General features: G+C 39.0%; 50 protein-coding genes and 2 other annotated features (1 of these 52 running past the window's edge). Of the genes, 49 read left to right on the forward strand and 1 reads right to left on the reverse strand.

Annotated elements, in window-relative coordinates; genetic code table 11:
* The first annotated feature begins 370 nt into the window (after positions 1 to 370).
* The 45 genes from hemA (at position 371) to NV377_RS00225 (ending at position 53,432) form a co-directional block, all read left to right on the forward strand.
* On the forward strand, positions 371 to 1,744 hold the full coding sequence (gene hemA, locus NV377_RS00005; RefSeq protein WP_258199129.1) for a glutamyl-tRNA reductase: 1,374 nt from the start codon (positions 371 to 373) through the stop codon (positions 1,742 to 1,744).
* 63 nt (positions 1,745 to 1,807) lie between these two features.
* Positions 1,808 to 2,626, forward strand: coding sequence for a cytochrome C assembly family protein (locus NV377_RS00010; protein ID WP_258199130.1), 819 nt, complete (start codon positions 1,808 to 1,810; stop codon positions 2,624 to 2,626).
* Between the two features lie 20 nt (positions 2,627 to 2,646).
* A complete protein-coding gene (locus NV377_RS00015; protein WP_258199131.1) occupies positions 2,647 to 3,288 on the forward strand; it encodes a precorrin-2 dehydrogenase/sirohydrochlorin ferrochelatase family protein in 642 nt (213 codons plus the stop codon).
* Between the two features lie 27 nt (positions 3,289 to 3,315).
* A complete protein-coding gene (gene hemC, locus NV377_RS00020; protein WP_258199132.1) occupies positions 3,316 to 4,263 on the forward strand; it encodes a hydroxymethylbilane synthase in 948 nt (315 codons plus the stop codon).
* Positions 4,264 to 4,267: 4 nt separating this feature from the next.
* The gene (cobA, locus tag NV377_RS00025) at positions 4,268 to 5,818 is read left to right on the forward strand and encodes a uroporphyrinogen-III C-methyltransferase (protein ID WP_258199133.1); all 1,551 of its coding nucleotides are present in this window, start codon (positions 4,268 to 4,270) and stop codon (positions 5,816 to 5,818) included.
* Between the two features lie 14 nt (positions 5,819 to 5,832).
* A complete protein-coding gene (gene hemB, locus NV377_RS00030) occupies positions 5,833 to 6,828 on the forward strand; it encodes a porphobilinogen synthase (RefSeq protein WP_258199134.1) in 996 nt (331 codons plus the stop codon).
* 5 nt (positions 6,829 to 6,833) lie between these two features.
* On the forward strand, positions 6,834 to 8,132 hold the full coding sequence (gene hemL, locus NV377_RS00035; protein WP_258199135.1) for a glutamate-1-semialdehyde 2,1-aminomutase: 1,299 nt from the start codon (positions 6,834 to 6,836) through the stop codon (positions 8,130 to 8,132).
* Between the two features lie 247 nt (positions 8,133 to 8,379).
* On the forward strand, positions 8,380 to 9,345 hold the full coding sequence (locus NV377_RS00040; RefSeq protein ID WP_258199136.1) for an RluA family pseudouridine synthase: 966 nt from the start codon (positions 8,380 to 8,382) through the stop codon (positions 9,343 to 9,345).
* Positions 9,346 to 9,430: 85 nt separating this feature from the next.
* A complete protein-coding gene (locus NV377_RS00045) occupies positions 9,431 to 10,786 on the forward strand; it encodes a LysM peptidoglycan-binding domain-containing protein (protein ID WP_258199137.1) in 1,356 nt (451 codons plus the stop codon).
* A 265-nt stretch (positions 10,787 to 11,051) separates the two neighbouring features.
* Positions 11,052 to 12,794, forward strand: coding sequence for a methyl-accepting chemotaxis protein (locus NV377_RS00050; RefSeq protein ID WP_258199138.1), 1,743 nt, complete (start codon positions 11,052 to 11,054; stop codon positions 12,792 to 12,794).
* A gap of 59 nt (positions 12,795 to 12,853) precedes the next feature.
* Positions 12,854 to 13,090 (forward strand) — a binding site (T-box leader).
* Between the two features lie 117 nt (positions 13,091 to 13,207).
* The gene (locus NV377_RS00055; RefSeq protein WP_258199139.1) at positions 13,208 to 15,853 is read left to right on the forward strand and encodes a valine--tRNA ligase; all 2,646 of its coding nucleotides are present in this window, start codon (positions 13,208 to 13,210) and stop codon (positions 15,851 to 15,853) included.
* A gap of 22 nt (positions 15,854 to 15,875) precedes the next feature.
* Positions 15,876 to 17,258, forward strand: a complete 1,383-nt coding sequence (locus tag NV377_RS00060) for a bifunctional folylpolyglutamate synthase/dihydrofolate synthase (RefSeq protein ID WP_258199140.1) — start codon at positions 15,876 to 15,878, stop codon at positions 17,256 to 17,258.
* Between the two features lie 7 nt (positions 17,259 to 17,265).
* Positions 17,266 to 18,657 carry a UDP-N-acetylmuramate--L-alanine ligase gene (gene murC / locus NV377_RS00065; protein WP_258199141.1) on the forward strand — a complete coding sequence of 464 codons (1,392 nt, stop codon included), beginning with the start codon at positions 17,266 to 17,268 and terminating at the stop codon, positions 18,655 to 18,657.
* A 150-nt stretch (positions 18,658 to 18,807) separates the two neighbouring features.
* Complete coding sequence (locus NV377_RS00070) at positions 18,808 to 20,163, forward strand: hypothetical protein (protein WP_258199142.1); 1,356 nt, start codon at positions 18,808 to 18,810, stop codon at positions 20,161 to 20,163.
* A 59-nt stretch (positions 20,164 to 20,222) separates the two neighbouring features.
* Positions 20,223 to 20,465: a DUF4321 domain-containing protein gene (locus NV377_RS00075; protein ID WP_258199143.1), complete on the forward strand. Its 243-nt coding sequence runs from the start codon at positions 20,223 to 20,225 to the stop codon at positions 20,463 to 20,465.
* Positions 20,466 to 20,683: 218 nt separating this feature from the next.
* A complete protein-coding gene (locus tag NV377_RS00080) occupies positions 20,684 to 21,337 on the forward strand; it encodes a Maf family protein (RefSeq protein WP_258199144.1) in 654 nt (217 codons plus the stop codon).
* Positions 21,338 to 21,368: 31 nt separating this feature from the next.
* Complete coding sequence (gene radC, locus NV377_RS00085; protein ID WP_258199145.1) at positions 21,369 to 22,058, forward strand: RadC family protein; 690 nt, start codon at positions 21,369 to 21,371, stop codon at positions 22,056 to 22,058.
* Positions 22,059 to 22,099: 41 nt separating this feature from the next.
* The gene (locus NV377_RS00090) at positions 22,100 to 23,128 is read left to right on the forward strand and encodes a rod shape-determining protein (protein WP_258199146.1); all 1,029 of its coding nucleotides are present in this window, start codon (positions 22,100 to 22,102) and stop codon (positions 23,126 to 23,128) included.
* 39 nt (positions 23,129 to 23,167) lie between these two features.
* On the forward strand, positions 23,168 to 24,052 hold the full coding sequence (gene mreC, locus NV377_RS00095) for a rod shape-determining protein MreC (RefSeq protein WP_258199147.1): 885 nt from the start codon (positions 23,168 to 23,170) through the stop codon (positions 24,050 to 24,052).
* Positions 24,049 to 24,579 carry a rod shape-determining protein MreD gene (mreD, locus tag NV377_RS00100; protein WP_258199148.1) on the forward strand — a complete coding sequence of 177 codons (531 nt, stop codon included), beginning with the start codon at positions 24,049 to 24,051 and terminating at the stop codon, positions 24,577 to 24,579. The genes mreC and mreD overlap by 4 nt, the downstream gene beginning before the upstream one ends.
* A 58-nt stretch (positions 24,580 to 24,637) precedes the next feature.
* A complete protein-coding gene (minC, locus tag NV377_RS00105) occupies positions 24,638 to 25,300 on the forward strand; it encodes a septum site-determining protein MinC (RefSeq protein WP_258199149.1) in 663 nt (220 codons plus the stop codon).
* 4 nt (positions 25,301 to 25,304) lie between these two features.
* Positions 25,305 to 26,096, forward strand: coding sequence for a septum site-determining protein MinD (minD, locus tag NV377_RS00110; protein WP_258199150.1), 792 nt, complete (start codon positions 25,305 to 25,307; stop codon positions 26,094 to 26,096).
* A 5-nt stretch (positions 26,097 to 26,101) separates the two neighbouring features.
* Positions 26,102 to 27,247 (forward strand): FtsW/RodA/SpoVE family cell cycle protein, encoded by a 1,146-nt coding sequence (locus NV377_RS00115; protein ID WP_258199151.1) that lies wholly within the window; start codon positions 26,102 to 26,104, stop codon positions 27,245 to 27,247.
* 380 nt (positions 27,248 to 27,627) lie between these two features.
* Complete coding sequence (locus NV377_RS00120) at positions 27,628 to 28,374, forward strand: M23 family metallopeptidase (protein WP_258199152.1); 747 nt, start codon at positions 27,628 to 27,630, stop codon at positions 28,372 to 28,374.
* Positions 28,367 to 29,248: a M50 family metallopeptidase gene (locus NV377_RS00125; protein WP_258199153.1), complete on the forward strand. Its 882-nt coding sequence runs from the start codon at positions 28,367 to 28,369 to the stop codon at positions 29,246 to 29,248. Before NV377_RS00120 ends, NV377_RS00125 begins: the two co-directional genes overlap by 8 nt.
* Before the next feature lie 33 nt (positions 29,249 to 29,281).
* Positions 29,282 to 30,493: an Rne/Rng family ribonuclease gene (locus NV377_RS00130; protein WP_258199154.1), complete on the forward strand. Its 1,212-nt coding sequence runs from the start codon at positions 29,282 to 29,284 to the stop codon at positions 30,491 to 30,493.
* 44 nt (positions 30,494 to 30,537) lie between these two features.
* Positions 30,538 to 30,619: a sequence feature (ribosomal protein L21 leader region), on the forward strand.
* A 16-nt stretch (positions 30,620 to 30,635) separates the two neighbouring features.
* On the forward strand, positions 30,636 to 30,947 hold the full coding sequence (gene rplU, locus NV377_RS00135; RefSeq protein WP_258199155.1) for a 50S ribosomal protein L21: 312 nt from the start codon (positions 30,636 to 30,638) through the stop codon (positions 30,945 to 30,947).
* 11 nt (positions 30,948 to 30,958) lie between these two features.
* Complete coding sequence (locus NV377_RS00140; RefSeq protein WP_258199156.1) at positions 30,959 to 31,303, forward strand: ribosomal-processing cysteine protease Prp; 345 nt, start codon at positions 30,959 to 30,961, stop codon at positions 31,301 to 31,303.
* A gap of 16 nt (positions 31,304 to 31,319) precedes the next feature.
* On the forward strand, positions 31,320 to 31,631 hold the full coding sequence (gene rpmA, locus NV377_RS00145) for a 50S ribosomal protein L27 (protein WP_258199157.1): 312 nt from the start codon (positions 31,320 to 31,322) through the stop codon (positions 31,629 to 31,631).
* 101 nt (positions 31,632 to 31,732) lie between these two features.
* On the forward strand, positions 31,733 to 32,467 hold the full coding sequence (locus NV377_RS00150; protein ID WP_258199158.1) for a Spo0B domain-containing protein: 735 nt from the start codon (positions 31,733 to 31,735) through the stop codon (positions 32,465 to 32,467).
* A gap of 13 nt (positions 32,468 to 32,480) precedes the next feature.
* The gene (gene obgE / locus NV377_RS00155) at positions 32,481 to 33,821 is read left to right on the forward strand and encodes a GTPase ObgE (RefSeq protein WP_258199159.1); all 1,341 of its coding nucleotides are present in this window, start codon (positions 32,481 to 32,483) and stop codon (positions 33,819 to 33,821) included.
* A 115-nt stretch (positions 33,822 to 33,936) separates the two neighbouring features.
* A complete protein-coding gene (locus NV377_RS00160) occupies positions 33,937 to 34,374 on the forward strand; it encodes an ACT domain-containing protein (protein ID WP_258199160.1) in 438 nt (145 codons plus the stop codon).
* A 34-nt stretch (positions 34,375 to 34,408) separates the two neighbouring features.
* Complete coding sequence (locus NV377_RS00165; RefSeq protein WP_258199161.1) at positions 34,409 to 35,695, forward strand: homoserine dehydrogenase; 1,287 nt, start codon at positions 34,409 to 34,411, stop codon at positions 35,693 to 35,695.
* Positions 35,696 to 35,699: 4 nt separating this feature from the next.
* Positions 35,700 to 36,683 carry a homoserine kinase gene (gene thrB, locus NV377_RS00170; RefSeq protein WP_258199162.1) on the forward strand — a complete coding sequence of 328 codons (984 nt, stop codon included), beginning with the start codon at positions 35,700 to 35,702 and terminating at the stop codon, positions 36,681 to 36,683.
* Entirely contained in the window at positions 36,683 to 37,555 is an 873-nt protein-coding gene (pheA, locus tag NV377_RS00175) for a prephenate dehydratase (protein WP_258199163.1), read from the forward strand. The genes thrB and pheA overlap by 1 nt, the downstream gene beginning before the upstream one ends.
* 719 nt (positions 37,556 to 38,274) lie before the next feature.
* On the forward strand, positions 38,275 to 39,549 hold the full coding sequence (locus NV377_RS00180) for an ABC transporter substrate-binding protein (protein ID WP_258199164.1): 1,275 nt from the start codon (positions 38,275 to 38,277) through the stop codon (positions 39,547 to 39,549).
* Between the two features lie 104 nt (positions 39,550 to 39,653).
* A complete protein-coding gene (locus tag NV377_RS00185) occupies positions 39,654 to 40,553 on the forward strand; it encodes a carbohydrate ABC transporter permease (protein ID WP_258199165.1) in 900 nt (299 codons plus the stop codon).
* Entirely contained in the window at positions 40,554 to 41,384 is an 831-nt protein-coding gene (locus tag NV377_RS00190) for a carbohydrate ABC transporter permease (protein ID WP_258199166.1), read from the forward strand.
* Between the two features lie 34 nt (positions 41,385 to 41,418).
* Positions 41,419 to 43,170: a family 43 glycosylhydrolase gene (locus NV377_RS00195; protein ID WP_258199167.1), complete on the forward strand. Its 1,752-nt coding sequence runs from the start codon at positions 41,419 to 41,421 to the stop codon at positions 43,168 to 43,170.
* Positions 43,171 to 43,194: 24 nt separating this feature from the next.
* Positions 43,195 to 44,490 carry an ABC transporter substrate-binding protein gene (locus tag NV377_RS00200; RefSeq protein ID WP_258199168.1) on the forward strand — a complete coding sequence of 432 codons (1,296 nt, stop codon included), beginning with the start codon at positions 43,195 to 43,197 and terminating at the stop codon, positions 44,488 to 44,490.
* A gap of 7 nt (positions 44,491 to 44,497) precedes the next feature.
* The gene (locus NV377_RS00205) at positions 44,498 to 46,303 is read left to right on the forward strand and encodes a cache domain-containing sensor histidine kinase (RefSeq protein ID WP_258199169.1); all 1,806 of its coding nucleotides are present in this window, start codon (positions 44,498 to 44,500) and stop codon (positions 46,301 to 46,303) included.
* 10 nt (positions 46,304 to 46,313) lie between these two features.
* A complete protein-coding gene (locus NV377_RS00210; protein WP_258199170.1) occupies positions 46,314 to 47,930 on the forward strand; it encodes a response regulator in 1,617 nt (538 codons plus the stop codon).
* A gap of 2 nt (positions 47,931 to 47,932) precedes the next feature.
* Positions 47,933 to 49,684 (forward strand): glycoside hydrolase family 2 protein, encoded by a 1,752-nt coding sequence (locus NV377_RS00215; protein WP_258199171.1) that lies wholly within the window; start codon positions 47,933 to 47,935, stop codon positions 49,682 to 49,684.
* 287 nt (positions 49,685 to 49,971) lie between these two features.
* Positions 49,972 to 52,515 carry a LysM peptidoglycan-binding domain-containing protein gene (locus NV377_RS00220; protein ID WP_258199172.1) on the forward strand — a complete coding sequence of 848 codons (2,544 nt, stop codon included), beginning with the start codon at positions 49,972 to 49,974 and terminating at the stop codon, positions 52,513 to 52,515.
* A 236-nt stretch (positions 52,516 to 52,751) separates the two neighbouring features.
* Positions 52,752 to 53,432 carry a BofC C-terminal domain-containing protein gene (locus NV377_RS00225; RefSeq protein WP_258199173.1) on the forward strand — a complete coding sequence of 227 codons (681 nt, stop codon included), beginning with the start codon at positions 52,752 to 52,754 and terminating at the stop codon, positions 53,430 to 53,432.
* A 63-nt stretch (positions 53,433 to 53,495) separates the two neighbouring features.
* Here NV377_RS00225 and NV377_RS00230 read toward each other — a convergent pair whose 3' ends face one another.
* On the reverse strand, positions 53,496 to 54,065 hold the full coding sequence (locus tag NV377_RS00230; RefSeq protein ID WP_258199174.1) for a hypothetical protein: 570 nt from the start codon (positions 54,063 to 54,065) through the stop codon (positions 53,496 to 53,498).
* A 376-nt stretch (positions 54,066 to 54,441) separates the two neighbouring features.
* Here NV377_RS00230 and ruvC point away from each other — a divergent pair, with 376 nt between their 5' ends.
* From ruvC to NV377_RS00250, 4 genes are all read left to right on the forward strand, one after another.
* Entirely contained in the window at positions 54,442 to 54,942 is a 501-nt protein-coding gene (gene ruvC / locus NV377_RS00235; RefSeq protein WP_258199175.1) for a crossover junction endodeoxyribonuclease RuvC, read from the forward strand.
* Positions 54,942 to 55,577, forward strand: coding sequence for a Holliday junction branch migration protein RuvA (gene ruvA, locus NV377_RS00240; RefSeq protein ID WP_258199176.1), 636 nt, complete (start codon positions 54,942 to 54,944; stop codon positions 55,575 to 55,577). Before ruvC ends, ruvA begins: the two co-directional genes overlap by 1 nt.
* Before the next feature lie 20 nt (positions 55,578 to 55,597).
* On the forward strand, positions 55,598 to 56,599 hold the full coding sequence (ruvB, locus tag NV377_RS00245) for a Holliday junction branch migration DNA helicase RuvB (protein ID WP_258199177.1): 1,002 nt from the start codon (positions 55,598 to 55,600) through the stop codon (positions 56,597 to 56,599).
* A 589-nt stretch (positions 56,600 to 57,188) separates the two neighbouring features.
* Positions 57,189 to 57,671 carry the start of a SpoIID/LytB domain-containing protein gene (locus NV377_RS00250; protein WP_258199178.1) on the forward strand. The gene runs 1,623 nt beyond the window's last position, so 483 of the gene's 2,106 nt are visible here — the first part of the coding sequence; it begins with the start codon at positions 57,189 to 57,191; the stop codon falls past the right edge of the window.

The following is a 57,671-nucleotide window of genomic DNA, read 5'->3' on the forward strand; positions in this document are numbered from 1 at the left end:
ATTGAACCTTCTTCATGAATGTTCAAAGATTCGTCTTCGTGAGTAAGGTCCTAGTGAACTTTCTGCTTGAAAGTCCACAGACTCGCGTGCTCGGGCTCGAGGAAGATCGACTCCTATTGAACCTTCTTCATGAATGTTCAAAGACTCGTCTTCGTGAGTAAGGTCCTAGTGAACTTCTGTTTGAATGTTCACTGAACCATGTATGTGGGTAGTTCAGGGGGATTTGCGCTTAATTAACCTCTATTGAGAAGAAAAGGTATAATACTTCCTTATAATTCGAATAATAGTCAAATATAGAGATTATTGCGAAATAGTATTATGATATAATTATTATAAATTACTGGTTATACACTTCGGAAAGGGGATCACCATGCATATTATTGTTGTTGGCTTAAACTATCGTACTGCTCCTGTCGAAGTTAGAGAACGCTTCGCATTGGCTGAAGAACAACTAACAGAAGCACTTATAAAGCTGAAAAGTACAACGAGTATTATGGAATGTGTGATCGTCGCAACTTGCAATCGTACTGAGATTTATGCAATCGTTGATCGTGCACAAATTTGTGGTCATTATGTAAGATTATTTATGGAACAATGGTTCGGACTGCCGCGTGAGCAGTTTACAAACAGTTTATATATGTATGAGGATCATGAAGCGATTGAGCATTTATTCAAAGTTTCAAGTGGTCTTGATTCGATGATTATTGGTGAAACACAAATACTTGGACAAGTGAAGCAAGCTTTTCTTGAATCACAGCAATTGAAAACAACAGGTACTGTATTTAATATGCTGTTCAAGCAGGCAATAACGCTAGCAAAACGTGCTCATTCTGAGACGAGAATTGGTGATCTAGCTGTATCCGTTAGTTATGCTGCGGTAGAACTAGGAAAACATATTTTTGGTAATTTCTCTAATAAGCGCGTGATGGTTTTTGGAGCAGGTGAAACCGGGGAGTTAACCGCAAAACATTTGCATGCCAATGGTGCATCTCAAATTAATGTCGTTAATCGCACTTTAGAGAAAGCAAAGCAAGTTGCTGCACAATTCGATGGTATCGCCTATAACTTTGAACAAGCCAATGAGCAAATGCAACATGTGGATATTATGATCAGTTCTACTGCCGCTAACCATTATGTACTTACGTTTGAAGATGTACAAGCTATTATGGCTAAACGTCGTTCGAAGCCACTATTTATGATTGATATCGCTGTGCCAAGAGATTTTGATCCGAAAATCGCAACGATCGATAATGTTTTTCTATACGATATAGATGATTTACATGGTATTGTAGAAAGCAATCTAGCTCAACGCAAGCAAGAAGCGACGAAGATTAATGTTATGATTAAAGAAGAGATTGCCTTGTTCGATAGCTGGTACAAAACATTAGGTGTTGTTCCACTTATTCGTGGTTTACAAACAAAAGCTGCCAATGTGCATGAAGAAACTATGGTAAGCTTGTCTAATAAGTTACCTAATCTGTCTGAACAAGAGTTGAAAGTCATTCGTAAGTTAACGAAGAGTATGGTCAATCAGATGATTCAAGATCCAGTACTCCGTGTGAAAGAATTGGCTGGAACTAAAAAAGCGGATGAAGCTATGGATATATTCGTACAGTTATTTGATTTGAAAGAGCAATTACACGAGATAGAAAAAGCAGAGAAGAAGGTACAAGAGCCGGCTGTACAAGATCGATCACAGTTTGTCCGTTCTGCTAAAAAACTTGCTGCGCTTGTACGCTCTTAATATCGGTTTAATGCCCTATCGTTTCGAAGAAAACAAAGAAGTAGAACACAGGGTGGTGCAGTGATGAATATGAATTTATGGATATATGATATTTTTGTATATATCTACGCCCTGAGTCTGTTGTTTTATTTTTCTGATTTTGTTTCTGAGAATCGGAAAGCGAAGCAACTAGGCACAGGGCTACTTGTTTTTGTATGGTTAATTTCAGGCGCGTTTCTAATCTTTCGATTACTAACAGAATTACGCATGCCGGTGTTTCAATTTACTACCTTTGATATATTGCAATTATTCTCATGGATATTAATTACAGCATCATTTATTATTGGTAGGTATTATAAAATCGACTTGATTGTCTTTTTTGTCAATGTTATAGGATTTTCTGTGTTTGCCCTCAATATGTATAGTTCGCCGAAAGAAGGACGATCACTTGAGTTATGGCAAGCTACACGCGAACTTCTTTATGTACATATTAGCCTTGTAATTAGTGCGTATGCTGTTTTGACCATCGGCGCATTGTTATCGATGATGTATCTCGTAGTACATCATAGTTTGAAACGAAAGAAATGGACAAAATGGTTACGTAGATTCCCAAGTCTAGAAGTTATGGATCGCTCGATTGAAAGAATGGTTGTTATCGGAGTTCCACTGTTAATTATGTCATTGGCAATTGCTACGATTTCACTAGTAGTAGAAGGCAGAGCATACTTACTGTTAGATATTCAGATAGTAACTTCACTTTGTGCGCTCGGTATATATGGTTACTTTATTTATCAGCGTTCGGTGAATGAACGATCAGGACAGAAGATCGCTCAATTATATTTGCTAGCGTACGCATTCCAACTTATTAATATGTTTTCGACTGAATTATCGGCATTCCACTAAATGTACAGGAGGTGGCGAAAATGGAACAAAACTCTCTGTACTATCCAATGATGGTGAATTTGCTCTTTCACAAATGTCTTATCGTTGGTGGTGGCGTTATTGCTACACGTAAAGTCGCTGGATTACTTGCAGGAAATGCGACCTCAATTACGATTGTTGCACCTGATATTAGTAGGTCATTGCAAGAATTAATAAAGCTGAATAAATCGTTAACATGGATTCAGTCTACCTATGAAGAAACACTGATGCAGCATTTCACTATTGTCTTTGCAGCTACCGATAGGGTAGAACTGAATGACACTATTACTGAAGACGCATTGAATAAGGGTATACTAGTATGTAATGTCAGTAATGGCGAGCAAGGAAACTTTATAACCCCAGCAACAATTCGAGAAGGTCAACTTACCTTAGCTATTTCAACATCAGGAAGCAGTCCTTCATTAACAAAACATTTGAAGCGTCAACTAGAGGAGCAATTCACAAAACCTTATGCTGACGCCTTACAATTAATGTCACGCCTTAGATCGGATCTGGGGCGAGATGGTATCGAGTTAACGATCAGTGCACGAATAACTGAGCAGGCGTTACAAGAAGTATTTCAAGTTTCATCAGCAGATTATGAGATGTGGTATAAAAATCTACGACAACGATATACGACGTAAGTGCATAATGAAGGTGAGGAATTAGCGATGGAAGATAGAGTCATTAAGGTCGGTACACGTCAGAGTCAGTTGGCATTAACGCAATCAGGACAAGTGATTAAGCAACTCGAAGAAATCTGTGAGCAACACGGATTACCTTATACGTTTGAAATACATAAGATTATTACAAAAGGCGATCAAATACTTGACGTCACGTTATCCAAAGTTGGCGGTAAAGGATTGTTTGTAAAAGAAATTGAACAAGCACTTCTTGATGGTGTGATCGATATGGCTATACATAGTATGAAAGATATGCCCTATGAGCTGCCAGATGGTCTGATTAATGGAGCTGTACCTAAGCGCTTGTCACCACAAGATTGCCTAGTTATGCGCAGCGGAGATACATTTGCTGACTTACCGCAAGGTGCCAAAGTTGGTACCAGCAGTTTACGTCGTAGCAGTCAGTTGAAGCATGTAAGACCAGATCTTGATTTGCAATGGATTCGAGGTAATATTGATTCACGTATTCGTAAATTAGAAACGGAAAACTTCGACGCGATTGTACTTGCAGCTGCAGGGTTAACAAGAATGGGCTGGCAGGAGAAAATTTCAACGTTGCTTCCGCTTGAAGTATGTGTTCCGGCCGTAGGTCAAGGGGCATTAGGTGTACAATGTCGTCAGCAAGATGATGAAGTTGTAAAGTTATTACAAATATTGAATGATGCAGATTCTGCACTAGCTGTTGCAGCAGAACGGAGTTTTCTAGGAACACTTGAAGGAGGTTGCCAAGTACCTTTAGGTGCACATGCAACCATAGTTGAGCGTTCAGAAGAAGGAATAGTTCTTGAATTAACAGGTATTGTTGGTTCTCCAGATGGTGAAATATTGTTGAAAGAAATTCGTCGTGGTACGGATGCTATCCAGTTGGGCGCAGATGTAGCCCAGTTGTTGTTAGACGGTGGTGCACGTGAAATTTTAGCGGAAATTGAGGTTTAATTCGATGAATAAGGGGAAAGTATATTTGGTCGGAGCTGGGCCGGGAGACCCAAGACTCATAACCGTCCGTGGTATGCAATGTATTCAAGAATGTACAGCAATTGTGTATGATCGTTTAGCAAGTCCGAGATTACTTAGATATGCACCAGATCATGTGAAGCGAGTGTATGTAGGTAAGTTACCAGATCGACATACGATGAAGCAAGAAGATATTAATCAATTATTAGTTGATCTTGCACTCGAAGGGCATACTGTAACGAGATTAAAAGGTGGAGATCCTACCATTTTCGGTCGTGTTGGAGAAGAAGCAGGATTGCTTCGTCAGCATAATATTCCTTTTGAAATTATTCCTGGCATTACATCAGCCATCTCAGTTCCTGCTTATGCAGGTATTCCAGTTACACATCGAGATCATGCATCATCCTTATCGATTATTACAGGGCATGAAAGTCCTGATAAACTAGATGTTTCAATTTATTGGGATAAAGTTACGAATGCTACTGGAACGTTATTATTCCTTATGGGCGTAGCCAAAATTGATTATATTGCTAGTCAATTGATGAAACATGGTCGTAGTTCTGATACACCAGTCGCATTAGTACGTTGGGGAACAACACCTGAACAAGAGACTATTGTAGGCACTCTAGGTACTATTGCTGAGCAAGTAGTTACCGCAGGCTTCAAATCACCAGCTATCATCATAGTAGGTGATGTTGTTAAGCAACGTGAGCAATTGCAATGGTATGAGCAGATGCCGTTATTCGGTATGCGCATACTTGTTACACGTGCAAGGTCTCAAGCGAGCGAATTTGCTTCACTTATTGAGGATCTTGGTGGTGAACCTTGCGAATTCCCTGTTATTCAAGTGAAGAAAAGCTCACAACCCGAACAAGTCAAAGCTATTGAACAGCACTTATTGCAAGCAGAACGATATGATTGGCTTGTATTTACAAGTGAAAACGGTGTTAATTATTTCTTCGATTGGTTGAAACAATATAAAGTTGATATCAGGCGTTTCAGTGGTGCAAAGATAGCAGCTGTCGGACCTAAGACTAGCGATGCGCTGAATGAACGCGGTTTGATTGTTGATCATCAAGCTACGCGTTACGATGCGGAAGGATTAGTGGAAACATTAGAACAATTCGCTACTGAGGGACAAGAAATGTTACTTCCAAGAGGAGATCTTGCACGCTCCGTTCTACCAGTGCAGTTACGAGCAAAAGGTATTATTGCTGATGAGATTACTGTATATGAGACAACAGTGGCGGTGCAACAAGAACCTATTGTATTTGACTGGTTGAGAGAAAAGCATATTCATGTTATTACGTTCACAAGTTCGTCCACTGTGAAAAACTTGATAAAAGTGTTAGAGCAAGGTGGAATTGAAGATCCTATTGCTTTGCTTAAACAATATCCACTTGCAAGTATAGGGCCTATTACATCAAATACCATTCGTGAATGTGGTCTTGAAGTTACAATAGAAGCAGAGGAAGCGACGATTGAATCGTTAACTGCAGCACTTATACAGTATCGTGGAACATTAGCGCAACAATAATGGAGGCGATTAAGATGACATTTCCAATAACAAGAAATCGTAGATTACGTCGTTCTACTGCATTACGTAGTATGGTACGAGAAAATAGATTGCATATTGAAGATCTTATTTATCCAATTTTTGTAACACATGGTCACAATGTTCGCGAAGAAATTCCATCTATGCCAAGTGTTTATCATCTATCGATGGATCAATTGAAAGTAGAGATTGAGGAAGTTATGGCACTAGGAATCAAATCTGTGCTAGTGTTTGGCGTTCCTAATTATAAGGATGCTGTTGGTAGTTCTGCTTATGATGACGACGAAATTGTTCAACAAGCGATTAAAGCTATTAAGATCTGGGCGCCCGAGCTTGTTGTTGTTGCGGATACATGTCTCTGCCAATTCACTGATCATGGTCACTGTGGTGTCGTTCATCTTGATCAAGAGACGCAAATAGCTACGATAGACAATGATCAATCACTTCAATTGTTAGTAAAAACTGCGATATCACAAGCGAAAGCTGGAGCTGATATCATTGCTCCTTCTAATATGATGGATGGTTTTGTTGCTGCTATTCGTCAAGGTCTTGATGAAGCGGGTTACGAAGATATTGCGATAATGTCCTACTCCGTAAAATATGCTTCAGCATTCTATGGGCCGTTCCGAGATGCAGCTCATTCAGCACCACAATTTGGCGATCGCAAAACATATCAGATGGACCCTGCTAACGCATTGGAAGCATTAAGAGAAGCAGATAGTGATGTAGCAGAAGGTGCTGATTTCCTAATGGTGAAACCAGCGCTAGCTTATCTTGATATTGTTCGAACATTAAAGGATCAATTCGATCTACCAATTGTTGCTTATAACGTAAGTGCTGAATATTCTATGGTAAAAGCAGCTTCTAGTAATGGTTGGGTTGATGAGAAAGCGATTGTATTAGAGACACTGCTAAGTATGAAGCGTGCGGGAGCATCAATTATTATTACTTATCATGCCAAAGACGTAGCGAAGTGGTTGAAGGAGGATTAGAAGAAATGGCTCAGAGAATAGATACATTATCAAAACTAGCCTTTGAACGTGCGAAAAAAGTCATTCCTGGTGGAGTGAATAGTCCTGTTCGTGCTTATAAATCAGTAGGTCTCACACCTGTATATGTTGAGCGTGGTGCAGGTAGTCGCATATATGATATAGACGGAAATAACTATATTGACTACATACTTTCTTGGGGACCGCTTATTGCTGGTCATGCTCATCCAGAAGTTATTGAAGCTATTACTTCGACAGCAGCAAATGGGACGAGTTTTGGTGCGCCTACTGAAATCGAGACGTTGATGGCTGAATTAGTATGTGAACGCGTACCTTCTGTTGATATAGTACGCATGGTTAACTCTGGCACTGAAGCAACAATGAGTGCTATTCGACTAGCTCGTGGTTATACGAACCGAACGAAGATATTGAAATTCGAAGGTTCATATCATGGGCATGCTGATAGTTTGCTAATTAAAGCTGGCTCGGGTGTTGCAACGTTAGGTCTACCTGACTCACCGGGAGTACCTGAACAAGTAGCAGTTAATACGATTACAGTTCCTTACAATGATCTTGAAGGTGTGAAACTTGCGTTCTCTCGTTATGGAGAAGAACTTGCTTGCGTGATCGTTGAACCTATCGCAGGAAATATGGGTGTCGTACCTCCACAACCAGGATTTCTGGAAGGATTGCGTGAGTTAACATCACAATATGGTAGCTTACTTATTTTCGATGAAGTTATGACTGGTTTCCGTGTGGACTATCACTGTGCACAGGGACGTTTTGGAATTACTCCAGACTTAACTTGTTTCGGTAAAGTTATTGGTGGTGGCTTGCCAGTTGGAGCATATGGTGGTCGTCGTGACATTATGGAGCAAATTGCACCAAGTGGACCGATCTATCAAGCTGGTACATTATCAGGCAATCCACTTGCGATGGCAGCTGGTTACGCCACATTGAAATTAATGACCAAAGAAGCCTATGAGCAACTAGAAGTTAAAGCTGCAACATTGCAGGCAGGGTTCGAAGCCAATGCTGCTAAGTATGGTATTCCACTAACGGTTAATCGCATTGGTTCTATGGTGTGTCCGTTCTTTACAAATGAGTCCGTTATTAACTTCGAGACAGCTAAGTCGGCAAATCTTGATCATTTCAAAGCTTATTTCGCAGAGATGCTGAATCAAGGTATAAGTGTTCCTCCTTCTCAATTCGAAGGATTATTCTTATCTATTGTACATACAGATGAGGACATCGCTAATACTATAGCCGCACATGATATTGCGCTATCTACTTTAGTAAATAAATAAAAGTGGTAGTTCAAAACAGTCACTTGTGATCACGATGCTATACCTTCGATCGAAGGTAATTCGACGTCGAAGATGCCATTCATCGCTAGCTGTGGCATAAGCTTTCGAAGTATGTTTCTTGCAGAAACATTGTAGGTGCTCGTGTACCAATTACGACACTCCACTCCTCGTGTCACTAGCTTCATGGCATCTTCTTGATGCTGACAAGCAACTGTTTTGAACTTCTATTGGAAAAGAGGTGAATGCTGTGTTTCATCAGCTTATAACTCGTCAAGGCTTGGATCTCGTATTGGACTGGAAACGGTTAGGTGAGGTGTTAGATGACGAGCAAGCACATACACAGCCAAGGGCTGGTAGTCATCCGCATGAAGTGCGGCAGTGGCTACTAGCCCATTCCTTTTTCCCAGTTAAATGGCTGAATCAGATATTTTCGGTTGGTGGGATTAAGTGGAATGGCGAACAGTTACATTTGTTAGCATACAATGAAGTTGATATTGCTCGTGACGATGTGTATCGAAGTGCTGGGCAATGGTTGAGATCAGGTCATGAAACAGTTCAAATGCTATACGAGGATGATCATTGCTTAGTCGTCTATAAAAGTGCTGGTATGCCAGTACATGGTTCAAGTAAAGGTCAGTTGAACACACTTGATGTTGCTGTAGCGGCACATATGCTTCACAAGCAAGATCCAATACTCGTTAGACATATCCATCGATTGGATGATGAGACATCGGGTCCGGTTCTATATGCGAAACATCAACTCGCTCAACTGAAACTCGATGAGCAAATGCGCAATAAAGAAATTGATAGACAATATATCGCGATTGTCCAAGGTGTATTAACGCTCGAAAAAGGAACAGTTAACGCACCGATTGGAAAAGATAGACGTGAGCCTAAACGGAGAGTTGTAACATCTAGTGGAGATTCAGCTATAACGCACTATAATGTAATCGCTAAATACGAACATTATACTGAGGTTGCGTTGAGACTAGAAACGGGTAGAACACATCAAATTCGCGTCCATATGACGCATCTTGGACATCCATTAGTAGGTGATAAATTGTATGGTGGCGAGACCAAATGGCTTATGCATCAAGCATTGCATGGGGCAAGTCTAACATTCATTCATCCTTTATCATCTGAGAAGATATATGTACAAGCAACGATGCCATCTTGGTATGCAGAAATAAAGCAACATATAACAAAAAGATAGTCATGCTAAAGCACCCTTCACCATATAGATAAATAGTGAAAGCTAGAATAAAACAAGCATTCATTATGTGAAGGGAGGCATTGATATGTCTGAAGTAAATAATGGTCTGCGATTTGATATTTATGAACGTGTACATTTGCCAGACAATGTCGCGGCGATTGATGAGCTTGAAGAAATTGAGCTTGTTCCACGCATTCAAGTGATAGAACAAGGCGATCAGGCAGTGCTGCAAGGGCAGCTTGTGTTGAACGGGATTTATCGTGCGCAAGGAGCAGAGGACGAGCAAGTCGCGTTAGAGCACTGGATTCCAGTAGAAATCTCGCTACCGATGAATCGAGTGTCAAGATTAGAAGAGATTACTGTAGATATCGATACATTTGATGTCGTGTTGTTATCGTCTCGAGCTCTAAATATTACAGGTATCCTTTCATTGCGTGGGATTACGCTTGAACAGGAGGAAGAAGCCAGTGAATGGGAATCAGAGATATTTACCGTATCACATGAACGCGGTGAATCGGAAGAAGAAGTTATTGAATGGAATGCAGAGATAACTGATGAAGAACTAAGTGAGCAGTCTGCTGAAGATGATGAGCAGAGACAGTTTATTCAGGAAGAAGCAGTTGAGAGCGAACCCTATTATGCAAGTTATTTGCAGGAAGAGCAATCAGTAGAGCAAGTTTTTGCTCAAACTCAAGAAGAATTACGGGCTGAACAATACGAAGTAGTTGAAATTGACGAAAATTTTGAAAGCGTTGAGAATGTTGAGCAAGTGGAAACTCTTGAGGAAGAACAAGAGCAATCAGTTGCGTATGCATACACAGAAGAAGATCTTGTTCGAGAAATAGAAGCACAACAATATACAGCAGATGCCTATGTAGAGGAACCCGTATATGTTGCTCATGAAGTTGCAACAAGTCATTGGGGACAATTTGTTAATGAAGCGCCGGTAGAGCAAGAAAGAGAGCAACAAGAAGAGCTAGAGTACGAAGAGGCACAAGCGGATGAAGAGATTGAAGAAGTTTCTGATAGTCAGTTAGAGGAAGAAGTCACTGAAGTAACTCATCAAGAACGTTCTGTTCATATCGCCTTAAATAGCAGTTCTAATCAGAATGAAACGTTAGGTATTCGTTCTATCCTAACTTCAAGCTTGCGTGAACAAGCAGCTCATCAAGCAACTCTCTTACAACAAGAAACTGAGCGACAACAAGAAGAAGCGTCAAAGCCTCATGTGGTTGAAGAGGAGATTGAATGGCAACATTTGTTCTTAAGTAAGCGCCCGGATCAGAACGAATTCCGTCGAATTCGTATGTGCATTGTGCAAAAAGAGGATACATTAGAACAAATTGCAAATCGATACAGCATTAACCCACGAGAGTTATTAGTACGTAATAATTTGCACGAAACGGCAATTTCAGAAGGGCAATTATTATATCTACCATAGAAATGTTAAGTTATCTCAACTATGAAAATGTCACTTTCCAAGCAGTCCGAGCCGCTTTTTTTGGGGCTTGGACTGCTTGTTTAGTTTTAATATTAAAATATCCATTATTATAGTCATTAATAATAATAATGGATGAAATCTCAGACTTCACAGCATCTTTCGACATATCTTCCGTTTTTTCTCAAAAATTTAACAGTTTTCTAACAACCAAAGATCAAATTTCCGATATAGTTGTGAGAAAAGAATAAAGACGGGGGTATTTTCATTGGCTAAAAGATTATCTATACGGACACGCCTCATTTTGTTGTTTGTAATTCCGACTGTAATGTATGCGGGGACAAGTGTGTATTTATTAGAACAACAAAATTCTAATATAAAAGAGTTGACTTCCTCTTTGTATGATACGACGGGGCAAGCCACATCAATCATTCTGAATGCTGATCGCGATATGTATCAAGCATTGACAGCTTATCAATTCCTTACATCTGGTGCATTAAGTGCTGATGAGGAATCAGTACAGATGAAAGTTTTTACAGAAAATATTGATCAAACAAAAGAAAGGGTTGGACAAGCTCAAGAGATTTTTAAGAATAAAGAACTTTTGCAAACTTCCCATGAGGATACGAACTTAACGATTGAACAAAATTTGAATAATTTTCATAATTCTTTTGATCAATGGGTTAAAGATACAAGCGACATTGTAAAATCAGGTGATGTCGGTGAAGGGGTTATTAATAATACACAAACATTAGTTACTTTTGAAGAGGGTCGCACCAGTTTGAATCAAATCGGTGAAATTTTGGATACTTTTGCTAAGAGTAGTATTGAAAATATTAATCAAAGCAAAAGTGATAACGCTAGATCTATTTACTCTGGTATTCTTTTTGTAATTGTTATTATGGGTATTAGCGGTGCAATCGTTATTAGAAAAATTATAAAAACCATTCAAAGAATCATAAATATTACAAGTAAAGTTGCAGTCGGAGATCTCCGTCATGAGCCGCAGACTAAGTATGATAATGATGAGCTTGGTAAAATTACGGAAGCCGTAGATGTAATGTTGGTCAAAATTAAAGGGTTAATTGGGACGATCTCTTCCAATACTCAATTTGTTCTAGATGCCTCAGTTGAACTGTCAGATAGTTCTAGGGAATCTGCAAAAGCAGCTGAGCATGTAACGTTGAATATTCAAGAGATGAACCAGAACGTGGAAGTTCAAGCAAGAGCCAGTGAAGAGAATAGCCGAGCGATCGAGGAGATGGCGATAGGAATTCAACGAGTAGCTGAGAATTCAACTGTCATGGCGGATCATTCTTCGCTTACTTCGCATAATGCTGAACTTGGTAATGGGTTACTAATGAACCTACAACATCAAATTGTGAATATGATTGCCTCGGTTGAAAAGCTATCGGATACTGTACAGTCTTTAACACTTAAATCTGATCAAATCGGTGATATTGCCGAGAGCATTACAACTTTCGCAACTCAAACAAATCTGCTTTCCTTGAATGCTTCTATTGAGGCAGCGAGGGCGGGAGAGCATGGAAAAGGCTTTAATGTTGTTGCTAATGAGATTCGTAAGTTAGCTTCGCAATCACTCGAATCAGCTGAAGGTATTAATCAGTTGATTCACGAGACGAGAGTTGAGATTACTAGTGTTTCTGAATCGATGAATATGACCAAGCAAGAAGCTAGTGAAGGATCGCGGATGATGGAGGAAGTTAATCAAAGCTTTGCTACGATTATGGAGTCAGTCGCACATGTAGTATCTCAAATTCATGAAACATCGGCGATAACAGAGCAAATGTCGGCAAGTTCCGAGGAAATTTCTGCGACAATGGAACATTCTGCAGCAAGTTCGTCACAAATTCTTATGAGATCTCAAACGGTTGCAGCTGCCACTGAAGAGCAATTAGCGATGATGCAGAACATAGCAGCTTCATCGGAACAGTTAAGATCCGTCGTGGATACATTAAATGAATCAGTGTCCTATTTTAAAATCAAATAATTCAATCAATCTAAGAAATTGACTACAGTCTTATCTTAAGTTATTATATTGATATATGTGTAATAATGTTGATGAGGAATAATATACTTTTGTTACCTTCAGAGAGTAGAACTGTTCGCTGAAAGGTTCTGCAGGATAACAGGTATATGGGTCGCCTCTGAATTGCCTTACTGAACATAGCGTAGCTATTATGTAAGTTAGGCCGGTCACAGCCGTTATCTGTTATGAGAGCCATGCTGCGTTTTTGTAGTGTGGAATTAAGGTGGTACCACGGAAGCTAGCCTTTCGTCCTTTTGTAGGATGAAAGGCTTTTTTGTTGCATAATTTTGGTAGAGCCCACGCTTTCGATGTAACTTTTCTTTACAGTGAAGTTAAATCGAGTAGCTTACGAAAAGTATTAGGAGGATGAACAAATGTCAGATAATCAGTCTAATTTAACGATGCCGACGACTTATGATCCGAAGGCAGCGGAACAGAAATGGTATGACTTCTGGGTAAAGGGGAATTACTTTCAAGCCGGTCAACGTCCCGAGGCAGAACCATATACAATCGTAATTCCACCCCCGAACGTAACGGGAATGTTGCATATTGGTCATGCACTAGATTTTACACTTCAGGATATCCTTATTCGTGCGAAGCGTATGCAAGGGTACGATGCATTGTGGTTACCTGGTACGGACCATGCAGGTATTGCAACGCAAACGAAAGTAGAACAAAAACTGCGTGAACAAGGTGTTTCTCGTCATGATCTTGGTCGTGAAAAATTCCTTGAGCAAGTATGGGAATGGAAAGATCAATATGCTGAGACTATCCACGATCAATGGGCAAAAATGGGTCTGTCACTAGATTACTCTCGTGAACGTTTTACACTTGATGACGGTTTGAATAAAGCTGTTCGTGAAGTGTTTGTTCGTCTATACGAAAAAGGATTAATCTATCGAGGTAAAAAAATTATTAACTGGGATCCTGTAGCTCGTACTGCTCTATCTGATATTGAAGTAGAGCATAAAGAAGTTAACGGTCACTTGTATCATTTGCGTTACCCATTGAAAGATGGTTCAGGATTCATTACTGTTGCAACAACTCGTCCTGAGACGATGTTAGGTGATTCAGCAGTAGCTGTACATCCAGAAGATGATCGTTATAAACATTTGATTGGACAGATGATTGTTCTTCCAATTGTTAATCGTGAAATACCAATTATTGCTGACGAGTATGTAGAGAAAGATTTCGGTTCTGGCGCTGTAAAAATTACACCTGCTCATGATCCGAATGACTTTGAAGTTGGAGAGCGTCATAGCCTTCCGCAAATTATTGTTATGGATGAAACTGGTACGATGAACGACGAGGCAGGTCCGTATCAAGGGATGGATCGTTTTGATTGTCGTAAGCAGTTAGTAAGTGATCTACAAGAGCAAGGCGTTTGTATATTAATTGAAGACCATCTACACCAAGTAGGTCATAGCGAACGTAGTGGGGCAGTTGTAGAGCCTTATCTATCTACACAGTGGTTTGTAGCTATGAAGCCACTTGCTGAAGCAGCTATAGCTGCTCAAAAGTCTGGCAAGGGCGTACGCTTTGTTCCAGATCGTTTCGAAAAGATTTATTTGAATTGGATCGAAAATGTTCGTGACTGGTGTATTTCTCGTCAGTTATGGTGGGGACATCGTATTCCAGCGTTCTATAATGATGAAAATGGCGAGATTATCGTATCGACTGAAGATCAGACAGATGCTAATCTTCGTCAAGATAATGATGTACTAGATACATGGTTCAGTTCAGCGTTATGGCCTTTCTCCACGTTAGGTTGGCCAGATCAGACAGATGATCTTGCTCGTTACTATCCAACAAATGTTCTTGTAACTGGCTACGATATTATTTACTTCTGGGTATCACGTATGATCTTTACTGCGCTTGAATTTACAGACGAAATGCCATTCCAAGATGTTCTACTACATGGACTTGTACGTGATAAAGACGGTCAAAAAATGTCTAAATCACTTGGTAACGGTGTTAATCCACTTGAAGTTATCGAACAGTATGGCGCCGATGCTATGCGTTTCATGATTTCTACAGGTAGTACGCCTGGACAAGATTTACGATTCCGCTATGAGAAGGTAGAACAAGCTCGTAACTTTGCTAATAAAATTTGGAATGCTTCTCGCTTTGCTTTGATGAATCTTGAAGGTTTCACTTATGATGATATTAATATTAAAGGCAATCTAGGAACTGCGGATCGTTGGATTTTACACCGCTTGAACGAAACTGTTCGTGATGTTACGCGTCTAATCGATAGTTATGAGTTCGGTGAAACTGGCCGAGTTCTTTATAACTTTATATGGGATGACCTTTGTGACTGGTATATTGAATTCTCGAAATTAAGTTTGAACGGTGAAGATCCGGAAGCAAAAGCAGCTACTCAATCTGTACTTGCTTATGTGCTTGATCGTACGCAACGTTTGATCCATCCATTTATGCCATTCATATCTGAAGAGATTTGGCAGCATCTACCTCATGATGGCGAGACGATTACTCTTGCTGCGTGGCCTGAGTATGAAGCTGAACTTGAGGCTCCAGAAGCTGTGAAAGAAATGGAATTACTTATGGAGATGATTCGTGCGATTCGTAACATTCGAGCAGAAGTAAATGTGCCGATGAGTAAAAAGGTTGAACTGATTGTGAAACCAGCTTCTGATGCTGAGTATCGTATTTTAACTTCTAACGAAGAGTTCATTAAACGTTTCTGTGGTACATCAGCATTAGAAATTTCTACTGATATGTCGGCTCCTGATAAAGCGATGTCTGCTATCATTACAGGTGCAGAACTTTACTTGCCGCTAGCTGGTCTACTAGATATTGGTCAAGAGATTGCTCGTCTTGAAAAAGAAGTCGATCATTTGAATAAAGAAGTAGAACGTGTGGAGAAGAAACTTTCTAACGAAGGATTTGTAGCTAAAGCACCTGCAAAGGTTATTGAAGAAGAACGTGCCAAAATGAATGATTATGCTGACAAGCGTGATAAGGTAGTAGCTCGTATTGCTGAATTGCGTGCAAATTAGTTATTAGAGAAGGGGTATCCTGATGAGCGTAGATACGAAGCAACAATTAGTAGGCTCTATGCAATCTTATGAGGAGGCAGTCGAATGGATCAATTCATTGATTCCATTCGGCATTCGCCCTGGACTTGACCGTGTTGAACAAATGCTGGAGAGCCTAGGTAATCCTCATCGTCGTTTGAAATTTATTCATGTGGCAGGTACGAATGGAAAAGGTTCAGTATGTGCGTATCTTACTCATGTATTACATAAAAGTGGATATGACGTAGGTACATTTACATCACCTTATATTACAAAGTTTACGAATCGTTTACAGTATAATGGTGAAGATATTGAAGAAGAAACACTTTTGCTTTTAGCAAATAAGGTTCGTCCATTAGTTGAAGAAATGGCAACAACTGAATTGGGTTCACCAACTGTGTTTGAAGTTACTACTACGATTGCTATTCTATTCTACGCAACTGTAACGTATCCTGACTATGTAGTGTGGGAAACTGGGCTCGGTGGTAGACTTGATGTTACTAATGTTGTTACGCCAGTATTATCGATCATTACGAATATTGGTCATGATCATATGGACAGATTAGGGGACACGATTGAAGCCATTGCCTTTGAGAAAGCAGGTATTATTAAAGCTGGTGTACCTGTTATTGTTGGAGTAACGCAACCCGAAGCAATTGAAGTTATTGCTAAATTCGCAAAAGAGAAAAAAAGTTCGATGTACTTATATCAACAACAATTTGATCAAATGCCATTATATGTGGATGAGTTTGAACAACAATTCCGCTTTGAAGGCCTGTTCCGTAACATAGAAGATGTGACCATTACATTAAGTGGGGCACATCAACTTCAAAATGCTGCGGTTGCTATGATGGCAATTGAAATTTTACGTCAATATCAAGCGCTTATTGTAAGTGATGAAGATTTACTTGAAGGTATGAAAACCACAACATGGCCAGGTCGTCTTGAGATGATTGGGCAGCAACCACGCTTGCTTATTGACGGTGCACATAATCCAGAAGGTGCTGCGGCACTAGCAACTGCATTACAAACAACTTATAAATATGAAAAATTGCATCTTGTTATGGGAATGATCGACAACAAGAGTCACCATGACACGTTTAAGCATATATTACCATTAGTGGATACTTTAATCTTAACAGAACCTAATTATCGAATGGCTAAAAACGCTAATGAATTAGAAAAACTCGTACAAGATCTTATTAAGGAACTTAATTTATCTAATCCTCCTCGCTTAATTGTGGAGAGAGATTGGAAGCAGGCAATAGGGCTATTACTTGAAGAAACGAATGAATCAGATCTTGCGGTTGTTACTGGTACATTGTATTTGATAGGAGACGTACGCTCGTATTTGCTACACAACAAGGATGCAGAAAAAGGCTGGTGAATTCTCTTTGAAAGCAAATGAACAAGTTCATTTCATTGGAATCGGTGGATACGGCATGAGCGCTATCGCTAAAGTCGTTATGGAAATGGGCTACAAAGTAACAGGATCTGATGTTGCAGAATCAGCATTATCTAAAAAGCTATCTGCGCAAGGGGCAACAATTGTTATTGGACACGATGTCTCTAACATGAAAGGGGCTTCTATCGTTGTATATTCTACTGCGATAAGTCAAGATGATGTTGAACTAGTAGCAGCAAAAGAAGCAGGAATAACTGTATTACATCGTTCGGAAATGTTAGCGAAATTACTTAATGCTACTTCTGGTATTGCTGTTGCTGGTGCTCATGGTAAGACAACAACGTCTTCGATGATTGCCCTAGTTATGGAATTGACGAAGCAGGACCCTACTTATATTATTGGCGGTGAAATCGTCAATTTAGGAACAAACGCTAAAGCTGGTCAAGGAGCTTACCTTGTAGCAGAGGCTGATGAGAGTGACGGAACTTTCCTACATTATTTCCCGACTATTGCTGTTATTACAAACATCGAAGCTGACCATCTTGAAAATTATGATGGTGATTTTGAAAATATTAAAAAAGCATACGTACAATTTTTGAAACAAGTGAAACCAGATGGTAAAGCGGTAGTATGTTTGGATGATCAAAATGTTAGAGAGTTATTGCCTCGTGTATATGATGATAATGCATTACAGGACCAACAATTAATTACTTATAGTATTCATGAGCAAGCAGATTATATGGCTAGTAATATTATTGAAGGTGACCGTACCGTAAGTTTTGAGCTGTCTACTCATGGAACATCATTAGGACAATTCGTGCTTTCAGTTCCGGGTGTACACAATGTATATAACGCCATTGCGACAATCATTACTTGCTTAGAAGCGGGAGTTGAACTTGAAGCACTACGTAAAGCTATCAAATTATTCGTAGGTGCCAAGCGTCGATTCCAAGTTATTGCTGATGTACATGATATGCTTGTTGTTGATGATTACGCTCACCATCCAACAGAAATTGTTGCAACGATTAACGCATCAAAAGCTACTGGGAAACGTATTACAGTTGTATTCCAACCGCAACGATTTACGCGCACGTTTTTCTTGCTAGATGAATTCAGTAAAGCATTCCCAGAAGCGGATTCTGTTATTATTACAGATATTTATTCGCCAGCTGGTGAAGAAGCGATTGAAGGCGTATCATCGCAAAGGTTAGTTGAGCTTATTAAAGAAAATGGGCAACATAACGTGCAATATATTGCAACGAACGAGGAAGTGCTTGAGCAGTTGAAAACGAGCATTCAACCTGGTGATATGGTAATTACGATGGGAGCAGGAGATATTTGGAAAGTATCTCATGCACTTGGTGAACATATAAAAGCATAAATAGTATCTAATTTTGTGAAAAGCATCTTAATGTAGTCGTCCTTATGACCGCATTAAGATGCTTTTTTATTCTATCAGCTCATTTCTTCTATCATATATTCAATGAAAGATTCATAGACTTATAGGGAGAAAAGAAGGAGAGTGATAGAAATGCAACATCAAAACAGAATTACTTATCGATTTGATCGTAATGGTAATAAAATAGATTCTTTACAGCAACAACCTACAGTAGTGAGCGAGGGTGATTCTACGCAAGAGTTGAATATTGAGCAGTTAGAGCAATTAATACGTGAAGCTGATGGAGTTATTGCTCATACTGAAGAGGGAAATGATGTAACTGATATAGCTAGACCAGCAAGTGAAGCACATCATCGTTCGCGATACGAGTTAGACTTAGAAGAACTTGAGGAATGGCAACAAATTCGACCTCCATATGAGGTTGAATCTAATTGGAAGAATACACAGTCTTTGTCGGAAAAAGAAGACAAGCATGAAAGTAGACAATCATTATATGATGAGCAACTTTCTTCCAAAATGATGAATCATGATCATCGTATAGACATGGATAACTACGATTTGGAAGCATCACGAGCTACATATCCATGGCAACAACCAGATTGGTCAGCGCCGATCATTGATGAAGTACAAATTACAAAAAACAAGCAAAGATTTAGTTGGACCAATGGATTAGTTGCTGTGTTATGCGCGGTATTAACAGGTACCTTACTTGGCTATTTATTACTAGTTCAAGTATTTGGATCTACACTTTGGCCAAGTAACAATTCAACTGAAACTGTCGAAATAGAAGAAAAAGTAGTTGACCAAGTGGATGCTTTACCAACTACTGATGAGAACGTACCAACGGTATCTATGAATACGTCTGAAGCTCAGTTTAGCTATCAATTGCTACAAGCAGGGGTTTTCAGTAAAGAAAATTCAAGAGATGAAGTGATAGCAGCACTGAAAAAAGCGGGTTATGCTGCTGCATACACGCAAGCAAATAGTGGTAAATATTTTGTGTATGCGGCAATAGCTACTTCTGCGAATAACATAGAGCCATTTAAATCTGATGTATCAGGATTTGAATTATATCGTAAAGAATTAGTATTGCAATTACCAGAAAAGTTACAATATGACGGTGAAGCAGCACAATTAGAATCGTATATTGAGAGTAGTAATCAGCTCATTGGAATGTATGCTGATCTAGTAGCTGCACAACTAGAGCAGCCTACGCTTAGTGTTATAGGTGCATCTGCGCAAAAAGCCTCGCAAACGCAATACGAACAATGGGAAAATATTGCAAATGAAGCGATCGTTGGATTCAAAGGTACTACGAACGAATCGCAAGCGACACAATTACAACAATCGTTACAATTAGCACAACAACAGTTGCTGAAATACCAAGAAAAACCAATCTCCAAAAATATTTGGAGTGTAGAAGAAGCAATTGTTAAAGCAGTTCTAATACAAAAAGAATGGTTTGAGCAAGTTAACGGATTGTCATAGACTATAATGGTGCGTATAATAGAAACTGTACGATAACGTTCGAGAAAGGAAGTGAACTTTTGAAGAAAAGTAAGTGGTTATTACTATTGCTTATTTTGCTAGGTTTACTTGCAGGTTCACTCATAGGATACTGGCTTGATGCGGTACCTGGATTATCCTTTCTAACAAATGCAATTGAGACAGATTGGAAGCCTTCCTTTGATCTTCATGTCATTGCCGTTGACTTATCGATACATATTAACATTAGTCTATTAAGCATTGTAGGGATGTTAATAGCGATATGGTGGTATCGTAAATTATAGATGAAATTCAAAATACTAGGCTGTGATCACGATGTATAGCGTAGTAGCTTAGTCGGCATCGAATATGGCACTCATCGGAAGACTGCAATGCTCATGTACCAATAACGTACATTCCGCATTTCGTTTCCTAGCTTTATGCCATCTTCTTGGTGCTGACAGCCTAACATTTTGAATCTTTATTGTAATTGAAGTGACAGTGAAGAAGGGGTAGTAAGCAGATGAATGAGCGCATAATGCCATATGATTATAAATCGATTAGTCGGTTAGTACTGGCTTCATCGTCACCGCGCCGGAAGGAACTGGTCGCAACACTTGACCTTTCCTTGCCGGTGTCTGTTTTTTCTTTGGATACGGACGAAACTATTCAAACAGATTGGTCACCAAGTGATACAGTAGAACAGCTAAGTTTGGCAAAGGCAACTGCAGTTAGACAAGCTATACTAGCTGGAGAAGCTGCTGAATATTCTTTTGATGAGAATTCATTAATATTAGCTGCAGATACGATTGTATTGTTGGATAATGATATATTAGGGAAACCTAGTTCCATCGAAGACGCTGTCACGACACTGATGCGTTTACAAGGCAGAGAACATCAGGTGCTGACTGGAGTAACATTACTTCATACAGGTACTGGTGAGACGCTTGTACAACATCGGGTGACTCATGTGAAGATGCGACCACTCGCTGAAGAAACAATTCGTTCTTATGTTGCAACTGGAGAAAGTTCGGATAAAGCGGGTTCTTATGGAATTCAAGGGAAAGGTTCTATCCTCGTTGATTCCATTACAGGATGCTATTTTAACGTCGTAGGTTTACCGGTTTCGCTTGTAGCAGAAATGCTACTACATTTTGATGTTCTGGTCTTACAATAACTAACTTAATACGGAATGGTGGGAATTGGACATGGCAGACAGTGGATCTAGCTTGCGTAATGTCCCCCATAATGAACGTCCTAGAGAGCGCATGATGGCATATGGGGCCGATGCATTAAGTCATGCAGAGTTATTAGCGATATTGCTTAGAACAGGTACGAAAAGTCAATCTGCTGTAGCATTGGCTACAACGGTATTGCAGCATTGCGGAAGTTTAAGACAACTGGTAGATATGAGTGTAGAAGAGCTTACCGCTATTAAAGGAATTGGACAAGCAAAAGCATTACAATTACTAGCTGGAATAGAGCTAGGAAAGCGTGTTTCACGTAGTAAACTCGGAGACATTGTAATTGTAAAAAGTCCTAATGATGCAGCTATGTATATCATGGAAGAACTGCGATATTTGAAGAAAGAACATTTTTTATGTCTGTTTTTGAATACGAAGAACGGGATTATTGCGAAAGAAACATTATCTGTTGGCACATTGAATGCATCACTCGTTCATCCAAGAGAAGTGTTTCGTTCAGCAATTCGTAATAGTAGTGCTTCCATTGTATGCGCACATAATCATCCTAGCGGTGACCCTACACCTAGTCCAGAAGATATTAAGATTACGAAGAGACTGGTTGAAGCGGGCTCCCTAATTGGTATTGAGATACTTGATCATCTGATTATTGGCGATGGAAAATTCGTTAGTTTGAAGGAGCAGGGTTATCTATAATATAATGTATAGGGATTGACCGACTAGAAGGGAGTTACATCATGTTTGGAAGTTTTTCGAAAGATTTAGGAATTGATTTAGGCACAGCTAATACTTTAGTGTATATTAAAGGAAAAGGTGTTGTCGTGCGCGAACCATCTGTGGTCGCGATTCGTAATGATACAAAAGAAATCGTAGAAGTAGGGGAACATGCAAAACTTATGATTGGACGTACACCAGGTAATATTAGTGCGATTCGTCCAATGAAAGATGGAGTTATTGCTGATTTTGATATTACTTCTGCAATGATTAAATATTTCATTAAGAAGGCTCAAAAGAGTCGCTCTTTATTTGGTAATCATCCGAATATTATGATTTGTGTACCTTCTGGTATTACAGCAGTTGAAAAACGTGCTGTAATAGATGCTGCTAAACAAGCAGGCGCAAGGGAAGCTGAAACAATTGAAGAACCATTTGCAGCTGCAATTGGGGCGAATCTGCCTGTATGGGAACCAACTGGTAGTATGGTTGTAGACATTGGTGGAGGAACAACTGAAGTTGCTGTTATTTCACTTGGTGGTATTGTAACTAGCCGTTCTATTCGAGTTGCAGGTGATAATATGGATGAATCGATCATCCAATTCATTAAAAAAACCTATAATTTATTAATTGGTGAGCGGACTGCGGAACAACTGAAGATGGAAATTGGTTCAGCGACTAAATTATCTCAACCGAAAACGTTAGATATTCGTGGTCGTGATATTTTGTCTGGATTACCAAAAACATTAACGATTTCATCAGATGAGGTTACTGATGCGTTAACGGATACCATTGCAGCTATTGTAGAGGCAGTGAAAATTACACTTGAAAAATGTCCTCCTGAATTATCAGCAGATATTATAGATCGTGGAATTGTATTAACAGGTGGTGGAGCACTACTTGCGAATTTGGATCAACTATTAAAAAAAGAGACGGGAATGCCGGTAATTGTAGCGGACAATGCTTTGGATTGTGTAGCGATTGGAACAGGACTTGCGTTAGAGCATCTTGATTTGTTCAAATCAAAAACTTCACTTAAATCTAGGCGCTAAGCTTATGCCTGTAATCTCACACATGGCAGGTGAAAACTATTGTTCAATTTTTTAAAGAATAAGCGGCTTTTTATGCTTATGATCGGTTTTCTAATATTTATAGTCATGATTGGATTGTCTATCGGTGGTAGACAATCCCTCACATGGCCAGAAAAGTTTTTGAAAGATGCCGTTGGAGGCATTCAACAAATGATTTATCGGCCCGCTGGTGCAATAGCGGGCTTCTTTCAAGATATGAACAACCTTTCTTCCATCTATGAAGAGAACGAACAACTTCGTATGCTCGCCTCTGCCTATGCACGTGATAAGGTAGAATATAATTTTACAAAAAACAAAAATATTGAGCTTCAAGAAGCATTAGATTTCACTTCACATCAGAAGGAAATGTATGATTATACATATATGATCGCACAAGTTATTTCCGTCAGTAATGATGCGAATAATCGTACAATCAACATTAATGTAGGCTCTAAACAAGGCGTCCAAAAAGACATGGCAGTCGTAACTGTTGATGGTTTAGTCGGTTTAGTTAAAGCCGTGACACCGTTTACTGCTTCCGTTACGCCTTATACAGAACTTAATTCATTATCTACTGCATTTAATGCCATTTCAGCTACTGTTTTGGATAAAGAAACAGAGTCATTCGGTATTCTCACAGATTATGATGCTGAACTCGAACGCATCACGATGACAAAAATTGGTGAAAATGATCCGATAGCTGATGGAGATACCGTAATAACTTCTGGATTTGGTAATATCTATCCACGAGGTTTGCAGATTGGTACGGTTGAATCACTTAATGTTGGTGATGCAGTTCTGACATACCAAGCAACCATTAAACCTTTTGTCGACTTAAATCAATTAACAGAAGTATTCGTTGTGAAAATTCCGCAAATTAACGAAGATGAGGAGCTTACGCCATGAGCTTGAATCGAATCGTTCTGATCATACTTATTGTCTTTGTATTAGAGGGGGCTTTAATGCCTTGGTTAATACCTAGCAGTTTTGGAGATCGAATTATTCCTCATTTCACATTTGTAATGGTAATTTTTGCTGCAATGTATGGTAGTCGACATCAAGCACTTGGATTAGGAATGGGCTTTGGGCTTCTGCAAGATATTATGTATTATGGTCATGTTATGGGAGCACATTTCTTCTTCATGGGCTTAATCGGATATTCAATTGGTATTCTACTTGAACGCAAGAAAGCTACATTAATGCTTGCCATTTCAGCCATTGGTTTTGCCTGTATTGGTTATGATTCGGTATTATACTTTGTTAATAAAGTATTTAAGCTTACGACGGGCTCTTACCCATGGGCACTAATTCAGTACATTTTACCTAGTTTATTTTTACAACTTGTATTCGCACTACTTATCTATGTACCGGTACGTAAAATGTTCGAGTTAAGAAAGCAGTTCCATTCTTCAGTTTCTGCGGAGGAAATATAGCGATTAAGAAGGAAAAGCTTGAACAAATCGAGAATACATTACGTTGGGAGGGACTAAGATGACTGAAAAACAACATATAATGATTAAAGGTGTCAAGGATGGTCTGCTTTTCCTTCTCGACGATAAGTGTGAATTCGGGGTGCTAGTTTCAGAGTTAAAGAATAAGATTGAAAAAACTCATCAGCAATTATTGTCTGGTCCTTTAATTCATATCACCGTGAAGCTTGGTCGAAGAATTATTACAGAAGAACAAACGAAGTTAATTTCAGATATTATTCGATCGCAAGGTAATCTTATGATCCAAGCAATTGAAAGCGATATACCCGCTGAAGAGAAAAATAAGGCTCATGCGGAACTGAAAGTGATGGCGACGATAGTTCGATCAGGACAAGTTATTGAATTTGACGGAGACTTATTATTATTAGGTGATGTGCATCCTGGTGGAGTAGTCCGATGCAGTGGCGATATTTATATTTTAGGATCTCTTAAAGGGCAAGCATGCGCAGGTGCCAATGGACGAGAAGATGCCATCATTGTTGCCTCTTATTTGAAGCCTACTCAATTGAAAATTCATGAAATCATAAGTAAACCATTCGAAGAGTGGGAAGAAACAGATGGTTTGATGGAATATGCATATATTCAAGATGATGCGATGGTTATACAGAAGTTAACGCTACTACATCGTGAGAACAGATTACCAATTATGATGAGGGGAGTGTAAGAGAATGGGAGAAGCCATAGTTATTACATCTGGAAAAGGCGGAGTTGGTAAATCTACAACATCTGCTAACATAGGTACATCGCTTGCATTGTTAGGTAAGAAAGTAATACTCGTGGATACCGATATTGGTCTTCGTAATCTTGATGTGATTATGGGACTAGAAAATCGTATTATCTATGATATTTGTGATGTTGCAGAAAGTCGTTGTCGTTTAGAACAAGCAATCATTAAAGATAAACGTTTCGACGAGCTGTACATGTTGCCTGCAGCTCAAACGAAAGATAAAGATGCTATTACACCAGATCAAGTGAACAAAATTGTGACTGAATTAAAGCAAACTCATGATTTCGTTATCATCGACTGTCCAGCGGGTATTGAACAAGGTTTCCGTAATGCGATAGCTGGTGCTGAACGTGCGATTATTGTAACCACACCAGAGGCTACCGCAGTTCGTGATGCTGACCGCGTCATTGGTTTGCTTGAGCAGAACAAAATACCTTCAAAATTAATCGTTAATCGTATACGTCCAGGTATGTTGAAATCAGGTGATATCCTTGATGTTAATGATATTTGCCAAGTACTAGCTATTGATTTGTTAGGTATTGTACCGGATGATGAAAAAGTAATTGCTAGTGCTAACCACGGTGAGCCAGTTGCTTTGAATCCAGCTTACAAATCAGCTATTGCATATCGCAATATTGCAAGACGTATGCTTGGCGACATGGTTCCATTGATGGTGCTTGATGAAAAAGTAGGCACTTTCAAAAAGATCCGAAAGCTCTTTGGAATGGGATGATGTAGTTGCTTAACAAGATAAAAAAAATCGACTGGATGATCTTAATTATTCTTGTAGGATTGATGGTCTTCAGTTATTTTGTTATACGAAGTGCAACCGAAAATACGATATTGTATCATGGCTTTGAAAATAAGCAGCTACTGTATTATATTATCGGATTTGCAGTTGTCATATTATTAGTATTTATAGATTACAGAGTCTTTCTAAAAGCCTGGTGGATCATTTATATCATTGGAGTTGTCGCGCTCATCCTTATTTTTCCATTAGGTAAAGAGATTAATGGAGCTATTGGATGGTTTGATATTGGTGGTATGTCCGTTCAACCTGCTGAAGTAGTGAAATTATTTCTTATTATAGGTATTGCGCATCTTATGGGAAAACGACAAGGTGAACAGCTACGATTCCGCAGAGATATTATTCCGATCGGAATTTTTTCTCTGATTCCATTTGGACTTGTTATGGCACAACCCGACCTTGGTAATGCAATAATTTACTTCGTTATTGTTGTCGGCATGTTATGGATAGGTAATGTAAACCATTGGCATGTACTGATTGGTATTGCAGCTTGCGCAATCGCAATAGCAGGTGTGTTATTTATATTTAATACATTCAATGACGAGATTAAAGATTATCTTATAGCCGAGAAAAAAACTCACTGGTATGATCGGATCAATACCTTTTTGAATCCTAGTGAAGCATCTGCTGATGCAAGACATCAATCCGAGAATGCGATTCAAGCAATTGGTTCTGGTGGTTTGTCTGGGCAAGGCTATCTTCAAGGTGGCATGAAAAATGGTGGTTTTATTCCTTATCCTTACTCAGATTCAATCTTTGCTGTTATTGGAGAAGAATTTGGTTTTCAAGGTGCAGCGATACTATTACTATTATACTTCTTGCTAATTTACAGGATGATTATCGCCTCTTTCAATTGTAAAGATAGGCGAGCCTCGTATTTAATTATTGGAATTGTCTCTATGTTCGTGTTTCAGATTTTCCAAAACATCGGAATGATGATTGGGTTGATGCCAATTACCGGGATAACTCTTCCGTTTATTAGCTACGGTGGTACTTCAGTGCTGATCAATATGTTTTGTATTGGGTTGGTGTTGAGTATTAAGGCGCATCAACATATGTACGAACTACCCGACTGATAGAGGAAGTTCAAAACTGTGGACTGTGATCACGTGGTAACGCGTTGTAGCTTAGTCGGCATCGAATATGCTCTCCATCGAAAGCCTGCGTGTGCTCACGTACACAATACGTACGCTGTGCTGCTCGTTTTCGCTGAAGTGCATCTTCTTGGTGCTGACAGCCCACGATTTTGAAGCATCAATCAAAGTCTCGTGCTGAACATTGTCCGCTCGTGTAAGCATGCGTACACTTTGCTGGGTTACACCTAGGGTGAAATAGCAACAACAAAAAAGACCAACCGGTAATTACTGGTTGGTCTTTTTTGTTGTTGGTTATTGCATACTTGTCCTTTTACAGTCATACCTATTAGGAAAGATGATTGTAAATGGAGTTGATACTATTGAGTAAACTGCCAACCAATGTGGAAAATGATCCTGAGAAGTTTTGGAAATTAAATGCGAATCCATGGGAATATGGAAGTCATCACAGTAATAATCCAGAAGATCATGTCGTTCAAGATGAATTAGATGCAAGAAAAAAGTATAGTTTTTTTAGTCATTTGAAAATCCAAACAATTATTGCGATTGTAATATTGGGCATTGTATTTATTGCAACACAAATTTCAAACCCCTATGTTGAAAAAGGTAGAAGTTGGTTGGGACGAGAATTGCAGACCTCGTTTGACTTTGTAGCTATAGCCAACTGGTATGAAGATGTATTTTCTGGCTCTCCTTCCTTCATTCCTAGTTTTGGTAATAAAAGCGAGTTAGCTTTAGCCAAGCATAATCAGAATGTTGAAGTCGTTGCCCCTATTGAAAATGGTGTACTTCTTCATACATTTGCAGAATTGCTCAATGGCGTCGAAATTGTAGGGGAACCAAATGCTGTAGTTCATGCTGTAGAGAAGGGAAGAGTTATTCTAGTAAGAGAACAACAAGATAGTGTCATTATTCAACATGCAGATAAACGTATATCGATATATACGAGATTAAATGAAGTCAACGTGCAAGTTAGTGATTGGGTAGAAGCTGGAGCAAACATCGGGAAACTAGCCCCTGTTGCTGATGAAGATTATAGTGTGCTATTTCTTGCTATGAAGCAGAATGATCAATATATCGATCCACTGGAAGTGATTTCAGTTGAATAAATGGTTAGAAATTAAATGGAGTCTTCATCCTTTATTTATTATGATATTGCTAGCATCTACGTTAACAGGATATTTCCTAGAGTTAATCACTTTATTTCTACTTGTTATTGTCCATGAGTTAGGACATATTGTAATGGCTTTTGCTGTCGGATGGCGTGTGAAAGCAGTGAAATTATTACCTTTCGGTGGCGTAGTTGAAGTTGACGAAGGTAATGGTGCATCAGCGAAAGACGAATGGCTTGTCGCAATAGCGGGTCCCCTACAAAATATATGGATGGCGGCATTTGCTTGGATGATGGGGGACTTAGGCGTATGGTCAATCGAATGGACGAACTATCTCATCCAGGCAAATTTATGGTTAGCGGCTTTCAATATGCTGCCGATACTACCACTTGATGGAGGGAAAATAGTACTAGCTATGCTAAGTTATCGTTTTCAATTTTTCGATGTTCTATTATGGACGGCTAGAATGAGTATTGTTTGTAGTGTTATTTTAATTAGTTATGCGCTATTACCTGTATTTCAGAAATTAGAAGGAATCAAATTGAACGAACTAATGATTGGAATATTTTTGTTATATTCTAATCTTACTTATCATCGTCATGTTCCTTTTTTATTTTATAGATTTTTGCTATTTCGTTCGAAGCGAGTAGAACAACTTGAAGTAGCAGGTGCTCGAGTTGTTCCGATTTTTGCACAATCACAGCAAAGTTTATATGAGGTATTCAAAAGGTTTAAACGTGAACAACTCCATCTCTTATGTGTCGTTGACGGTGGTACGCGAGGTATGAAACTTTATTCTGAACAAGAGACACTGCAATATAGTGCAGATGGAAGTAATCTTCATCGTGCAGTTGGTGAACTTTTCCGTTAAAATGAAAGAAACGGGTAAAGGTGGTGACGAGAAATGAAGCAATTGCTTATCCATATGAATGAAGCACATACTCAAGCAGCGTTACTAGTGGATGGACAACTGACGGAATTCTTCGTAGAGCAAACAACAGAACGTAGCTTAGTAGGTAATTTTTATAAAGGAATCGTGCAAAATGTGTTGCCTGGCATGCAGGCTGCTTTTGTTGATATTGGTATTATGAAAAATGCATTTATTTATATAGACGATATACTTGATCCTAATATGGATAAGCAACCTCGCGAGAAACCTACAATATCTCAAGTCACCTATCCTGGCCAAGAACTTATTGTTCAAGTTGTGAAAGATCCTTTTGGCAATAAGGGTGCTCGAGTAACAACCCATTATAATTTGGCGGGAAGATGGCTAGTATATATGCCCAAAGCTGATTACATCGGAATTTCCAAAAAAGTTGTTGATGAACATGAAAAAGAGCGATTGAAACAAATTGGTACTAAGCTTATATCCAATGGTGAAGGAATAATTATGCGAACTGCTGCTGTTGGTGAAACGGTGGAATCATTACAGGCGGACGTTGATCATCTTCGTCATATATGGGAACATGTCGCTGACACCTCAAACAAGGCACAAGCGCCACACTTACTTCACAGTGAAGAACAATTACTACAACGTGTATTTCGTGATCTTTATCGATCAGATGTTGATGAGATTTGCGTAAGTTCACCAGAGCTTCAAGAAGAAGTTCAACTTATTATGCAACTGATTGCACCTCAAGAATCACCGAATATAAGGAGTTACGTGCAACAACAGCATGCGATCATTTCACAATTTGGTGTTCATAAACAGCTTGTGTCTGCCTTTGGTCGCAAAATTCCTCTTAATAACGGGGGATATATAATTTGGGAAGAAACCGAAGCATTAACGGTTATAGATGTAAACACGGGGAAATTCGTTGGGCATAATAATTTAGAAGACACATTGTATCAGACGAATGCTGAAGCTGCACAACTTATCGTTAGATTGCTACGTTTACGAGATACAGGTGGAATTATTATTATTGATTTTATCGATATGGAATATGAAGAAAATCGTAATCGAATATTTAAAATATTATTTGAATCCGTGAAATTTGATGGAGCAAAATGTGTTGTTTTTGGTTGGACAAGGCTTGGATTAATGGAATTAACGCGAAAAAAAGCTCGAGATAGTTATACTTCGAAATATTTGCAAGAAATTCAGTTGAAGTAATAGGCTACTTATGATACAATACTTTGGTGTATTGTTCACATTGATGAATAATACAAGTACCGCACGAATCGGGTTTAAGCTCATTGGCAACAATGACACCTTGATTAGGCGAGTCTTCGACAAATAAGGAGGTGCACCAACTATGTTCGCAATTATCGTAACTGGTGGTAAGCAGTATAAAGTTCAAGAAGGCGATGTAATTTACATCGAAAAACTTGACGGTAGCGAGGGAGAAAACATTGTTTTTGACCAAGTTCTAGCTGTATCAGGAAGCAACGGTTTTGTTGCAGGTACTCCAACTGTATCTGGCGCTAAAGTGTCAGGAAAAGTGGAGAAACACGGCAAAGGTCAAAAGATCATTGTTTACAAATACAAAGCGAAAAAGAACTACAGACGCAAGCAAGGTCATCGTCAACCGTACACTAAAGTAACTATCGAAAAAATCGAAGCTTAATAGGAGCTAAGATGATTACGATCACTATTGTACGAGAAAACGATAACAATCGTATTGTATCATTCGCTGTTGAAGGACATGCTAATTATGCGAAACACGGTAAAGACATTGTCTGTGCTGGAGTTTCTGCTGTATCGGTTGGTACAGTGAATGCGATCGAAGCGTTAGCGGGAGTCGAGCTTCCTGTCAAGATGAAGAATGGCTGGCTATCTTCTCCTATTCCGCGAATTGCGGATCAAGTAGTGGAAGAAAAGCTTCAGTTATTACTTGAGTCTATGATTGTGATGCTTGATTCGATCGCTCAATCATATGGTGATCATGTATCGGTACATGATCGCAATTCAAATAATAATTAAGAAGGAGGGACACTAGATGTTGAAATTAAATCTTCAGTTGTTCGCATCCAAAAAAGGTGTAGGTTCTACTAAGAACGGTCGTGATTCTCATTCTAAGCGTCTTGGCGCTAAACGTGCAGACGGTCAAGTCGTTTCTGGTGGTAGCATTTTGTACCGTCAACGTGGTACAAAAATTCACCCTGGTACTAACGTAGGTATCGGTAAAGATGATACGTTATATGCTATGATTGACGGCGTGGTTAAGTTTGAACGTTGGGGTCGTGAACGCAAAAAAGTGAGCGTATACCCAGTTGAACTAGCACCAGTTGCTGCAGCAGTAGAAGCTTAATAACGAACGAAATTAGCCCCTTCCAGCATTGCTTGGTCGGGGCTATTTTTAAATAATGATATAATAGTGAGTAGTGTTAAGTAAAGAGGTGGATTTGCTAGATGGAGCAATGGTACTTATGGCGACGTTGGCTATGGCTTACTGCTTTTATACCTGCAATATTAATCTTCGTTTGGCCTAATCACAGATGGATAAATCTACTTGCATTAATTTGGGTAGCAGTTATTGGTGCTATCTATTATTATGTCGAGCAGAGAATACACAAACAACAACTTTCTTTAACAATAAAGTCAACCCATAAACAATGGATTTCAACGATGAATCATCATCGTCATGATTGGATGAATGATCTGCAAGTATTATTTGGTTATATACGTCTTGGTAAGCAAGAGCGCATAACTGAATATGTAGAACGAATAAAGGGGAAGATGTTAGCAGAGAGTGCAATCTCAAAGCTAGAGGAACCTTCTCTTGTTAGTTATCTTATTGGCTTTCGAACGATTCCGAGTAATTTCATCCTAGAAGTTAGTTTCTCCTCTAAGGAAGATCAACGATCGATTATTATAGAGGATGAGCAGGTTAGCGAGATCATTATATCAATTATTTCTGCGTATCGCATATATGCAGCTACTGATATGACATGTGATCCAATTCTGCGATTACAATTTGAAAACAATAAGGGTCATTTGAATATACATTTTGCATTTAATGGTAGTATGAATAATCAAGAATTATGGCAACAAAAAATAGAACAGCAGTTGAATGGCGCTAGATCTGTACAAATCATCGGAGCATTATCAGTCGAGCAAATTGATTTGCAGATAACTAGAGCGTGAACGGAGGCAATTCATGTTTGTCGATAAAGCTAAGATATTTGTAAAAGGTGGCGACGGTGGTAACGGTCTGATTTCATTCCGACGTGAAAAGTACGTTGAAAATGGTGGACCTTACGGTGGTGACGGTGGTAATGGCGGTAATTTGATCTTCCGTGTTGATGAAGGTTTAAGAACGCTAATGGATTTCCGTTATCAAAAACACTTTAAAGCTGACCGTGGGGAACGCGGTAAAGTAAAAGGCATGCACGGAGCAAGTGCAGAAGATACAATTGTACGAATTCCACCTGGAACAACCATCACTGATGATGATACAGGTGAAACTATTGCCGATCTAACAAGACATGGGCAACAAATTATTATCGCCAAAGGTGGACGTGGCGGTCGTGGTAATATGCGATTTGCAACACCAACGAATCCTGCTCCGTATATTGCGGAGAATGGTGAAACTGGTGAAGAGCATTGGGTAGTTCTTGAGATGAAAGTAATGGCAGATATCGGCTTGGTTGGTTTCCCAAGCGTAGGTAAGTCAACATTGCTTTCAGTAGTTTCAGGAGCAAGACCAAAAATTGGTGCTTATCACTTTACAACGATTTCACCAAATCTAGGTGTTGTTGAAGTTGGTGATGGAAGAAGCTTTGTAATGGCTGATCTTCCAGGACTAATTGAAGGTGCTCATGAAGGAATTGGACTAGGTCATGAATTTTTACGTCATGTAGAGCGTACTCGTGTTATTATTCATGTTATTGATATATCAGGAACCGATGGTCGTGATCCTTTCGATGATTGGATTAAAATTAACAACGAATTACGTCTTTATAATGAGAAATTAGCTGACAGACCACAAATTATTGCAGCTAATAAAATGGACATGCCACAATCTGTTGATAACTTGGAAATATTCCTAGAGCAATTGAAAGAGTATGATGGCGACAAAGAACATGTTATCGTACCTATTTCGTCATTAACAAAAGATGGTATTAATGAGCTTCTATATAAAGCTGCTGATGTACTTGATATTGTTGAGAAGCAATTGGCTGAAGAACAAGCTCAAGATATCGTTCCTGAAGAAGGCGAGCAACGTAAAATATTCAAATATGAGCGTAAAAAAGAATCAAGCTTCAAAATTTCTCGTGATAATGAAGATTATGTGCTTGAAAGTGAAGATGTTGATCGCTTTATGAAACGTTTCAATATGACTAGTTATGATGCCGTTATGAAATTCGCGAAAATGTTACGTAGTATGGGCGTTGATGATGAACTTCGTAGACGTGGAGCGAAAGATGGCGATACGGTTCGTATTGGTGAATATACTTTTGAATTCTTCGAAGGTTCAGATTATGACCCAAATAATTAATGATGAGGAGACGACTGAGGTCGTCTTTTTTTTTTGTCGCCTATTGTAATTAATTCGAGAATTCGATATAATGTCCACTATAAGAGAACATATGTCTTTGTTAGGAGGACAATTGATGACCGCTAGATTTTTTGTCGTCCGAGAGGATATATTACCCGAGGCGATCGTTAAAACTATCCAGGTGAAAGAAATACTGAAAAGTGGAAAAGCACATACGATCAATGAAGCTGTAGAACGAGTGGGGCTGAGTAGAAGTGCTTTCTATAAATACAAAGATGGTGTGTACGCACTAGCTGAAATTGCTAGAGAACATATTATCACTGTAGCAATGGACTTAGAGCATCGTTCTGGTGTATTGTCTAGTGTACTTGGTGTAATTGCCGCACATGATGGTAATTTACTAACGATGAATCAAAGTATCCCACTACAAGGTTATGCTAACGTAGTTTTATCAGTAGATGTTTCTGGCCTATCAAAAGAGATAGAGCCATTTATAGATTTATTAAAGCAACAACAAGGTGTGCGGAACGCCTTAGTAATTGGCCAAGGATAGTAATCAATAGATATCATAATCTGGAGGGATATAGATGAAACCGATTAAAGTAGGATTATTAGGTCTAGGTACTGTAGGTACTGGCGTAGTTCGTATCGTGGAGAATCATCAAGACGATTTGCATAATCAAGTAGGTAGTTCTATCGAGATTACAAAAATACTCGTTTCCAATGTGAACAAAGAACGCAACATTGAAGTTGATCGTTCTAAATTAACTGAAGACCCGTGGGAAGTTGTTCGTCATCCCGACATTGATGTAATCATTGAAGTTATGGGTGGAACTACGGACACAAAAGATTATATTGTAGAAGCACTTAATCTTGGTAAAAACGTTGTTACAGCAAATAAAGATCTAATGGCGCTTTATGGATCAGAATTATTAGAAATAGCACAACGAAATGGTTGTGATGTTTACTATGAAGCGAGTGTTGCTGGAGGAATTCCCATCATCCGTACACTAATTGATGGTTTTTCATCAGATCGTGTTACAAAAATTATGGGTATCGTCAATGGTACAACTAACTTTATTTTAACTAAAATGACACAAGAAGGTGCATCTTATGACGATGTACTGAAAGAAGCTCAAGCACTAGGTTATGCAGAAGCAGATCCTACAAGTGACGTAGAAGGGCTTGATGCAGCTCGTAAAATGACGATTCTAGCGCGTCTTGGTTTCCATACTGCTGTTTCTTTAGATGATGTATCAGTTAAAGGAATATCTTCTGTTACAAAAGAAGATATCCAATATGCGAAGCATCTTGGCTATCAATTGAAATTACTAGGTATCGCTGAATGTGATGAAAATCAAGTGAGCGTATCTGTGCAACCAACAATGGTGAAAAATTCGCATCCAATCGCTTCTGTTAACGGTGTATTCAATGCTGTTCTAGTATATGGTGAGGCAGTAGGTGAAACGATGTTCTATGGTGCAGGCGCTGGCGAATTACCAACAGCTACATCTGTAGTTGCCGACCTTGTCGCAGTAAGTAAAAACATTAAGCTTGGTATCAGTGGTAAACGTGTGAACACTGCTTATAAACAAACAGTGTTGAAAACTGATGATCAAATCTCTTCTAAATACTTCTTACTGCTTAAAGTTGCTGATCGTGCGGGAGTACTTGCTCGTATTACACAGGAATTTGCAAATCATGAAGTAAGCTTAGAATCTGTACTGCAACAACCTAATCAAAATCAAACTCATGCTGAAATTATCGTCATTACACACGACGCTAGCAAAGCCGCAATTCAAAATGTACTTTCATCATTCAATGCTATTGATGTTATTCATGAAGTGAAGAGCGTATATCGAGTAGAAGGATAAGCACATGAACAAAATAGAAAAACAATCCGTAGTTGTTAAAATTCCCGCGAGTACTGCTAATTTGGGACCAGGTTTCGATGCACTAGGCATGGCTTTATCGCTATATGCATGGTTAGAGCTTACAGTAGCCGATGAAACAGAGGTTCATCTATATGGCGATGGTATGGAAGGAATTCCGACAGATCACAATAATTTAGTATATAAAGTAGCTCAAAAAGTGTTTGCTCGGGTAGGAATGCCAGAGCAAGCACTTAAAATAAGTATGTATAGTGATATCCCGTTGACGCGTGGCTTAGGTAGTAGTGCGTCAGCTATTGTTGGTGCGCTTGTAGCTGCCAATGCACTGATTGGACAACCATTAACTACTGACGAGCTATTCCATATGGCAACGGAATTAGAGGGACATCCAGACAATGTAGGAGCGTCGATATTTGGTGGGATAGTTATTTCTTCATGGGATGAGAAAACAGCTCCATACGTGAAGATAACGCCTCCTATTACGCTTGAAACATTAGTTGTAGTACCAGATTTTCAATTATCAACTGAAAAAGCGAGACATGCATTACCGAGTCAATACAGCAAAGCAGATGTAGTCTTTAATATTGGTCGCAGTTCGTTGCTTGTCGCAGCGCTTGCATCTGGTCAGCTTGAATTAATTCGTACGGCTATGCAAGATAGAATACATCAGCCTTATCGCGCGGCATTAATTCCTGGAATGGAATATATTTTAGAACATGCTACTGAAAAAGGTGCCCTTGGAGCAGCTCTTAGTGGTGCAGGACCAACATTAATTACATTTGTTGATTCGCAAAGTACGCAGCAAGAGGAACTTGAACAATTTTTACTTGAGTGCATGAAGAAGGAGGGCATAACAGCTACTACGATGTGGCTATCTCCAGATATTTATGGCGCAAGAGTCATTTACGAATCCAATACGCAGGGTGAAACAATCGCGTTTATGGATTTAGTTAAAGGAGATGGACACTAATGACAACAGTAGCTCTATTGCCAGCAGGATCAGTATCAGATGAAGCAGCAAAGTTATTCTTTTCAGATGACTCCGTTCAATGGGAACATCATCGAATGATTTCAGATGTTTTTCTATCGACTGTAAATAATATTAGTAATTATAGTGTTATTCCTATAGAGAATACGATTGACGGTTCAGTGAGCTTGCATTTAGATTGGCTTGTTCATGAAGTAAATCTCCCCATTCAAGCGGAATGGGTTTATCCTTCCATTCAGAATCTTATCGGTCGTCGTTCAGAATTATTAAATGAGTACGGTCAGATAGATTATTCCAGAGTGAAAAAAGTAATTAGCCATCCAGTAGCGATGTCGCAATGTCTTCAATATATTCGTGAATATTTCCCACATGCGGAAACGGAACATGTGAGTAGTACAGCGGAATCAGTCAAAATCGTTGCAGATCGTCCAGGAGAAGGTATAGTTGCAATTGGAACAAAGACGGCTTCGGTTAATAATAAATTAGATATATTGGCGGAATCGATCACTGATCACAATAATAACTACACTCGCTTCTTCCTAGTGGGAGATAAGCCATATACTGCTCGTGAAAATAGTAATATGAAGACAAGTATTCTGGTTACATTACCTGAAGATTATGCTGGAGCATTGCATCAGGTGTTGTCTGCGTTTGCGTGGAGAAGAATTAACTTATCACGTATTGAATCGCGTCCAACGAAGAAGAAATTAGGTAGTTATTATTTCTATATTGAGATTAAGTACTCGCTTGAAGAGTTTTTACTTCAATCAGCACTGCAAGAAGTTGAAGCGATTGGGTGTCAGGTGCGGGTGTTAGGGTGTTATCCAAGCTACAAATACGAACACCTTTTATAGGTTGCTCAAAATCGTGGACTGTGATCACGCGGATTAGCTACGTAGTTAATTCGGCTTCGAATATGCCCTCCATCGAAAGTCTGCGTGTGCTCGTGTACCAATAACTACTACTTGCGCTCCTCGTTTCCGCTAGAGTGCATCTTCTTGGTGCTGACAGCCCACGATTTCGAACTTCCATTATAAGCTTCGATCAAAACAAAACCCAGCAGTATGTACTTTAACGGTACATGTTGCTAGGGTTTGTTTCATCTTACTTGATGGTTGTGTGCTCGGGGATTAACTTCGCTAGAGCCTTTATTTGTCGCCTCGTGCTAGACATTCTCCGCTCGTGTACTTGAACCGTACACGTTGCTGGGGTTCGTTACAAAGTGCTTGAGGATTGCATATTCGGGTGTTGAACTTTGGTAGAACTTTCATTTGAGACTTTGAGCTAAACATTCTTAGCTTTTGTACTCTAACCGTACACTTTTCTGTGGCATCATAAAAAAGACGATTTTTCATTCGGTTTGCGAATGAAAAATCGTCTTTTTTATTTGATTTCAGTCTGTTGGTGCTATATGTTGCCTCGTAAAATTTAATGAGAGGCAACATATTTATAACATTCTAAAGATATGTCCACATCATCTATAAATGTGACGCTTGTCGGGACTCATCTTCCGTTTATGATAGTAGCAAGGTTGTAACAACTACCGAATTAAACAAATAGGGGGATTAGTATAATGAAGAAAAAAGGGATGAAATGGTCTAGCTTACTACTACTTATTCTAATTGTTGCTATGATCGCAACAGGATGCAGCAGTAACTCAGGTGACAACAGTACTAACCAAAGTTCAGGAGGAACTGGTAAGAAAACAGAAATATTGTTTTGGTCACCGTTCTCTGGATCAGATGGACCTTTTATGAAAAAAATTGTTGATAAATACAACAGCTCACAGGATCAATACAAAGTAGATTTTGTAATTCATCCAAACGGTGAATATTACAAGCAAGTAGATATTGCACTAAGCTCAGCTAAAGATAAGCCAAGTCTTATGATTATGCACGTAGATAAGGTGCCAACATACGCTAGCAAAAATCAATTGCAAGCAATCGATGATTTAGCAGCAGAGGCGGGAATTGCCAAAGCAGATTTTGCAGTAGCTCCCGTTGAATACGGTACAATCGAGGATAAATGGTATACGATTCCTTTGGATATTCATCCATTAGTTATGTACTATAACAAAGATTTGTTCGAGCAAGCAGGAGTAACGACTGTTCCGACAAACCGTGCAGAGTTTGATGAAGCAATTACGAAGCTGACAGATGCTAGTAAGGGTGTCTACGGTTATGTAGTACCGACTCTTTGGCCACAACAATTTATTTTCCCAACATTAGTTTGGCAAAATGGTGGTCAGCTATGGGATGGTAATGATGTGGGCTTTAATTCACCTGAGGTGGTTGAAGTTGTTCAATATCTTCGCAACATGATTGAAGCAGGTACTTCTCCAGCTAACGTGCAACAAGATGGGGAAAACACATTGTTCCTTCAAGGTAAAAATGCTATTCAATTTAACGGCCCATGGATGAAATCACAATTTGATGAAGCGGGCTTAAATTATGGCGTTGCAACTGTTCCTCAATTAGGTAAAGCTGGACAAGCGGTATACGCTGGTTCACATGGATTCGTAGTTCCTCAAGGCATTACAGATGAAAAAGTTGTTGCAGGCGTAGGTGATTTCTTGAAATACGTTTCTTCTAACTCTATGGATTGGGCTGAATCTGGTCAAGCACTAGCTTCTATTCCGATGATTGAAAGTGTCGAGTTTAAAGCTCTTGAGTTCCAAAGCACAATTGCTTCTTCTTTCGAATATGTACAATTTAGTCCTAACGTAGTTAATTGGGATACCATTTCAGAGCCAATCTGGAGTGAATTGAACAACGCATTGCTTGGCAATAAAAGTGTTCAAGAAGCTATGGATGACGCAGTCAATAAATCTCATCAAGCGATGAAATAGGTCTAATTGAAGAGAAGATGGGATAGTGCAATACATGTCTCATCTTCTTTTTACAACCGTGTATGAAAAGAACTTAAGAGGCCGCAAGTGCAGGAAGGGGTAATATGATGAAAAGTAGTGTGGGTTCCCGCTTTACTTCGTTTTTGTTCGTCATTCCATATTTAATTGCTTTTAGTGTGTTTTTACTTTTCCCCATTTTATATGGAGTTTATTTAAGTCTACACAATTTTGAATTATTGTCCGCAGAACACGATTTTGTAGGATTGGCAAATTATATTGAGATTATCACACCAGGAACGTATGCCAATAGTGTGTTTTTTAGAGGCTTATGGGCAACTTTCCAGTTTGTAATTTACTCTGTGCCATTATTGATTTTTACAGGACTTGGGATGGCAATGCTAGTTAATGCATTACCTAGGAAAATTAGAGGGTTATTTAGAACAATATATTTCATGCCCTATGCATTATCCGCATCAGTTATGGCGGTCATATGGTTAATGATGTTCGATACGAATGCTGGATTTTTAAATAGCTTACTTCAAAAATCGGGAATTTTGGGAATTCCATGGCTAACAGCCACACCTTGGGCATGGATCGCTCTTATTATAACTACTTTATGGTGGACGATCGGATTTAACATGATTATTTTTATTAATGCACTTAATGAGGTGCCAGAAGATTATTATGAAGCAGCCTCGATCGATGGTGCGAATCAATGGCGGAAGTTTATTCATATAACGTTACCTACGATTAAGCCCGTTATGCTTTTTGTAATGATTACTTCGACGATAGCATCCTTTAATGTTTACGCACAGCCATTCCTTCTAACGAGAGGTGGACCTGGTGATTCGACTAAAGTATTGTTAATGAACGTACTGGATCAAGCATTTGCACGCAAGCAAATTGGTTCAGCTTCTGCAATGGCTATTATGATGGCACTACTAATAATAATTATATCCCTCGTACAAATGAAACTAACGATGGCTAAGAAAGGGGAGAAATAGATGATAGCTCGAAAAATTGGAGTTGTTTTGGTGGCATGCATAATCGGTATTGTTTTTATGATTCCATTAATATGGATGCTATCTACTGCATTTAAAAATGATTTTGAGGCACTTTCAGGACAAATGAATTTATTTCCGATTAATCCGACGATAGATAACTTTGTGCAAGGGATTCAAGGGGAATTTATGAATGTTCCTATCATGCGCTGGATCGGAAATTCATTGCTGGTTGGAGTTGTCGGAACCATTATTGTGCTACTTATTGATTCCATGGCAGCATACGGACTGGCAAGACTGAATGATATGCCGTTACGACGTATAATGCTACCTATCTTTATAGCATCACTGATGATTCCATCTGTCCTTACGTTTTTGCCTATGTATATGGAATTCAATGCGTTAGGCCTACTTAATACTTATCCAGCTTTAATACTTCCGGCTACAGCAGGAGCATTCGGTGTATTTCTACTTTATCAATTTTTTGTATCGTTTCCTAAGGAAATTGAAGAAGCTGCTCGGATTGATGGAGCGAATAAATGGCATATCTATGCTCGTATATTGCTACCATCGGCTACTTCAATTATGGTTACACTTGCTATTTTCACATTTATGGGGATTTATAATGATTTTGTTTGGCCACTATATGCAACATCTTCTCCAGAGATGCGAACCATTACAGCAGGTATTGCAATTATGGCAACAGGAAGCTACACACAAAGTTATGGCAAGTTGATGGCAATGACAACAATTGCTGCTCTACCCGTTATTATTATTTTTATAGTTGGTCAAAGATCGTTTGTTAAAGCAATTACTCAATCTGCGGTGAAATAAATAGGAAGTAAGATCATATTCATGGAGGATATGCATGAAAATTACTCGAAAACAAGGGATTACAGTAGTTGTATTTTTGCTAGCAGTGCTTATGTTAGGGGGATGGCTAATGTTTCGCTCGCCGATTAACGACGTACAAGTAAATGTTCCGTATAATGGACATGGGGGTACCTACAAAAACTTGTTAGTAAGTATGGATACACCGGATCCTAGCGTTGTTTATCATGATGGTTTTTACTATATGACTTTTACACATGATGGTGTTGATATAATGTTGCTCCGCTCAAAAACATTAGATTTTAGAGAAGCAGATCAAAAAATCGTATGGTATCCACCAGTTAATACGATGTATTCTGCGAATTTATGGGCACCCGAACTTCAGTTCATTCAAGGTAAATGGTATATTTATTTCGCGGCGGATAATGGTCAAAATGAAAACCATCGTATGTATGCACTTGAAGCGGTAACTGATGATCCGATGGGTGAATATAGATTTAAGGGGCAAGTAACTGACTCTACCGATAAATGGGCAATTGATGGTTTGGTGCTGGAACAAGAGGATCAATTGTATTTTGTTTGGTCTGGTTGGGAAGGCGATGAAAACATTGCTCAAAACACATATATAGCTCCTATGAGTAATCCTTATACAATTCATGGACCGAGAGTTATGATCAGTAAACCTGATCTTGCATGGGAACAAGCGGGAGGCCCACCTTTTATTAATGAAGGTCAGGCGATATTGAAAAAAGATGGTCAAATTCACATTGCTTATTCAGGCGCTGGGAGCTGGACACCAGATTATAGTATAGGTTTACTTACTTTAGAAAAAGGTGCTGATCCGTTAGACGCATCTAAGTGGAGTAAAGCAATAGAACCACTTATGACTCGGAATGATGAGGCTAGCGTGTATGGCCCAGGACATAATTCATTTGTAACATCACCTGATGGAAGTGAAACCTTTATTGTTTATCACGCAACAACGGCAATTAATGATGGTTGGAGCAACCGTCGTGCTCGTGCACAAAGAGTGGAATGGAATGAGCAAGGGCAACCAAGCTTTGGTTCACCGTTGTCGCTTTTGACGGCTATACCTGTACCTGAAGGTTCAGGTATATATAGAAGCGTAGATGCGATTGAGGAAGTTGATGGTTACCGATATACAGGCATTGTCACAATGGTAGATACTGTGCTTCCGATTTTATTCCATTACCAAAATGTAACTGGCGAGACCCGCTCATTAACGGTAGCATTAAATGGGCAGGAAGAGCAACAGCTTCTACTTGCTCCAACTTTAGCTGATGAAGTAGGATATGTGCACTTGCAATTGTCATTATTAGCAGGAGAGAAAGCGATTAGTTTGCAGGGAGAAGGAGTCAAGGAGCATATTTCTGCTATTGAAATTCCAAGATATGAGGCAGAATATGCTACTATTTTTGGGGATTCTGAGACTCAAGATAATCCGTTTGCGTCTAATGGCGGTACTCTATTTATTGCTGCAAGCAAGCAGAAGGCGGTCAGTTTTACTAATATAAAAGTTCCATCAGCTGGCGAATATGAACTGCGTTTTGCAATAGCTAATACAAGTGGACAGGAGCAAGAAATAGATATTACAATCAATGAAAACAAGAACCAACGTCTTACAATATCTAGCACGGAGCGTAATCAGTTTATACTAAATAGTATGATAGTTAAGTTAGTAGAGGGTGCTAATGTCCTTCATCTAGCAAACGCATCTGGTCAATTAGAAATTGATTATATTGACATTAGTGCGGCAACTAAACATTAAAGTATTTTTGTAGGGGGTTAAGCAATGACAAGCAGAATATGGAAGAAAAGGATTGTGCTATTAATTTGTCTTAGCCTCCTTTTAATAGTAACGAGCTGTTCTACTTCGAATCGTTCCGCCAATATACCCGATGACAACTTGCAAGTTATTCAGTTGGAATTTTGGACGCCCTTTAGCGGTGGGGATAATCGTTTTATGACTCAGCTTGTTAATTTGTTTAATGAAGAAAACAGTCAAATTCAAGTCATACAAGTTAATTCTCGATTAGATGATTATTACTCACGTTTGCGTACAACGATATTATCAGGCAGTGCACCCGATGTTGCCATTTTACATCAAACAAGCTTACCTCAATTTGTCCAAAATGGTTATATTGAAAATTTAGAGGAGCCTGCTAAAGCAGTCAGTTTAGACTGGAATACATTTAACGCTAATATTTTGGAGTCCACTGTCTATGATGAAGTTCCTTATGCTGTGCCTCTAGATACCCACACTTTAGTGCTCTATTATAATAAACATTACTTAGAGCAAGCAGGCTTGTTAGATGCTCAAGGTGAGCCATTGCTGAATAGCGGGCAATCTTTAGAATCTTTTTTGAAAGTGTTAAAACAAAAATTACCACCATCGATTGCTCCTTTGGCACAGCCAGGAACTAGAATTGATTCCGTGTGGCTGTGGTGGAGTCTATACAATCAAATAGATGGTGGAGGAGCGTTTTATAATAATGATCAAACCGAAGCAGTTATTAACAATGATAAAGCACTAAAGGCTCTTCAATACGTTCATCGACTCTATAATGATGGTATTATTCCACCTAATATTAACGATGCTTTCAAAATGTTTTATGATGGCCAGGCTGCTGTTCTTATTACAGGAGTATGGGGAACAGGGGCGTTTGAAGAAGCGGAAAAATTGGATTTTGGAGTGATCCCACTCCCGGTTGTATTTGATCATGAGGCAGTCTGGGGCGATTCTCATACGTTAGTTATACCGACTAAGCACGGTATGACGAATGAAAAAAGAAATGCTGCTTTGTATTTCATGAAATGGCTTGTAGAGCATGGAGCTAAGTGGGCGGAAGCGGGGCATGTACCAAGTAAGACCTCTGTTGTGGAAAGTCCCGAATATGAAGTTCTGCCTTTCCGTAGTGATTACGCTGCGACGGCAAACTATGTAGCTTATTGGCCAAGACATGTGATGCAATGGCCGATTGTTGAAATTCTTATTCAAGAGTTTGAAAAGATGAACTACGGACAACAGACACCAGAAGAGACACTGAGACAAACGCAGATCAAAATAAATGATGAATTAAAGGAATAAATTGACGATGAGAACGAGATTGAGAAAAGTAATTGAATGGATTAAAAATAAAGAGCTAGCAAAAAAACTAGTAATGATTTACTTTGTTCTCATTGTCGTTCCGTTAAGTATTATGATTTATTTCACGTTAACCATTTTTGCCGATAAGCTTGAGCAAAAGGTCGGAGATTATCAATTACAAACGTTGAAACAGCTTACATTACGTATGGATGCGTATATGGAGGAGTTAGATCGTCTTACCTTGATGCCTTACCAATATGAAGATATTATTACGTTTTTGAACAGTAAGCGTGAGCATAACCAGCCGTTAACCTTACAGGAAATTAAAGATCTAAATAGCTTTGTTACGCAAGTATTTCTGAACGGAAGAATTGACATTGTGGGAGTGTCCTTGTATGGGGAGTATGGTGCCTCGTATGTTGTATTGCCTGAAAGTCAATATGTTACTAGTTATAGTATGGATGATAATGTGACTTGGCTACAGCAAGAGAGTTCGGGGGATGGTCGCTCTATTTTCGCTGCTACTCATAATATTGAAACGGTAAACGGAATTCAATATCCTGTGTTTTCGATTGCAAGGGAGCTAAGAGTATTCGATTCAGGGAAAAAGCTAGGTTATATTGTTATTGATGTTAACCCGAAATTTATACAGCAGATATTGTCTGAGGTTACATTGGGCGATCGTGAGGAAATATTTGTTACAACGACGGAAGAAGAGTTAGTTGCAGTCAAGCAGAAGGATACGATGCTGGGGGAATTATCAGGACTTTGGCAGCTTGAGGAACTAGAGGGTGTGACCCATGCCGATTTAGAAGGGGAGCGACAACAGATTGCTTATGTCACTTCGAGTATTACAAATTGGAAAACAGTGGGGATCGTTCCTGTAACAGAACTGACGAAGGAAACAGTCTTAATTAGAAATACGCTACTCATTATCGGAGCGGCATGCGTTGTATTGGCTATTTTATTTTCAACATTTCTAGCTTATCGCATTACAGAGCCTTTACGGAGCTTATCAAAGCTTATGAGAAAAGTAGAACGTGGTGATCTGCTTGTGACATTTCCTGTTAAGCAATGGGATGAGGTTGGTCATTTAGGTCATACCTTTAATATGATGGTTTCGCGATTAAGTGAGCTAGGTTATTTGCTATATGAAACAGAGATTCGTGAGAAAGACGCACAAATTACTGCTTTACAAAGTAAAATAAACCCTCATTTTTTGTACAATACATTAGGCTCAATTAGTATGTATGCTGAAATTAAAGGCAATCGAGAGGTTGTTACGATGACCAACACATTGAGCAGGTTGTTACGATACAGTCTCAACGGAAGAAAAGAATGGGTAAGTTTACATGATGAATTGAATCATGTGAAGGGCTATATGACAATCCAGCAAATGAGATATGAGGATCGGATTACATTTCAGCTTGATGTAGATGACGAGCTTATGGATTGTGAAGTTATTCCGTTAATTATCCAGCCAATTGTGGAAAATGCAATTAATCATGGTATAGATCGAGGTAAAGGTTATGGAGCAATAAACCTAATATGTCGTAGAGATCACAATAAATTAGTTGTCACCGTTACAGATGATGGAATTGGTATTTTGGAAGAGGAGCTTTCGAGGCTGCAATGGAAGCTAAAGCATTCTAAAGATATTGGCGGGAGCTTTGGCAATGGCTTACTTAATGTGCATCGTAGAATTGTACTGCATTACGGCGAAACATACGGTTTAGTTTTACAAAATATAGAACCATCAGGATTGAAAGTTACGATATCCTTGCCTATTACAACTAAGAAAATATCACAGTAGGAGGGATTCTATGCCTAGTATTCTCATTGTAGACGATGAAACAATTTTTCGTACCGGTATAAAAAAAATGATTCAGGAATTAGATAAAGATTGGGAAATCGTTGGAGAAGCAAGGGATGGCATCGAGGCGCTTGAGCAAGTAGACAAACTGCAGCCAGATGCGATTTTAACAGACATTAGAATGCCTCGAATGGATGGCATACAACTGCAGCAACAAATGGCTAATCAATTCCCAACAGTATTGTGTGTTGTAATAAGTGGCTATGATGATTTTATGTATGTGCAACAATCGATGCGTCAAGGTGCAAAGGATTATATTATGAAGCCTATTGAACGCGACGAGCTCGATAGAAGCTTACTTATTATGAAAGAGAAAATTCAACAGCGTGCAGAAGCTTCGCAACAACTACATACAAAAAAGAGAGAGCAAATAACGAGAGCTCGAGAGCAGATTATAACGGGACTATTGTGCAGCAAACTTCAAGAAAAGGATTTTGATCAGCTTGCGAGTGATGGAATTGTATTTAAAGGAAAGTGGAATTCTTGTATCGTGCTGCAATTAGATAAGCCTTCAATAGCGGAGGAGAGATACAATCAAGCAGACCCGTCATTATTTATCCTTTATTTGCAACAGCTTGTGCAAGAAATACTAGATCGAAGGTTTACTGGTATATGCTGTTCACCGACGGCAACGGAGGTTGTTGTTATTGTTAACCATGAAGATTGTGAAGATGCCCAAAGAGAGATGAACGAGCTGGCAGAAAGTATTCGCAGGCAAGTTAATAGTTTGTCTAAGATGACCGTTACAATTGGTGTAGGTCGTACGTATGGCAAAGTCGAGGATATTGTGCAAAGTTATCAGGAAGCTCAACAAGCTTTTTTGCTGAGATTAATATTAGGTGATGATCAAGTTTATCAATACGAAGGCGAAACTCAGATAGGTATTGCTATACATGACTATAGCACTCTCTCCTTGGATAGCATAGAAAAGGCATTTCAAGACGGAAATACAGAGAAACTTTTCACTCAGGTGGAGCGATTTGTACATAAGCTTTGCCAGGACGCTAATTCACCGCAATACGTACAGCAACAAATATGCAAAATAATTATTCATTATTGTGAATGGGCTAACCAGCTAAGGCTAACAAAGCAATGGCTTGGAACTGATGATGTTCGTTCTATTCTTCTGCATATTTGTTCCATATCCACGAAAGATGAACTATCAAATGAATTAGGTAGATTGCTAGTCAAATTAATGCATACGGCAAATCTCAATCAAGCTCAGTTGGAGCCAGATCCCATTGAGAAAACCATTAGGTTTATTGAAAGTCATTTTTCGGAACAGCTAACATTAAAGAATGTTGCAGATACCGTATTTTTGAATTCAGCTTACTTCAGCAGTTTGTTTAAACAACGTACAGGAATTTCTTTCATAGATAAATTAAATGACGTTAGAATTTCAGAGGCAAAGAAACGAATGGCTTATTCTGATCAAAAGCTGGTCGTCATTGCGACGCAGACAGGATTTACAAGTATTAGACACTTTAATCGCGTATTTAAAAATGAGACGGGTATGTCACCAACTGAATATCGCGAAAAACATATGAGAAATGAGAAGGAGAAATGAAAATGACTACATACCGTATGGAATATCCTAGACCACAATATGTAAGAGAAGTATGGGTGAATTTGAATGGAGAATGGTCTTTCGAATTTGATGATGAGAATAGAGGGAGTAAGGAGCATTGGGAGTTGGGGGGACAAAAATTCACCCGAGAAATTCAAGTTCCGTTTGCTTATCAAAGTCAATTAAGTGGTATTGCTGATCCAGATTTTCATGATATTGTATGGTACAGCCGTTCACTAGAAATTCCAAAAGATTTTACTAATAAACGCATTATGCTTCATTTCGGTGCAGTGGATTATGAGGCAACGGTTTGGGTTAACGGTCATCAAGTGGCTTATCATGAAGGCGGACACACGCCTTTCCATGCAGATATTACTGATGTTTTGCAAGATAAAGATAATGTAGTCGTTGTAAAAGTTATTGATTTCAGTCATGACGTGACACTGCCTAGAGGAAAGCAATATTGGCTATCTGATTCAGCAAGTATATTTTATACTCGCACTACGGGAATTTGGCAGACTGTTTGGATGGAGGCCGTTTCTGAAGTTCATTTGTCTAAAGTGAAATTTACGCCCCATATTGATTCTAACGAGATAGAAATGGATTTCTTTGTAGATCGAATAGCTGCATGGAGTCAATTGGAATTGCAGGTAGATATTTCTTTTAATGGTGAAGCTATAGTATCGGATACATTTCAATTAAAACAGCAGCAATCCAAACGAAGAATTGGGCTACATGATTTTAATGATCATGGACTAGGTCGCTGGTGGTCCCCGGAGAATCCTAATTTATATGATGTTGCATTTACGCTTATGTTAGGTGGCAAAGTAGTTGATCAGACGACGAGCTACTTCGGAATGCGTAAAGTTTCTGTCGATAATGGCTTGTTATGCATTAATAACAGACCATATCAAATGAAATTAGTACTAGATCAAGGTTACTTCCCAGATGGAAACTTAACACCTCCAAGTGATGATGCCATAAAGCGTGATATTGAACTAACAAAGGAAATGGGCTTTAATGGCGCACGTAAGCACCAAAAAATTGAAGACCCTCGTTACTTATATTGGTGTGACCGCATGGGGCTCTTAGTATGGGGTGAGGCAGCAAATGCTTACCAATATTCTAATGAATATGTGCGTAAATTTACAAAGGAATGGCAAGAAGCGATGGATCGTGACTACAATCATCCTAGTTTAGTTGTCTGGGTACCTCTTAATGAAAGCTGGGGTGTGCCAAATATTAAAATAGATGCATTACAACAACAACATGCGATGTCTATGTATTATTTAACGAAATCACTTGATTCTACAAGACCTGTTATTTCTAATGATGGATGGGAAATGGTAGAAACTGATCTTTATAATATTCATGATTATGAATGGAGAGAAGAAGTGTTGCGAGCACGTTATGCGACTGTTGATTCAACTATTACTGCTAGACCTGCTAATCGAGATTTATCAGTGGGAGGTCATACTTATCGCAATCAGCCGATACTAGTAACGGAGTTCGGTGGAATTTCATATAAGAAGAGTGAATGGGAAGGCTGGGGCTATTCTGGTGCTAGTAACGATGAAGATTTCATTCAGAGACTTGAGGCAGTTATTAAGCCGATGCAAGATTCCAAGGTGGTTCAGGGTTATTGCTATACACAATTAACAGATGTAGAACAGGAAATAAATGGTTTATTAACTTATGACCGTCAACCTAAAGTTCCACTTGAGATGATTCGTGCTATTAATGAAAGTAAATAAATTACTGTAGAAAGGGTACTTCAGCAGCCATTCGTATTGGCTGCAGGAGTACCCTTTTTTTTTGTTTAGGTTCGATTTTTTATTAGAAGTCGGCTAATTATGTCAGCGAATACCCAAATTTATTACTATCAAGTTATAGGGAAGAAGTGCTTTTTCAGAGCTCATAAATTTTATTAGGTTTTTTTGTATGGAATTGTGGCGACTGCCTAGTTTCTGCATAGGATGTATAGACTGCATACGGAATAATGCCGTATTAAGATTACAACTGTGTATAGGAGGAATTTTTAGTGAGGATACACATCATTAAGCAAGATGATACATTATTTCATCTTGCTCAAAAATATCATGTCACTGTTGATGAATTGTTGAAGCAAAATTCGAATATTATTGATCCTTATAATCTAGAAATAGGATCTAAGCTTAGGATCCCATCTATGTCTTCAGAACTGGTGAGAAGTGATAGAAGTGGAGGGATGCAAATGGAAATTATACATCAACATGTCGTAACATCCGGCGATACTATGTGGAAATTATCGCAAGAATGGGGAGTATCACTAGCAGACCTAATTGCAGCTAACAAGCACATTCATAATCCAAATGTGTTGCAGGTTGGTGATGTCATTAATATTCCGAAAAAAGCTTCAATGGGAGCTTCGCACCAAGTTACAGCGCAAGCTACTTCAACAACACCTATTTTAACGACGCCAGAAGTTTCTGTAACATTACCTTCAGTTCCATCTCTTTTGCATCAGTTGTTGCCAGGTTTACAAATGCATACGGTAGTGTCGGGTGATACTCTGTATAAAATTTCCAAAAAATATGGTGTAGCATTAGATGACATTCTTGCACTTAACCCAAATATTACCAATCCAAATCAATTATCGATCGGCATGAAAGTATTAATTCCAAAAGGAGCAACGACTCCGTCTGAGATCCCTATTGTAGATATTACTACTAACCAGAAGTATATTGTACAATCAGGTGACTCCTTATGGAAACTTGCTAATAGTTGGAATATTCCACTGAAAGAACTTGTTGCGGCTAATAAACAACTTGCTAATCCGAATGTTTTGCAAGTAGGAGACGTCATTAATATACCGAAATCGTATTCCATAGATCTATCAGGTCAGATTCATGCACAACAAGTGACTGGAATGTCGCCAAATCACAAAGCTGCCAATCAACAAATGATTAATCCGAAAAAAGCAAACAATCAAATAATGCCTACCCAAGCAGTACCGAAGAAGCAAACAGCTCCGATTCAAATATCGCCTACAATTAAAGTCGCTCCAACAATTAATGTAACAAAAGCTGCCCCTATACAAAAAGTAGAAGCTACACAAGTGAAACCTACGGTAACTGCTAAAACAGTAGCTCCGATTAAGGTGAAAACAGAACCTGTAGCGAATGCAAAAGTAGAATCAGTGGTGACGAAGGTATCGCCAGTTGCAAACGCCAACGCAAAGGTAGAATCAGTGGTTACAAAGGTGTCCCCAGTTGCAAATGCCAATGCGAAAGTAGAATCAGTGGTAACGAAAGTATCGCCAGTTGCAAATGCCAATGCGAAAGTAGAATCAGTGGTAACGAAAGTATCACCAGTAGCTAATGCCAATGCGAACGCAAAAGTAGAATCAGTGGTGACGAAGGTATCACCAGTAGCTAATGCCAATGCGAACGCAAAAGTAGAATCAGTGGTGACGAAGGTATCACCAGTAGCTAATGCCAATGCGAACGCAAAAGTAGAATCAGTGGTGACGAAGGTATCACCAGTAGCTAATGCCAATGCGAATGCGAAAGTAGAATCAGTGGTAACGAAAGTATCACCAGTTGCAAATGCAAACGCAAATGCAAAAGTAGAATCAGTGATGACGAAGGTATCGCCAGTTGCAAATGCTAATGCAAAAGTAGAATCAGTGATGACGAAAGTATCACCAGTTGCAAATGCAAATGCAAATGCAAAAGTAGAATCAGTGATGACGAAAGTATCACCAATCGCTAATTCGAAAATCGAACCATATGCGACGAAGATGATGCCAATCGCTAATTCAAAAATCGAACCATATGCGACGAAGATGATGCCAATTGCTAATTCAAAAATCGAACCAATGGCAACGAAGATGATGCCAATTGCTAATTCAAAAATCGAACCAATGGCAACGAAGATGATGCCGATCGCTAATTCAAAAATCGAATCAATGGCAACGAAGATGATGCCGATCGCAAATTCGAAAATCGAACCATATGCGACAAAAATGGAGCCTGCAACAAAGATGATGCCGATCGCAAACAAAGGATATGCTGGATTTAAGCCGTTACCTGCGGACTTGGAACAGCATCCTTATTTCCCTAATGCAGAAATGTTGCATCAATACCAATCACCAAATTCAGGGAATCAAGCTAACATGGGTAAATTTAAGCCAATGATTAATTCAACTTATAAAGTTCCTGTATCTCCATATCCAGCATATGCACCAATGCAATATTACAATCCATGCGGATGCCCAACATATCCAAATCAGGGCAATTGGGGGTATGCTCAACCTATGAATTATGGGAATAATATGAATCCAAATGGCGGGACTTTAACAGCTCAATCAGCAATGTATCCTCCAATGAGTTATGGACCGAACGTACAAGGCTATACTAATCCTTGGAACACAGATTGTGGTTGTGGTGGAACTCCGCAACCTTATGTTGAGGGAGTAGCAAGCAAAGCAAGCAAGCTAGGTCCAGTAACAAAAGTTAAAAAAGTTGGTAAAAGAGTTAACATTCAAGCAGCAAAAAAAACACCGAAAAAACCTAAGGGTGGAAAGCCTTGGCTGAACGTATAATCTCACCTTGGAATAGGTAGTTCAAAATTCATTGCCGGTGATCACGAAGCAGTGCTTTATAGCATAGTCGGCATCGGTTATGTTAGTCATCGGTTTAGTACAAAACAAGAAACTTAGTTCACGATTATGAATCGTTGAACTAAGTTTTTTGTTTTGTGGGGAAAGTTAGAAAAAGAGAGACTAAAAAAATATTTTATGCCAACACTATACATTATGATTTACCAGGAGGAGACAACATGAGATTTACTTCGATGTGGAAACGGATAAAGCGAAAGCTCAAGCAAAATCGAAGCATGCGTAGAAAACTATTTCTTGCATTGCAACTGAAAACTTTGCTAAGTAGTGTAGTAATACTTTATATAATTACGATGACTTTAGGAATGGATCATGCACAAGCACAGCAAAACTACATTTCTAATTATGAAATTGATGATCTGTCTACTTGGCTGCATGGCGATAAGAAAATCCACACGATTTTACATCGTGTCTATGTATGCGGAGAAGAAATTGAACAATTGGATGAACTTAATTATGAAGAAGTGGTCATCATCGCTGAGCAGAATCCTAATTGGGAGCTGACGGTAGATCAATCATACACACTAATTCGTTTTGTAGAGCAAATCGATGATTTATCTCCTTATTGTAAAAAGAATGCATTCTTCGGAATGAGTAATGAAGGAGAATTTTCGCTTTTCGATGGACAACCTTCTCAAGATAAGGTGATGAAAACATTTTTTCAATTAAATGTACCTTATTTAGAAAGTAGTTTACCTGAACAAGAGTGGGAGCAGTTAATGAATGGGATCAGAGTAAGTGATATAGAGGAATACGACAGTGTGTTATCTACTTATAGTGAGTATAGTATTGATCGTTATGAACCGAATACAAATGTGATGTCGGACTCTATAGTACAATAGTTAAAATTAGCGGATACTTCTGGTATCCGCTAATTTTTTAAACATTAAGTATATTCTCCAACGTTATTTAATTATTTCTATAATCTTTGTTTTAAGATCGTTAACATTATATACGTTCATATCATTGTACAATTGTAGATTTACAGTGTCTTTTTCTGAAATTGAGTACAGAGATTGAGCTCCCCATGAATATCCTGCTTCATTTGAAAAAATTAATATTTCTTGACCTACTTGAAGTTGACCATCTCCACTTATATACGTTTTGTTATTGATTGTTCCGCCATCTTCCATGTAAACTATGATTTCATTTTTTTGTGTGTTTTTAATTGGAACAGTAACTTTAATTTCTACCTTAGTGACTGCAAACTCAAAATATTTTCCTTCACTCTTTATATTGACCTCTAAATCAGTGGAATAAGGAACCTTTATTAATTTCGACTGACCACGTTTAATAACAATACCTTGAAAGATTTTATCTGCTTCAATCGATAATTCTTCTAAAGACATTGCAGGATATGAAGCATCCGAGTTAACTACTGTGAAAGTACTTGAAGATAAAATTTTGGATGTAAGTAAACCTAATATTATCAATAAAGCCAACACAAAAACAGTAAATATTACTTTTTTTCGCAAAGTGAATCACCCCTTTACAAAATTGTACAAACGATATTTTATTAAAAACGAGTCGTTTTCCCGTTTCAAGCAGATTAATCCTAAAAATATTTCACCATATTATGGTTATGTTTATCTTTTTTTGTTATGTGTATTTACTATTCCTTTTCGATTTGAAACTGACTTTAACGTAAAAGAACTGCTTGCTTAGCTCACAATGTTCGGTTGTTTTATTTAAAAATTTATTTTTTGATCAGCTTACACCTCTAAACTGAAACATTTGTTCTCATAGTAACTAACATTTGCTATAATGTACGTTAGACAAGCTTTAAACAGAAATGATAGTATTAATATTTACTGGTATAGAATTGTCTAGCAGATTATTAGAGGTGATGGAATGCGTGTGCTAGGAATTGATCCAGGGATTGCAATCGTTGGTTTTGGATTTGTCGATAAAGAAGGTCATAAATTGACACCAGTTCAATATGGTGCTATTCAGACAGAAGCCCATACTCCACAAGAAGACCGATTGTTACAAGTATATGAATCAGCAGGCGCTTTGATGGATAAGTATAAGCCTGATAGTGTTGCCATAGAGAAGCTGTTTTTTAATCGAAATGTTACAACCGCTTTTGCGGTTGGCGAGGCTAGAGGTGTCATTATATTAGCAGCTGCACAACGAGGATTACCTATTGCTGAATATACACCATTGCAAGTTAAACAGGCAGTAGTTGGTTACGGTAAGGCTGAGAAGAGACAGGTTCAAGAGATGGTGAAGATGTTCTTGAAACTAAGTAGCGTTCCTAAGCCAGATGATGTTGCAGATGCATTGGCTGTTGCAATCTGTCATGCTCATTCTGCAGTTTTAACACAAAAAATTAAAGAGGTGAAGCACTAATGATCGATTATCTTAAAGGTCAAGTTGCTTTTATTGAAGCAGATTATGCAGTAATTGAGGTAAATGATATTGGTTATCGTGTGTTTTCGCCAAATCCATATGCACTTCAAGCGATGCCACAGCCAGTAACTGTACATATTCATTATCATGCTCGTGAAGATGCTACATTACTTTTCGGTTTTGAGTCTAGACAGCAAAAGGCATTATTCCGTAAATTTCTAGATGTGTCGGGAATTGGACCAAAAGTAGCGCTTGGCATGTTATCAGCTGGAAAACCTGAGCAATTGGTAGCTGCTATTCAGCAAGATAATCTTACTTATCTTACGAAACTACCAGGGATCGGGAAGAAAACTGCACAACGAATTGTACTTGACTTGAAGGATAAGTTAGATGGGATTGGAATCGATCTGCATGGTGGAGTACTTAGTAGCTTTACTTTACAATATGAGGACGCTCCTAATGAACCAATTGCTGAAGGTCGAGCTTGGAAAGAAGCGAAGGATGGTTTGAAAGCGCTAGGTTACACAGAGACGGAACTAGACCGTGCTTGGCAAGTGCTACAGCATGAAGTTAATGCGGACGAACAAGTAGATCAGCTAATGAAAAAGGCGCTACAACAGCTATTTAAAGGATAACGGAAAGGAGTCAAGCTGAAATGGATGATCGAATCATATCCGCCAATCTTATGATGGAAGAACAAGCGGTGGAGCTTAGCTTGCGTCCTCGTTATTTAAATGAATATATCGGACAATCAAAAGCAAAAGAAACATTAAGTATTTATATTGAAGCAGCTAAGCTACGTAAGGAAGCATTGGATCATGTTCTGTTATATGGACCCCCAGGATTAGGTAAAACGACACTATCGAATATTATCGCCAATGAGCTTGGCGTTAGCTTACGTACAACTTCTGGGCCTGCAATAGAGCGTCCAGGAGATCTTGCAGCACTACTTACCAATTTACAAGAAGGTGATGTATTATTTATTGATGAAATTCATCGGTTACATCGTACTGTAGAAGAAGTATTGTATCCTGCGATGGAAGATTTTGCACTTGATATTATGATAGGTAAAGGTCCAAGTGCCCGATCTGTTCGTCTAGATTTGCCACCGTTCACACTAATTGGTGCTACAACTAGAGCAGGACAGCTTTCTGCACCATTAAGGGATCGATTTGGTGTAGTAAGTCGTCTAGAATATTATAATGTAGATGAACTAGCATTTATCGTATCGCGTGCTGCTGAAATCCTTAATGTAGATATTGTAGGCGAAGCATCTCATGAAATTGCACTGCGTTCTAGAGGAACACCTCGTATTGCTAATCGACTGTTGAAGCGTGTTCGTGATTTCGCTCAAGTACGTGGTGATGGAATCATTACACATGACATTGCAAATTCAGCGCTTGAATTGTTACAAGTAGATCCTATGGGATTAGATCATATTGATCATAAAATGCTACATGCGATGATTTCCAATTTCTCAGGGCGTCCAGTAGGATTGGATACCATCGCAGCTACTATTGGGGAAGAATCGATTACAATTGAAGATGTATATGAGCCTTATTTAATGCAGATCGGATTTTTACAACGCACGCCTCGCGGGAGGGTTGCGACTAATCAAGCATACAATCATCTGGGACTCCCCATCCCGGAGAGGTAGTTCGAAATCGTGGACTGTGATCACGATGAACAGCTTCGTAGTTGATTCGGCGGCGAATATGCCCTCCATCGAAAGCCTGCGTGTGCTCACGTACACAATACGTACGCTGTGCTACTCGTTTCCGCTGGAGTGCATCTTCTTGGTGCTGACAGCCCACGATTTTGAACTTTCATTATAAGCTTCGTGCTAAACATTCTCCACTCGTGTACTTGAACCGTACACGTTGCTGGGTAAGGCTATGGGGATGTTAAAGGATTTTCGCTCGTGTACTTGAACCGTACACGTCACTGAGTAAGGCTATGGGGATGTTAAAGGACTTTCCGCTCGTGTACTTGAACCCTACACGTCACTGAGTAAGGCTATGAGGATGCTAAAGGACTTTCCACTCGTGAACTTGAACCGTACACGTCACTGGGTAAGGCTATGGGGATGTTAAAGGGCTTTCCGCTCGTGTACTTGAACCGTACACGTCACTGAGTAAGGCTATGGGGTTCTGCTCGTGTACTTGAATCGTACACGTTGCTGGATATCGATATTGGGTTGAATGCTTTAATTTCAAATCTTCATTGGAAAATAAGGAAGTGATAATATGTTGAAAATTGCAAAGCAAAGCTTAATTTTAAGTGTAGTAATCGCATTGTTACTATCACTATCAATTTCAGCTCCAACGAAGGCGGCTGTGCCGTCGCTTGATAAGATTCGGGTGGCGTTGTTCGTTGATATTCCGAAAAAATATTCAAGTATTACAAAGGTAGCGACTTTATCTTCTGAGAGTGCAATGAGATTATCAGTGAAAACAGCTTCTAATTCAACGGAGTGGTTAAATTTCCCGGGGAATGATCAATTACGATTAGCTATGAATGATTACAAAGTTAATGTGTTTGAATCCACTGATTTTACTGCAGCACAACAAGTATATAAGGCAGTGAAGACGGCTGGTGGTACGCCGTTTCTAACGTCTCTAAGTAAAAATGATAAAGTGACTTTTCAAGTGCTTGAAGGTGGATATGCTAGTAATACTGATGCGACTGCAGCTGTGAAGAAGTGGACAAGCAATGCAACTGTTGCTAAT

The organism is Paenibacillus endoradicis (assembly GCF_024721975.1).

Excerpts from the sequence above, each read along its gene's own strand:
- hemA (WP_258199129.1), top strand. The coding sequence starts at position 371 with ATGCATATTATTGTTGTTGGCTTAAACTATCGTACTGCTCCTGTCGAA.
- NV377_RS00010 (WP_258199130.1), top strand. The coding sequence starts at position 1,808 with ATGAATATGAATTTATGGATATATGATATTTTTGTATATATCTACGCC.
- NV377_RS00015 (WP_258199131.1), top strand. The coding sequence starts at position 2,647 with ATGGAACAAAACTCTCTGTACTATCCAATGATGGTGAATTTGCTCTTT.
- hemC (WP_258199132.1), top strand. The coding sequence starts at position 3,316 with ATGGAAGATAGAGTCATTAAGGTCGGTACACGTCAGAGTCAGTTGGCA.
- cobA (WP_258199133.1), top strand. The coding sequence starts at position 4,268 with ATGAATAAGGGGAAAGTATATTTGGTCGGAGCTGGGCCGGGAGACCCA.
- hemB (WP_258199134.1), top strand. The coding sequence starts at position 5,833 with ATGACATTTCCAATAACAAGAAATCGTAGATTACGTCGTTCTACTGCA.
- hemL (WP_258199135.1), top strand. The coding sequence starts at position 6,834 with ATGGCTCAGAGAATAGATACATTATCAAAACTAGCCTTTGAACGTGCG.
- NV377_RS00045 (WP_258199137.1), top strand. The coding sequence starts at position 9,431 with ATGTCTGAAGTAAATAATGGTCTGCGATTTGATATTTATGAACGTGTA.
- NV377_RS00055 (WP_258199139.1), top strand. The coding sequence starts at position 13,208 with ATGTCAGATAATCAGTCTAATTTAACGATGCCGACGACTTATGATCCG.
- NV377_RS00060 (WP_258199140.1), top strand. The coding sequence starts at position 15,876 with ATGAGCGTAGATACGAAGCAACAATTAGTAGGCTCTATGCAATCTTAT.
- NV377_RS00070 (WP_258199142.1), top strand. The coding sequence starts at position 18,808 with ATGCAACATCAAAACAGAATTACTTATCGATTTGATCGTAATGGTAAT.
- NV377_RS00080 (WP_258199144.1), top strand. The coding sequence starts at position 20,684 with ATGAATGAGCGCATAATGCCATATGATTATAAATCGATTAGTCGGTTA.
- radC (WP_258199145.1), top strand. The coding sequence starts at position 21,369 with ATGGCAGACAGTGGATCTAGCTTGCGTAATGTCCCCCATAATGAACGT.
- NV377_RS00090 (WP_258199146.1), top strand. The coding sequence starts at position 22,100 with ATGTTTGGAAGTTTTTCGAAAGATTTAGGAATTGATTTAGGCACAGCT.
- mreD (WP_258199148.1), top strand. The coding sequence starts at position 24,049 with ATGAGCTTGAATCGAATCGTTCTGATCATACTTATTGTCTTTGTATTA.
- minC (WP_258199149.1), top strand. The coding sequence starts at position 24,638 with ATGACTGAAAAACAACATATAATGATTAAAGGTGTCAAGGATGGTCTG.
- minD (WP_258199150.1), top strand. The coding sequence starts at position 25,305 with ATGGGAGAAGCCATAGTTATTACATCTGGAAAAGGCGGAGTTGGTAAA.
- NV377_RS00130 (WP_258199154.1), top strand. The coding sequence starts at position 29,282 with ATGAAGCAATTGCTTATCCATATGAATGAAGCACATACTCAAGCAGCG.
- rplU (WP_258199155.1), top strand. The coding sequence starts at position 30,636 with ATGTTCGCAATTATCGTAACTGGTGGTAAGCAGTATAAAGTTCAAGAA.
- NV377_RS00140 (WP_258199156.1), top strand. The coding sequence starts at position 30,959 with ATGATTACGATCACTATTGTACGAGAAAACGATAACAATCGTATTGTA.
- rpmA (WP_258199157.1), top strand. The coding sequence starts at position 31,320 with ATGTTGAAATTAAATCTTCAGTTGTTCGCATCCAAAAAAGGTGTAGGT.
- NV377_RS00150 (WP_258199158.1), top strand. The coding sequence starts at position 31,733 with ATGGAGCAATGGTACTTATGGCGACGTTGGCTATGGCTTACTGCTTTT.
- obgE (WP_258199159.1), top strand. The coding sequence starts at position 32,481 with ATGTTTGTCGATAAAGCTAAGATATTTGTAAAAGGTGGCGACGGTGGT.
- NV377_RS00160 (WP_258199160.1), top strand. The coding sequence starts at position 33,937 with ATGACCGCTAGATTTTTTGTCGTCCGAGAGGATATATTACCCGAGGCG.
- NV377_RS00165 (WP_258199161.1), top strand. The coding sequence starts at position 34,409 with ATGAAACCGATTAAAGTAGGATTATTAGGTCTAGGTACTGTAGGTACT.
- thrB (WP_258199162.1), top strand. The coding sequence starts at position 35,700 with ATGAACAAAATAGAAAAACAATCCGTAGTTGTTAAAATTCCCGCGAGT.
- pheA (WP_258199163.1), top strand. The coding sequence starts at position 36,683 with ATGACAACAGTAGCTCTATTGCCAGCAGGATCAGTATCAGATGAAGCA.
- NV377_RS00180 (WP_258199164.1), top strand. The coding sequence starts at position 38,275 with ATGAAGAAAAAAGGGATGAAATGGTCTAGCTTACTACTACTTATTCTA.
- NV377_RS00185 (WP_258199165.1), top strand. The coding sequence starts at position 39,654 with ATGATGAAAAGTAGTGTGGGTTCCCGCTTTACTTCGTTTTTGTTCGTC.
- NV377_RS00190 (WP_258199166.1), top strand. The coding sequence starts at position 40,554 with ATGATAGCTCGAAAAATTGGAGTTGTTTTGGTGGCATGCATAATCGGT.
- NV377_RS00195 (WP_258199167.1), top strand. The coding sequence starts at position 41,419 with ATGAAAATTACTCGAAAACAAGGGATTACAGTAGTTGTATTTTTGCTA.
- NV377_RS00200 (WP_258199168.1), top strand. The coding sequence starts at position 43,195 with ATGACAAGCAGAATATGGAAGAAAAGGATTGTGCTATTAATTTGTCTT.
- NV377_RS00205 (WP_258199169.1), top strand. The coding sequence starts at position 44,498 with ATGAGAACGAGATTGAGAAAAGTAATTGAATGGATTAAAAATAAAGAG.
- NV377_RS00210 (WP_258199170.1), top strand. The coding sequence starts at position 46,314 with ATGCCTAGTATTCTCATTGTAGACGATGAAACAATTTTTCGTACCGGT.
- NV377_RS00215 (WP_258199171.1), top strand. The coding sequence starts at position 47,933 with ATGACTACATACCGTATGGAATATCCTAGACCACAATATGTAAGAGAA.
- NV377_RS00225 (WP_258199173.1), top strand. The coding sequence starts at position 52,752 with ATGAGATTTACTTCGATGTGGAAACGGATAAAGCGAAAGCTCAAGCAA.
- ruvC (WP_258199175.1), top strand. The coding sequence starts at position 54,442 with ATGCGTGTGCTAGGAATTGATCCAGGGATTGCAATCGTTGGTTTTGGA.
- ruvA (WP_258199176.1), top strand. The coding sequence starts at position 54,942 with ATGATCGATTATCTTAAAGGTCAAGTTGCTTTTATTGAAGCAGATTAT.
- ruvB (WP_258199177.1), top strand. The coding sequence starts at position 55,598 with ATGGATGATCGAATCATATCCGCCAATCTTATGATGGAAGAACAAGCG.